Below are 56515 nucleotides of genomic sequence, written 5' to 3'. Positions count from 1 at the left end.
CGCGGACGTTGAGGAAGCCGGGGCCCGCGATCTCGACGCCCGAGAGGATCCCGTCGGGATCGTGGAGGCGATCCTTGAGGATCTGGGCGATGGCGCGGGGCGGCTTGCCGGCTGCCTTGGCCAGCACCATCGCGGCGTTCACCGCGTAGTCGCCGTGCTCCGGGTTCCTGGGCGTCTCCACGGAGAAGGAGGATCCCTCCACCGCCGGGGGAAGGAGGCCGTCGGCCACGCAAAGGCCGATGGTCGCCTCGAAGATCTGCCGCACCGTCTCCCGCATTCTCGCTGTGCTCCTGTGGCAGGCCCGCGCGCTGCCGCGCCGCCGACGCTGCCTCGGGGCCGCACCTTACGTGCGGCTTCCCCATGGGGTCAATTTGCCGGGGTTTTTCCGACAGGACCGCGCCGGATATCACGTTCCTGCGCGTCTGTCCGTGGGGAACTCGCCAGGATGCCCCGTCCGTTCCGTGCCGGCCGGGTCGGTGCGTCGAACGGTGTCCCAGCCGAAGCAGCGCGGACAGCGGAAGGTGAAGCCGACCAGCTCCACCGCGCAGCGGCTGCAGGCGAAGGGACGCGCCGGGGCGCCGAGGCCGGCGAGGAGCGCCAGCAGCTCGGCCCGGAAGCTCTCGGCGGTTGCCTCCGGCCCGGCGAGGAGGAGCTCGGCGAGCTCCTGCCTCGGCTCCGCCAGGCCGGGATGGAGGCGGATGAGATCGCGGAGGGCCTCCGCTGCCGCGGTGGTCTTGTCCGCGGCGCGGCGCTGCCGCGCACGGGCGAGCCGGAGCCAGGGGTGGGCCGGGTGGACGGCGAGACGGTCTGTGAGGAAGGCCTCGTCCACGTGGGCGAGCGGGATCACCGCGGCGAGATCGGGGCAGCGGTCGAGGGCCTGGCCGAGGGCTGCGGCGGCAGCGGCGGCGTCGCCGCCTGCGGCGCGGATCTCCGCCCTGGCGGCGAGGGCGTCGGCTGCGTCGGGGTCGGCGGAGAGGCCGCGGTCCACCGCTGCAGCCGCCTCGTCGAGCCGTCCCCCTGCGAGGAGCGCGCGGGCGTGGGCCGCGTGGAGGTGGCCGAGGATGGTGGCGCCGCCGCCGCCGAGGGCGAGGATCCGCTCCTGCGCGGCGATGGCCCTGGGCCAGTCGCTCTCCTCCTCGGCGATCTCCCGGAGCTCCCGGAGCGCCTCGCGGTGCTCGGGCTCCGCCTTGAGCAGCCGTTCGAGGGCGTCGGTGGCGCGGCCGTGCATGCCCGCCCTGCGGAAATCGAGGGCGAGCTCGTAGGCAGCGGCGCGGCGCACGGTAGGATGGAGCCTGGCGTTGCCGAGGAGCTTTTCGTGGAGGGCGATGGCCTTGCCGTGATCGCCCTTGCGACGCAGGAGCGACCCCAGGGCGAAGAAGGTCTCCACGCCGCCGGGATCCTCGGCAGCGACACGGGTGGTGAGCTCCTCGAGGGCCCCGTCGGGATCGTCGCTCAGCGCATAACGGAACTGGGCGAGGAGCGCGTGGCGCTCGGCTGCCTGCACGTGCCTGCGGCGCTTGCCCATGGCCGCGACGAGCACGCCGAGCACGGCCCCGACGGCCATGCCGAGGAGCGCTGCCCACAGGAGCCTGGCGAGAACGGGATCCACCCGGGGGAGCATAGCCCCGGGGCTACTGGCGAAGGAAGCGGAGGTAGAGGGTGCCGCGGGCGGTGCCCTCGTGCCAGGCGCCCTTGTGGCTCGGCTTGAAGGCGGCCTGGTGGTGGATGCCCGCAGGCACGAGGCCTGCGCCGGTGGCGAGATCGGTGACGAGGCGCACGAGACCCTCGTCGGGACTGTTGAAGGTCACCACCGCTGCGCGGCCTGGCTGGAGCACGCGCCGGAGCCCGCCGAGAACCTGGCCGAGGCCGGTGGCGAAGGCCGCCCGCCCTTTGCCCTGGGCACGGTTCTCGACCACCTCGTGGGCCACCACCTGCTCGAGCCAGCGCCCGAGCCGGCTGCCGAGCGCATCGCCTGCGAGGGGCCGGGCGAGCCAGGCCAGCTGCGGATAGGCCAGCTCCGCGTACTGGACCGCGTCGCCGTAGGGCGGATCGGCGAAGGCGAAGCCCACCGACTCCGCCGGCAGGCTGGCGAGCTGCTCCGCAGCGGGCCCCTGCCGCAGCGCGATCTCGCCAGGGGAAAGCGGCGCGTCGACGAGGCGAACCCGCTGCCTGCCGGCGAGAGCCGCGAGGCCCGGGAGGAGGCGACGGATCACGTGGCGCTCGAGTTCCTCCCAGGCGTTCTGCTCGAGGTGCATCGGAAAGATGCCGAGCAGATGGCTGGAGAGGCCGGTGCCCTTGTTGCGCCAGCCGCCGCTGTTCACCGTGGGCATGCGGCTGGTGGCCTTGACGATGGACGAGAGCGAGACCCGCAAGGCGGTGCGAACGGCGCCCTCCTCCTGGTCGATCGCCTCGGCGACGAGGCCGGTGGCGAGCCAGTTGCGGCCGGTCCAGAGCTCGTCGAGAACGGGCCTGCCCCGGAGCGCGTGGCGCAGCTGCGCAAAGGGCGTACCGTCGGGATAGCGGAGGGGAACACCGGACGGCGTCCAGAGATCGGCGCGGTGGCGGGCGGTCTCGAGCGCTGCGGCGGTGGCGTGATCGGCTGCGGTGGGCGCCGCCTCCTGCAGGCCGCAGCTGCCGCAGCGCACGAAGCAGAGGTGGAGCTCGCTGCCTCGGTAGGCGTCGCCGCCCCGGGACGGGAGGCCGCCGCACGAGGGGCAGCGCTTCGCCCCGGCGGTGCCGCGGCCGCCGCCCTTGCGCAGGGCGTGGGCCGGCGTCACCGCGCCGCAGCCGCAGGCGACATGGACCGACCAGACCGCGTGGGCGAGCTCCGCCGCCGCGCCGCAGCAGGGACAGGCGGCGGCATAGAGGTCGCGCAGGGCGCCGAGGCCGGGGAGCGTGCGGGCCCCATCGCCCCGGAGGCGATCGCCGACGCGCCGGAATCCGGCGCGCACCGCGTCGACCTCGGGCGGCGCAGCGAGGAGCCTCGCCAACTCGACCGCGAGGGGGTTGATGTCGATGCCGATGGCGCGGCGCCCGAGTCGGGCGGCGGCGATGGGCGCGGTGCCGCTGCCCATGAAGGGATCGACCACCAGATCGCCGGGCGCCGAGCCCGCCTCGATCCAGGCCGAGACCACGCCGAGATCCTTGCGGGCCTCCCATTTGTGGATCCGCGCCTCCGGCGGATGGCTCGCCTCGACGAGGCGCTCCGCCGGCGGCACGCCGGGGATCGGATCAAGCGCCGAGCGCACGGTCGAAGGCGGGGCGCAGCTTCGCCCAGGTGGCGTCGAGGTGCTCGGGGATCACCCGGGTCTCGGCGAGGACCGGCATGAAGTTCACGTCGCCGGCCCAGCGCGGCACCACGTGCCAGTGGAGATGATCGGCGATGCCGGCACCGGCGGCGCGCCCGAGGTTCATGCCGACGTTGAGCGCGTCGGGGCCGTAGACCTCGCGGACCACCGCGATGCTGGCGCGCAGCAACCGCTGCAGATCGAGGAAGGCCTCCTCGGCGAGCTCGGCGGGATCGGCCACGTGCGCGCCGGGCACCACCAGCAGATGGCCGTTGTTGTAGGGGTATTTGTTGAGGATGACGAAGGCGTGCGCGCTCCGTCCGAGGACGAGCCGCTCGCGATCGCGCCCCTCCTTCGGGAAGAGGCAGAAGATGCAGCCCTGCGGCTTCTCCTCGCTCCCCTCGACGAAGGCGAGGCGCCACGGCGCCCAGAGTCGTTCCATCGTTCAATACCCCGGCAGCAGGTACTGCAGCTGCGGACCAGCGGCGGCGCCCTCGACCTGCCGCTCGAGCTCGCCCACGCCGGCGCGCACCGCAGCACGGGCGCCATCGGCGAGCAGCGACTCGATGCCGAAGACCTTCTCCTCCGGCGGGTAGACGAGGTGCGGATCGCCCTCGATGCCGGCGAGGTCGGCTGCTGCGCGGACCGCGTCGTGGAAGTTGCCGAGCTCGTCGACGAGGCCCAGCTCCACCGCCTCCTCGCCGGTGAGGACGCGGCCGTCGGCAACCGCCCGGACCCTCTCCTCCGGGAGCTTGCGCCCCTCGACGATGGCGGCGACGAATTGCTCGTAGACCTTGTCGATCATCGACTGGAAGACCGCGCGATCGGCGTCGGTGAAGGGGCGGAAGGGATTGCCCACGTCCTTCGAGGCGCCGCTCTTCACCACGTTCATCTTGAAGCCGAGCTTGTCGGTGATCTCCGCCACGTTGGGGAGCTGGCTGATCACGCCGATCGAGCCGGTGAGCGTGCCCGGATTGGCGAAGATCCGATCCGCCGGCGCCGCGAGGTAGTAGCCGCCGGAGGCGGCGACGCCGCCCATCGAGACGACGACGTGCTTCTTCTCGGCGAGGCGCCGCACCTCGGTGTGGATCTCCTGCGAGGGCGCAACCGAGCCGCCGGGGGAGTCGACCCGCACCACCACGGCCTGGATGCCATCGTCCTCGAGGAAGTCGTGGAGCTGCTGCACCGCATCGTCCGATTCCATGATCGGGCCCTTCACCTCGACCACGCCGATGCGGCCGCCGCCGAAGCTCGCGCGCCCCTGCCCCTGCACCACGGTCCAGGAGAGGAAGAGGAAGCCGAAGAGCGCCACGAAGACGCCGCCGAAGATGCCACCCAGGACGAGGGCCGACCGCTTGTCCACTACGACCTCGAGGGCCTTCCAGCAGAAGGCCCGAAAAGACGAACGCGGCGGGGCTCCCCGGGGGAAGCCGCCACCGCGCGAATCGCGTCACCGCCGCCCGATCAGTTGGCGGCGACCCGCATCTCCACCCGGTCGCCGATGCGCAGCTCGCGGATCGAGCGGACCACGAGCGCCGCGGCGGTGCGCTCCTTCACGTCGACGACCATCAGCGAGCCGATGTTCTCCACCGGCAGCTCCTCGTCGAAATGGGGCGTGTAGCCGTCGTCCTCGAGGCCGTCACCTGCGCGGATCACGTCGAGAGTGTTGCCGGCGACGAGGCCGTCCTCGCTCCCCTTGTCGAGGAAGACGAGGTGGCCCTGGCCGAGCTCCGCGAGGTTCTCCTCGAGGGTGGCGAGGATGAAGGCGTCGACCTCCGACCGGTTGGAGACGCGGCTCACCCGGTGGGAGAGCTCGCCGGCGACGGGGCCGATCCGATCACCGCGCTCGATCTCGGAGAGCGAGCGGACGATGACCGCGGTCACGTAGTCGGCGTTCGGCTTCGCGTCCACCACGCGGGCGGTGCCGAGAACGCGGGTGAGGTAACCCACCGTGCCGCCTTCCTCGGGATGCGAGACCTCGCGGTCGGTGCGGTAGATGACGTAGGTGTTGCCGACCTCGACCTGGTCGGCGGCGTCCTGCCAGGCGACGTAGATCCGGTCGCCCTCCATCAGCAGCGCCTTCTCCTCCCAGGACTTGGCGAGGACGCCGCTCTCGGCGAGCTCCTGCTCGGTGACGAAGCCGGCGGTGGGCGCGAGGAGGTTCTTCGGAAGCTGCACGCCGATGCGGCCCGCGACGCTCACGTCGTCGCTGCCGGGATCGGTGAAGTCGCCCTTGGAGAGATCGGCCATCGGGCCGCCGGCAGGCGCCGCGCCGTCGTCCTGCTGCAGCCGGATCTCGTCACCGGGATAGATCCAGTGCGGGTTCTCGATCTGCGGGTTGAAGGACCATACCTTCGGCCAGTACCAGGGGTTCTCCAGGTATTTGCCCGAGATGTCCCAGAGCGTGTCGCCCCGCTCCACCGTGTGCGTGTCACCGGAGACGCTCGGCACCACGTCGTCGGGTGCGCCGCCGAAATCACGGGGCGTCTCGTCGCCTGCGACGGGGAGGTGATCCACCTCCGAGGGCCCGCCCTCCGCGGGAGGCTGCGCCGCTTCCTGGGCGGCTGCGGCGCCCGGGAGGGACACGGCGAGAATGGCTACCAGCGCGAGCGAACGACGCATCGGCGACTCCTTCACTTTCCTTCGGCGAGGTACGCGCCAGCGCGCGTCGCGGCCTGGGTGCCCGGGTAGTTCTGCACGAGCCGCTCGAACGCAGCGCGCGATGCGGCGCTGCGGCCCAGTTCCCTGCAGGTTTCCCCGTACCGGAGCAGCGCGTCGGGCACCGCGTCTCCTGCGGGATAATCGGTGGCGACCCGCTCCCACTGCTGCAGCGCCCTGCCGGGCATCTGCTGCTGGCGGAAGACGTCGCCCAGGGCGAGGACCGCGTTGTCCGCGCGGCGATCGCGGGGGTGGGCAGCGAGGAAGGCCTCGAGCTCCGCCACCGCCGCAGGGAGATCGCCCCGGGTGATCGCGTCGAGGCCCGCGTCGTAGCGGTCGCTTCCCGCAGCGGGCTCGGTGGGATCCTGGAGTTCGATCGCGGTGGGGATCGGCGGCGCCGTGTCGACCCCGCCGGCGGGACCGCCCATGCCGCGGCGCGCCTGCCGCAGGGGCCGGCTCGTCCCGGCAGCACCCTCGTCGCCGTCGCCACGGTCGACGATGAAGACGAAGGAGTCCTCCTCCTCGACGGGAGCTGCCGGTGCGGGCGCCGGGGCCGGGGGCGCGAGGCGGACCACCGAGAGGTCGGCAGGTGCGGAACGAGCGGAGTTCGGCGCCGGGGGCTTCTGCTTCTCCTGCTGCTGCCTGCGGGCGACGGCGGCGAGCTGGACCTCGAGCGCCTCGAGGCGGCGGCGATCCTTCTCCCGATCCTGCCGGAGCCTGGTCACCTGCTCGCGCAGCCCTGCCAGCTCCGCCTCGGACGCAGCCCCGCCGTGCGCGCAGCCCGAGAGCAGGGCGGCGGCGACGGTGGCGAGCGCGAGGGAGGAGACTTTCAAGGGCAGATCCCGAAAAAAGGCTGCGAAATCGGCGCGATGGTACGGGCGGAGCGAAGGGGGTGTCAAGAAAGCGACCGCCCGTCGCGCGCCGCCACGAACGAGAGGTGGCGGCCCGTCCGCCCTGCGTCGCGGCGGTGGCTGAAGAAATGGACCGGTTCACATGCCGTGCAGCGGGAGAGCACGTCGATCGCGCCTTCCTGCAGACCGGCCTCGCGGAGGAGGAGGCGGTTCGCCTCGGCGAGATCGAGGCGGCGACCCTCCACCACGCCGGGGCCGATCCTGCTGCCGAAGTCGGCGGCGAGCTCCGCGGAGACCTCGTAGCAGCACCTGCCGATGCAGGGGCCGATCGCAGCCAGCGTGGAGCCGGGATCGCCGCCCCGGGAGGCGAGGGCCTCCACCGCCCGGCGGACGATCGCCGCAGCGGTGCCGCGCCAGCCCGCGTGCACGGCTGCTGCCTCCCCGGTCTCCGGCTGGAAGAGCAGGATCGGGACGCAATCGGCGGTCTTCACCGCGACGGCGAGCCCCGACGCCGTGGCGAGGAGCGCATCGCCCTCGTTGGACGGGTCCCAGGGGCCCTCCTCCACCAGCAGGACCCGGTCGCCGTGGACCTGCACCGCGCCGCGGAAGCGCTCGCGCGCGATGCCGGCGCTCGCTGCGAGACGCTGGAGGTTGGCCTCCACCGCCGCGGGATCGTCGCCCACCGAGCCCCCGAGGTTGAGGGCATCCCACGGCGCCTCGGAGACGCCGCCTTCGCGTGTGGTGAAGCCGTGGATCACGCCGGCCCGGTCGAGGAGCGCGCTGGTGAGGAACATGGCCTCGAGGCTACCACGGAACGCCCCGCCGGCAGCTCCGGGACCTCCGGGAAACCCGCGTTGTTACGCGCACGTGCGCTCTGCTACGGTGCCGACAACGAACCGCTCCGGCCGGAACGGCCCCAGCGGGAGAGAGCGCGTGTCCCCATCCTTCCACCACACGGCCGCAGGCCGCTTCCTTCTCCTCGCCGCCCTGCCCTGCGTCGCCGCGGGGATCGGCGGCGCCGTGGCGGCGGGCGCGGGCTGGCGGCTCGGCCTCGCCGTCGGGCTCGCGAGCCTCGCCGGCGTCGCGGCGGTGGCGTGGCTGGTGCTGCTGGCGCCGCTGCGTCGGCTCGCGCAGTCGATGGCGCGGGTGCGGGATTCACGGGGGATCGCCCGGTTGCCGGTGCTGCCGCCGGCGGAGGTGGGCCAGGTCGCGGAAACGGTGAACGAACTCCTCGCCGAGCTGGTCGATCACCAGGCTGCAGCGATCGAGCGCAGCCGCGAGGTGAGCCGCATGCAGGAGGAGCTCTCGCTCCAGCCCGAGCTCCAGCGGGAGACGCGCCTGGTCGAGGAGGCGAATCGGCGGCTCGCCGAGCGTCTGCGCGAGCTCTCCCTCCTCTTCGACATCACCCGCTCGCTCAACTCGACCCTGGAGCTCGGCGAGCTCCTCGGCCGCTTGAGCGAGCTGGTGGCGACCACCCTCGGCTTCGACGGCTTCGCGGTGCTGCTGGTGGACGAGACGCAGGGCGATCTGCTGGTGCGCACGGTCTACGGCGTGCTCCCCGAGCGCTTCGCCTCCGGCGATCGCCAGCCCATCGGTGCCGGTCCCGCCGGCGACGCGGTGGCCACCGGCGAGCTGGTACTCCAGCGCAGCGTCGAGGTGGGCGGCGAGGACGGCTCGCTTCTCGCGGTGCCGATGCAGCACAAGGATCAGGTGGTGGGCGCCCTGCTCTTCGCGCGGCGGCGCATCGACGGCTTCGCCCCCGAGGATCTCAAGCTGCTCGGCAGCATCGCCGGGCAGGCGGCGCTCGCCATCGCCAACGCGCGCCTCTACGAGCAGATGGTGGCGCTCTCGATCACCGACGCGCTCACAGGCGCCTACAACCGCCGGCATCTCTTCGCCCACCTCGAAATGGAGCTGCGGCGCGCGGAGCGCTACGGCGACGCGGTGACCGTTGCGATGATCGACATCGACCACTTCAAGCAGCTGAACGACACCTACGGCCACGCCACCGGCGACCGGGTGCTGCAGGAGGTCGCCGCGGCGCTGCGGCGCAAGGTGCGCCGCGTCGATACGGTGGCGCGCTTCGGCGGCGAGGAGTTCGCCGTGATCCTCCCCCGGCTCCCAGCCTCCGAGGCGGTCGAGGTGGCGGAGAAGATCCGGCTCGCTATCCACGAGGTGGCGGTCCCCGGCGGCGGCAGCGTCGCCGCCTCGGTGGGCGTGGCGACCTTCCCCGCGGACGGCGGCGACGCCATCGCGATCCTCGACGCTGCGGACAGCGCCCTCTACGCCTCGAAACGCGGCGGCCGCAATCGGAGCACGGCCTACCGGCCGGGGATGGAGCTCCATCCCGAGCGGCGGCGGCAGATCACCGCGGCGGAGGCGGAGGTCCCGCTCGGGCCAGCGCAGCAGCGCGCCGGCTGATCCCGAGCCTGCGCTTCAATAGGTCGGCGGCCGGTAGATGCCGGGCGCGTCGCCCAGGCCACCGCCGTAGGCGATGCCGACGCCGCCGCCCTCGTGGACCACGAGGCCGAAGCGCTCCGCCGCCTGCACCGTGTAGAACCCCTCCACCGCGCAGGGGCTGCCGCTGCCGGCGCAAAGGCGAACCCGCGCGGTGCGCAGGTCGGTGCCCGGCAAGGGCTCCCAGCCCGAGACCACCGCGCTGCCGATCCGCACGTCGAAGACGGCGCCGCCAGGATCGAGGCGCGGGGCGACGAGGTGGAGCTCCGAGGTCGAGCCGGGGCCGACGTGGACGAGGTAGCGGGTGCGGTGGCGCTCCACCGGCGGCACCGAGAGAAAGGCGGGCTCGACGCCGTCCTCGCCTGCGGTGAGCTGGAGGAGGAGAACCGTCTCGTCGCTGCGGATCTCGAAGGGGGCGGCGGCGGAGAAGCGGAGGACGGATCGGGCCGGCAGCGAGGAGAAGACCTGCCCGCTGCTTCCGTCCTCGAGCGCGAGGGGCACGGTGGAGGTGACCAGCGCCGGTCCCGCGCCGATCACGAGGGCGAAGCGGTCGCCGGGGCCGCGGGGCATACCGATGTAGCGCCGCCCCCAGAGCCCGCGCGGCGGAAGCTGCTCCTCGAGATGATCGGTGGCGCTCGACTCCAGCGGCAGTCGGGCCACATCGGTGCCGGCGAAGACAGCCAGCGGCGCGTCGCTGCCGATGCGGGTGCCCGCGAAGTCGTTCGCCCACTCCGCGCGCTCCACGCCGCCCACCGAGAGGCCGGTCCTCGTGCCGGTGGCGGCTGTGGCGAACTGGAGCACGTCGAAGGCCTCGAGGCCGAAGATGCCCACGTCGCCAGGGGCGTAGGCGGTGCTGCCCGCTGCGCCGCTCACCTCGGTGAACGCGGTGAACTCCACGGTGGCGGTGGTGCCGTCCCTGGTGCCGACGAGGCTGAGCAGACCCGGGTTGGCGCGGATCTCCTGCTGGTGGCGCGGCGTGAAGGCCAGATAGCCGCTGCCGGCGCCGGAGGCCTGGGTGAGCAGATGCCAGGGCAGCAGCAGCGTGCCGTCGCCGCTCGTCGTGTAGACCGCGCAGCTGTCGTCCGGCCAGCAGGGCGGCTCGTAGCAGCCGCGGGCGATGCAGCGGTTCCGATCCTCGCCTGCCACCCGGCTCACCGTGTGGGCCACGACCGGCGCGGTGGAGCCGAGGCGGAAGGCGCCGCGGGAATCTCCGGTACCGGAGAAGGCCTGCCACGGCAGGGGGAGCTCCATCATCTGCCCAGCAGCGAGTGGCGCTCCTTCGAGGAGGCGGACGCCGTCCGCTGCATCCACGGTGATCGCCGCAGGATCCGGCCCCGGGTTGCCGACCACCAGGGTGAGCGCCGCGGTGGGCAGACGCAGCCCCGCGCCGTTGGGCAGGTGGGTGAACCAATATTCGCAGCCGGCGCCCCGCCCCTCCGCAGCTGCGCGGGCGCAGGCGTCGAGGCAGGTGGCGCTCGGTTCGTGGCAGGTGGAGCCGCTCGCGCACGCCACCTCGACGATGGCGCTCCCATCCGCGGCGCAGACGAGGCGGCGCGAAGGATCCGTCGGGTGGCAGCTGCCTTCGTTCGGCGTGCACGCCATCGCCTGGCAGCTGGCGCCGCCCCCCGCCTCGACGCAGCGGCTCGACGGACCACACGGGCTCTCGAACCAGGCGGTCCCCGCGGGATCACACACCGAGCGGCCGCCCTCGGTGCAGCGGCTCGCGCCCGGCTCGCAGATCCGGCACCGGCCAGCGGCGCAGGTGGCCTCTTCGCCGGGGCATTCCACCCGGCGCCAGCCGCTCCCCTCCTCGTTGCAGAGCTCGTAGGCCGCAGGCGCCTCGGCTGCGCAGCGGCGTGCGCCGGCGCGGCAGGAGACGCAGATGCCGCCGCTGCATTGCAGGTCCGGCGGGCAGGCGAAGTCGATCCAGCTTCCGCCGGAGCAGAGCTCCCGCCTGCCGCCGACGTCGCAGCGGACGCTGCCGCTCGTGCAGCTCTCCGGCTGCGGATCGAGTGGATCGGGCGTTGGGAGCACGCAGATGCCGTCGAGCCCGCTGCACCGCCAGCCCGCCGGGCAGTGGTCGTCGGAGGAACAGCCGGCGGCGACGCAGCTGCCGTCGCTGGTGTCGAGGCGCGTTCCCGCTGGGCAACGGGCGGGGGTACCTGCTGCGGGCGCAGCAGGCAGCCACTGGTCGGCACAGCCGGAGAGGGCGGCAAGCCACAATGCGGCCGCCACCGGTGCCCAGCGCACCGTGTGCCCTCCCCTCGTTCGCGACATGCCGCCATTACGCCACGGCGGGGCCACGGGCACAACGGCGCGATGGCCCCCTGCCGTGGGGGCCGACCAGGTCAGAGCTTGTCGATCTCCAGCTCGATCTCCTCGGAATCACCGTCGGGAAGTGCGGCGTCGAAGGCGACCCGGGTCTTCTCGAGGTCCTCCGGAGCCGAGCGAACCACGTTGGCCCGCGCCGCGGCAGGACGGGCCACGGGGCCGCGGCCCTCGAGCTTGCTCTTCACCCTGCCCAGCTCGAGCTCGGTGACCTTGAGCGCCCGGGTCTTCTCCTGGAGCGCTGCCTGGAGCCTGGCGACCTCGAGGCCGCGCTGCTGCTCCCGGCGCTCGAGCTCGGCTTTGTGGCGGGCGAGGGTCTCCTCGATCTCCCTGCCGACCCGGCCCTCGATCTCCTTGCGCTCGCGCACGGCGGTCTGGAGCCTCGCGAAGATCTCCTGGAGCCGGGCCTCGAGCGCCGCCTGCTTCTGGGCGCTCTCCCGCTCGATGCGGGAGCGATGGGTGGTGGCGTTCTCGAGGGCGACCTCGAGCTCCTGGATCTTCCGGGCCCTGCCCTGGGTCTGGCTCCCCAGATCCTGCAGGGTGCGACGCTGCTCCGCCGCAGCCTCCTCCGCCTGGGCCTGGAGCGCGGTGAGCTGCGCCTCGAAGCGGGCGGTGGCCTGCCGGTGCTCCTCGTCGCGGCGGCGGGCGCTCTCGCGCTCCGCTGCGAGCTGCTGCCCCAGCTCCTGCACCTGGGCGTTCCTGGTGGCGAGGGCGCTCTTCCCGCCGCGGTCCAGCTCGGCGGCGCGCTCCTCGAGGGTGGCGATCCGGGCCCGGGCCTGCTCGAGGGCGGCGCGGTGCTGCTCCGCCTCCTCGGCCTGTGCGGCGAGGCGGCTCTGCAGCCCGGTGCGATCGAGCTCGGCGCTGCTGCGCAGCTCGTCCCTCTCGGCCTCCGCCTGCTTGAGCCGCTTCTCGAGGCCGCGGATCGTCTCGGTCTTGCCGGCGACCTCGCGCCCGAGCTGCTCCTCGCGCTTCTGCTTCTCCGCCGCCAGGGCGGCGAGCTTCCGATCGAGCTCGGAGGCGGTGGCTGCACGCTGCGCGAGCTCCGCCTGCCAGTTGAGCTCGCGACCCGAGAGCTCGGTGCGCAGTTCCTCTAGGTGGCTCTCCAGCTCCTCGACCTTGAGCCGTGCGTCGGCGAGCTCGCCGCTGAGCTGCTGCTCGCGACCGCCCAGGTCGGAGCGGAGGATCCGCAGCTCCTCCTCGAGCCGCTCGATCTCCGAGCGTGCGTCGACGAGGGATTCGTTGCGCTCGGCGAGGGCGGTGGTGAGCTCCTCTTCCCGGGCGGCGAAGCCTGCGCGCTGCGACTCGAGGTCGTGCTCGAGGCGGGTGGCGCGCTCGTGCTGCGTGGCGATCTCGCCCTCGAGCGCCTCCTCGCGCCGTGCCTTCTCGGCCTGCACCCCGAGCAGCTCGGTCTCGAGTGCGCTGCGCCGCGCCTCGGTGCGATCGATCTCGGTGCGAAGCGCAGCAGCCGCTTCGGCGGCCTCCGCCTGCTCGGCTGCGCGGAGCGCCTCCTCGTTCTCGAGCAGCTGTCGCAGCTCCCCCTCGGTGCGGGACGCAGCCTCGCGGTGGGAAGCGAAGGCCTCCTGCACCTGTCCGAGATCGGCCCGCAGCACCGCCTCGGTCTGCTCGCCGGCGGCGATACGCTCGGCGAGATCCTCCTGGAGCGATTCGATCTCGGCCCGGAGGAGCGCCTCCGCCTGCTCGGCGGTTGCAGCGCGCTCTGCCAGGCGCTGCTCCAGCGATTCGATGGTGGCCTGCAGCTGCTGCTCTGCCGCCTCGGCGCCGGCGGTGCGCTCGGCGAGCTCGCTCTGGAGCGCATCGATCACGCCCCGGAGCTCCGCTTCGGTGCGGGCGCCGATGTCGATGCGTTCGGCGAGGTCCGCCTGGAGCGCCTCGATCTCGCCGCGGAGCGCCGCCTCGGTCTGCTCCGAGGCGACGATGCGCTCGGCGAGCGTGGACTGCAGCGCACCGATCTCGCCGCGGAGCTCCGACTCGGTCCGCTCCGCCGCAGCCGTACGCTCGGCGAGCGTCGCCTGCAGCGCCTCGACCTCCGCGCGCAGCTCCCACTCGGTGCGCTCGCCGCTGGCGATCCGATCGGCGAGCGTGGACTGCAGGCTCTCGATCTCGCGGCGCAGCTCGGACTCGGTCCGCTCGGCCTCGCCGATCCGATCGGCCAGCCTGGTCTGCAGGCGCTCGATCTCCCCCCGCAGCTCGGCTTCGGCCTGCTCTGCTGCGGCGATCCGCTCGGCGAGGTTCGCCTGCAACGCGTCGATCTCCGCGAAGAGCTGCGCCTCGGTCCGCTCCGCGGTGGCGATGCGATCGGAGAGCGTCGACTGCAGCGTCTCGATCTCCTCGCGGAGCGCGCGCTCTGCAGCGGCGGCGGCACCACGGGTATCCGCCAGCTCCAGCTGCAGGGATTCGATCTCCCCGCGGAGCGCAGCGCCGGTACGCTCCCGCTCCTCGCGGGACTCCGCCAGCTCCCCCTCGAGCCGGGCGATCTCACCGACGAGCTCGCCCTCGCGCTGCTCCGCCGCCTCGATCCGCGCAGCGAGCTCCGCCTGGAGCCGCGCGATCTCGGTACCGAGCTCGTGCTCGCGGTCCCGTGCATCCTGCCGGACCTGCGCCAGCTCCTCGTGCGCCGCTGCGAGCGTACCCACGGTCTCGTCGAGCCTGCCCTGCAGATCGGCTTCCGCCGCCAGGGCGCGCTCGGTCTCCGCAGCCAGCCGCGCCTCGAGCTCCTCGTGCCGCTCGACCCAGGCGGCGACCTCGGCGACGAGGGCCTCCTCGCGGGCTTCCTTCTCCGCTGCAAGCGCATCGAACTCCGCGCGCAGCTCTGCCTCGAGATCCGCCTTCTCCGCCCGCAGCGCTTCGAGCTCGCCCTCGAGGGAGCCCACCTGCTCGGCGCGGGCGGAGAGCTCCGCGGAGAGCTCCTCCTCGCGGCGCTCGGCGAGATTGCGGAAGGTGGCGAAGTCGTCGTCGAGGACCGCGAAGCGCTGCTCCCGCTCGGCGATCCGCTCGCCGAGGGATTGCGCGATGCCGTCGCGCTGGGTGCGAAGCGCGTCGCTCTCCGCAGCCTCTTCCTGCAGCTCGATCTCCAGGCTGCAGATCCGATCCTCGAGTGCGCCTACCTGCGCCTCGCGCTCCCTTCGCGCGGCGGCCTCGGCATCGAGGGCCCCTGCTGCACGGGCGAGCGCCGCGTCGGCAGCTGCACCTGCGGTGCGGAGCTGCCACTCGCGGTCGGCCACCGCCGCATCCAGGGCAACGGCGATCGCGCGCTGGAGCCTGCCGGCCTCCGCGAGCCGCTCGTCGATCTCGAGCCGCAGCGCCTGCTCGGTGGCGCGCAGGGACCGCACGTCGTCCGCGAGTCCCGCGATCAGCGTCTCGCGACCGGCGATGGTGCGAAGCAGCTCGTCCTCGTGGGTCTCGAACTGAAGCAGCGCCATCGAGTGTTCGCGCTCGAGTCGATCGAGTTCCTCGGTGAGCCGCAGCACCTCGGCGGCACGGACGGAGAGCTCCTCGCCACGGTTGCCCAGGTCCCGGCGGAGGAGGTTGATCTCGCGTTCCTTGCCGGCGACGACCTCGATCAGCTCCTTCTCCTGGAGGAAGCGCTCGAGCAGGAGGTTGTCGACGTTCTCGCCGTGTTCGCGCTCCTTGCGCAGGAAGAGATCGCGGGCGTCGGTGAGCCGCCGCATCAGGTCGTCGACCTGCATCTTCAGCGACTGGATCTCCACTTCCTTGTCGTGGAGCCTGTCGTCCACCTGCGCCAGCTCGCGCTCGCGGACCGACCAGATCTCGGAGAGACGGGCGATCTGCGCCTCGCGGCCGCGGAGCTCCTCGCGCAGGAGCTGGAGCTTCCCCTCGGGCGTGCCGAGGAGATCGCGGCGCATCCCGCTGCGCCGCGCGCCGGCGCGCGCCTCGGTGAGGAGCTCGGCCTTGCGGTCGGCGATGGTGCCGAAGGTGCGATCGAGGAAGACGCGGTCCTCCTCGGTGATGGCGCTCCGCCGCTCGCGCCGCGGGATCTTCGGCGGGCGAGGCGGTGCGGTCACGGGGATCTCCGCGATCTGCGCCGGCGCCTCGCGGGGACCCTCGCCGAGGAGCGCCTCGTCGAGGCTCTCGCCGAGCTCGTCCTCCTCCGCGTTCGCCGGGGCAGAGGCGGCGTCCTCGTCCGCATCCGCGGTCTCGGCTCCGTCGGCAGCGTCGAGGGCGCCGTCGCCGCCCTCGACCTCCGCGGCCGACTCGTCGTTGGTGGCGGCCTCCGCCTCCTCCACCGGCTCGAGCTCGAGGATCTCCTCCGCGTCGATCTCCTCGACCTCATCGGCTTCCGCCGCATCGGGAGGCGGCGCGAGCCAGGCCACGGTGGCCCGCAGATCGTCCATGGCGAAGGGCACCGAGAGGTAGGCGCTCGCAGCGTACTGCTGGTTGCCGGCGTGCTCCGCGAGGGCTTCCGGCGAGCTGTCGCTGGAGGCGATCACGATCGGCAGATCGGCGAGGGTTCGGTCGCGCCTGAGCCGCGCGCAGAGGCTGAAGCCGTTCTGCTCGGGAAGCTCTGCACGGAGGAAGACGAGGTCGGGGCGCCGCTCCTCGACCTCCCGCAGCGCCTCGGGGGCGCTGTGGGCGACGGTGGTGGCGAAGCCGTCCTCGTGGAGGACGGCAGCCATCTGGAGGGCGAAATCGGCCTCGGGCTCGACGATCAGGATCCGCTTGTTGCGCATTTGGAGGAGATGGTAGCGCGTCGGCGGGCGGACCGGAAATCGAGTTGGGAGAATTTGTGTCCTTTCGTGGGGCGGCTTGCCTACCCGCTATCCCCGCGCGATCACACCACCCCACAGAGCGCAGTGCCCGATCGCTGCACCAGGCGCACGGCGCGCGAGCGGCATCGGGTTCGCTCCGGGTGGCTCAGCCTGCCCCGCCGGCACCACCGGCGCCTGCTGCGCCGCCAGCACCAGCAGCGCCCCCGGCACCGCCTGCCCCACCGGCACCGCCTGCTCCACCGGCACCGCCTGCTCCACCGGCACCGCCTGCGCCTCCAGCGCCGCCCTGCCCTGGCGCCGCGCAGATCGCGCTCCCGGCGCAGGTGCGGTCGTCGCAGTCGACGGCGCCGTTGCCGTCGTCGTCCAGACCGTTGGTGCAGCTCGTCTCGCCGCAAATGGTGCCGCCGCCGACCTGCTCCGTCCGCGCCGCCAGATCGGTTCCCGCGAGGATCTCCGCACAGGCCTGCGGCAGCTCCTGCCCTGCAGGCACGAAGGCGCAGCGGCAGGCCACCGGAAGCGCCAGCACGTTGCCGAGATCCGCCACCTGCTGCACGCCGGCGCCGCCGGCGGAGGTGCCCTCGCAGGCGGAGGTGGCTGCGTCGCCGCTCACGCAGGCGGCATCGCCCGGCGCCTGGATCGCCCGGAGCTGATCGAGGCAGAGGCTGGTCGGCGTCGTTCCCCGGAAGTCCCGCGCCGGCCCGTAGTAGCAGACCTCGCCCGCGGCGAAGGCAGCGGCGAGACCCGACGCACGGTCGGAGAGATAGCGATCGCAGCCCGCCCTGTCGCCGAGGCCCACGGCGAAGCCGCAGCCCGCCAGCGCCGGCTCGTCCGTCCCGGCGCAGAGCGTCGCGGCCCTGCAGACCTCCGCCCGCCACTGCGCGAGGAACGCCCCCGGATCGATCGCCCGGCCCACCGTCCCGTTGCCACCGTCCTCGTCGCCGCTGCAGGCGCCGAGCGCCACCGGCGCGAGGATCGCCGCAACTCCCATCGAGATCCGAATGCTTCTGGCTGCCATGTGCGACTCCGCTCGCGGGGAAGCCGCGCAACCTACCGGCCGCAAACGGCTGCCGCAACGGCGAAGGGACCGTCGCATTCGGGAGCCGAGGGTTGCGCTCGGCCGCTATCGGGCTAAGATCCGGGGACTTTCCCCCGAGGTACCCCACATGCGCACTCCCGTTACCCTCGCCCTCATCTTCGGGCTGACCGTGGGCGCCGCCCCGGCGCTCGCCGCCAAGAAGCGCGGCCCCGGCAAGCCGACCCCCAACCGCGTCGCCGAGCAGTGCAAGGAGCTGCAGGGCGACAAGGCCGAGGGCTGCAAGATCATCGGCACCTATCTCGACCTCTGGAAGCAGCAGAAGTGGAGCGAGCTGAAGAAGCTGCAGCACCCGAAGACCCAGGAGAAGATCGCCAGCGTCAAGAAGATGGTCGGCGAGGATCGCCATCCGATGGCGCCCTGGTACTGGGCCAAGGACACCTACATCCTCCACGACTACAAGGTGGAGGCCGTCGAGCAGGCGGCGATGGGCACCGTCGTCGTCAACACCACCGAGAACAGCTACCGCGTCGAGGAGGACGGCTTCTCCGAGGGCGACGCCGCCAGCTACCTGGCCGGCAAGTTCAAGGGCAAGTGGTACGTGGTGGATCGCCGCGGCGGTGGTGGCGGCTTCGACAAGACCTCGATCGAGATCGGCATGAAGGGCTACTTCGACGAGGCGCCCGCCGAGGCGAAGGCCGACGCGGCGGAGTAATCGCTGCTTCGCGCGGAGACGAGAACGGGCGGTCCGGGTTCGAACCCGACCGCCCGTTTTCCGTTCCTGCTGCCGCTGCAGCGGATCAGCCCTGCTGCACCAGCTCCCGGGCCTGCTCCCGCGCCCGCTGGACGTCGCCCTCGTATTTGAGGAGCACGTTCAGCGTCTCGGTGAGGAGCTGCGGCGAGATGCTCTCGGCGTTGAGCAGCGCCAGCGAGCGGGCCCAGTCGAGGGTCTCGGCGATCGACGGCGCCTTCTTGAGATCGAGCTTGCGGATCTTCTGGACCACCTCGACCACGTGCTGGGCCAGGGCGCTCTGGATCCCGGGGATCCGGCTCCGCACGATCGCCACCTCCCGGGCGGCGTCGGGAAAGTCGACGTAGAGGTGGAGGCAACGGCGCTTGAGGGCGTCGGAGAGCTCCCGGGCCGCGTTGGAGGTGAGGATCACCCGGGGCCGGTTCGTCGCCCGGAAGGTGCCGATCTCCGGGACGGTGACCGCGAAGTCGGCAAGGACCTCGAGGAGGAAGGCCTCGAACTCCGGGTCCGCCTTGTCGATCTCGTCGACGAGCAGGAGCGCCGGCTTCTCGGAGGTGATCGCCCGGAGGATCGGCCGGGGGAGGAGAAAGCGCTCCGAGAAGAAGACGCTCTCGCTGGTCCCAATCCGATCCACCGCCTCGGCCATGGTCCGGGTGCCCGCCAGGGTCTCGCCGATCTTGTCCTTGAGCAGCTGGGTATAGAGGAGCTGCTTGGCGTACTCCCACTCGTAGAGCGCCTTGCTCTCGTCCAGCCCCTCGTAGCACTGCAGCCGGATCAGCTCGCGGCCGGTGGCCTGCGCCAGGGCCAGCGCCAGCTCGGTCTTGCCCACGCCGGCAGGTCCCTCCACGAGCACCGGCTTCTCGAGGCGCTCGGCGAGGAAGGCGGTGGTGGCGATCTCCCGGGACGGCAGGTAGCCGGCCTGCCCCAGGCGGGATTCGACGTCGGCGATGCTCTCGAAGGTGGTCGGGCTGGACATGGGGCGCGAATCAACCACCCCGCAGATGCCGCGTCAACGCAGCCGCGCTTCCGTGGTTCGGCGGGGACGCTATGGCAAGAATGCCATGGGAGTTCACCGAAGAACGCCCCCCATGCGCCCGCAAGTCCCTGGATTTCCTCATCTCGAAATCGCCAAGCATGCGGGCACAGGGAATGCAAGTGCTATCGAGCATGGACGCTCTGGTACCCGCCCCGGCAGCCGGGGGGACATCCCGCTGGAATCTCGCGCTGAAGGGGCTTCTCCTTCTGCTGGTCCTGGTGCTGCCGGGCGGATCGCTCATCCTCCTCGCGCTCGCCCTGTGGCGCGGCGTGAAGGCGGCCCGAACGGAGAGCGCCTCCGGCGGCGAGATCTCCATCGGCACCCTGCGCCACGCCACCTTCCGGGCGTGGCGGGAGCTCCGGACCCACTCCCACGAAGTACCCGCCGCGCGGCAGCATCCCGGCAGCATCGCCGCCTGATCAGATCGCCAGGTCGATCCGGACCCGCAGCGGCTCCCCCTCCATCGCGCTCACCGCAGCGAAGGTGCCCTCACCGGTGCGGGTGAAGTGCAGGCTCACCCTGCCCGGTCCGATCTGCATGCCGCGGACGTGCACGTCCTCCAGCCAATGCGGCAGCCGCGGGTTCTGGATTTGGAGTGTGCGCCTGGGCGCGTCGGGCTGCAGGCCGAGGCAGGCGCGCAGGAGCAGGAAGAAGGCGGCGGAGGACCAGGCCTGCGGCGAGCAGGCCACCGGGTAGTGCACGGGGAAGTCGCCCTGCCTGCGGCCGAGGCCGCAGAAGAGCTCGGGCAGGCGGTGGTGCCGGAAGTGCCGGCTGGCGAGGTAGAGCCCCTCGAGCACCTCCACCGCGAGGCCGTTCATCCCGTAGTTGGCGAGGCCCATGGCGCAGAGGGCGTTGTCGTGGGGCCAGACCGTTCCGTTGTGGTAGCTGAGCGGGTTGTAGGCGAGCTGCCCGCTGGCGAGGGTCCGGATCCCCCAGCCGCTGAACATCCCCCTGCCGAGGAGCACCTCGCCCACGCGGCGGGCGCGCTCCGGCACCGCCGCCCTGCACCAGAGCAGGTGGCCGGGGTTGGAGGTGATGGCGTCGACCTGGCGCTTCTCGCCGTCCAGGGCCTCGGCGTACGTGCCCTTCTCCTCCATCCAGAAGCGCTCGTCGATCCGCTGCGCCATCGCCTGCGCCTCCGCTGCGAGGCGGGTGGCCTCCTCCGGAATCCCGAAGCGGCGGTAGAGCTGCGCCATCCGGCGCTTGGCATCGAAGACGTAGCCCTGCACCTCCACCAGCGCGATCGGCCCCCTGGCGACGGTGCCGTCGGCGAAGATCACGCCGTCGCGGGAGTCCTTCCACCCCTGGTTGTCGAGGCCCCGGGCGCCCTTCTTCTCGTACTCGACGAAGCCGTCGCCGTCGGGATCGCCCCACTCGTCGATCCACTGCAGCGCCCGTGCAGCTGCGGGTAGGAGCTCGCTCACGGCGCTGCGGTCGTCGGTCCAGAGGAAGTACTCGGAGAGCAGGATCAGCCACAGCGGCGTGGCGTCCACCGTGCCGTAATAGGGCGTGTGGGGGATCTCGCCGGCGCGCGCCATCTCCCCGGTCCTAACCTCGTGGAGGATCTTGCCGGGCTCCTCGTCCCGCTCGGGATCGATTTTCGTGCCCTGGTGCGCCGCCAGGTAGACCAGCGCGTCGCGGGCGAGCTGCGGCGCCACCGGCATCGCCTCGTAGGCGGTGAGGAGCGTGTCCCGGCCGAAGGGGCAGGTGTACCAGGGGATGCCCGCAGCGATCACCGGCTCGCCCCCGCGCTCGGATTGCAGCGCCCGCAGATCGGCGATCGACTGCGCGAGCCCCGCGTCGAAATAGGCGTCGCCGGTCTCGATCGAGGTGCATGCGTGTCGCCACGTGCGGTAGACGCCGCGGGCCGACTCGGCCTGCACCTCGTAGGGAAGGTGCTCCACCGACGGCTCGTCGTCGAAGCGCGCGGCGACGCGGAGCTCGACCACCGCGGAGGCGTTCGGCTCGAGGTGGAGATCGAAGCGCGCCCGCTGCGCCTCGATCTCCGAGGGCCCGCCGCGGAGCGTGATCTCGCTCCGGTAGCGCCTGCCGTCGCGGCCGAGGTAGCGGGCGATCACCGCGTCGCCCTGGATCTCCGGGACGCGATATTGCCCCCGCGCCTCGCGCCGCATGCCGCGGATCTCGAAGACGTCGGCGAAATCCGCGGCCCAGGCGAGCTCGAGCCAGAAGTCGATGGGATGGGTGACGAAGTTGGTGAGGGTGTAGCGATCGACGAATTGCTCGTGGACCAGCTGCTCGCGGCGCAGGTGGAGGAAGTTGACCGGATCGCCGAGGAAGATGCCGCCGAACGCACGGGTGGTGACGGTCATGTCGATCTGGGTGACGTAGTCCGTAGATGTCTGCGTGGAGAGCACCACCGGCGGGCCGCCGGAGACCGAGAGCTCCAGGTAGGAGAGAAAGCGGGTGTCCTCGCGGAAGAAGCCCATGTCGCGGGCACCTGCCGGCGCGATGTCGCCCCGGCGGTTGGTCACCGCGAAATGGTCGCCGCTCTTCAGCGTGAGCTTCTCGACCGCCGTCGATTCGCCGGCGAGCGAGGGGTCGTCGTAGCCGAAGAGCTCGGCGCCGGAGATCGGCTCGCCCGGCCGCCGTGCAGCGCGCTGTCTCATGGGCACGGAACCTCCTTCCAGGGGAACGCCGCCTGTGCCCCGCGCGCCGCGATCGCCTCGCGGTAGACGTCGACGTAGGCATCGGCCATGCGCCGGCTGGAGAAGCGCTCGATGGCACGGGCGCGGACCCGGCGCCGATCGAGCCGCGGCACCTCGTCGCGCACCAGCCGCACCATGTCGTCGCCGTCCCTGGCGACGAAGCCGGTGAGGCCCGGCTCCACCACCTCCTCGACGGCGCCGCCGCGGAACGCCACCACCGGGCAGCCGCAGAGCATCGCCTCGATCATCACCAGCCCGAAGGGCTCCTCCCACGCGATGGGAAAGAGCAGCGCGTCGGCGCCGCCGAGGAGCCGGATCTTCCCACCGTGGCCGAGCTCCCCGAGGGGGCGCACGTGATCCTGATCCAGCAGCTGGCGGAGCACCCGGTCCTGGAAGCCGGCGTCGTCGGGGTGCGGCCTGCCGCCCATGCGCAGCTCCCTGCCGAGCCGGCCGGCGACTTCGATTGCCGTGTGGGGTCCCTTCACCTCGGCGAATCTGCCGAGGAAGGCGAGGTAGCCCTGCCCTTCCGGGCCGAAGGGATAGAGCGCCGGATCGAGACCGTGGTGGACCACCACCCGCCGCGGAAGCTCGGGGTGCAGGGCCGCCTGCATGGCGGAGATGGCCACGTACTGCACGCCGGGCGGGAGGGCCGCGTAGAAGCGGCTGAGCCGCTCGTCCCGGTCGTGGTGCATCGTGTAGACCACCGGCACGTCGTCCAGCGTCCGGGCGAAGGGCAGAAAGGTGGCGACGTGGGCGTGGACGACGTCGAATGGTCGGGCGCTGCGTCGAATCGCGTCCGCCGCCCACGACGCATGCGCCAGCTCGGCGAGTGGCTCCGGCGGCCAGACCGGCGTGGCGAAGAGCGAGCGGCAGGTGCAATCGACCTGCGAGTCGCCGGTGGCGAAGAGCACCACCTCGTGGCCACGGAGTTCGAGGCGCCGGACCAGCTCTGCGACCACCAGCTCGGTTCCCCCGTAGCGTACGGGCGGGACCGCAACGAAGGGCGTCGAGACCACCGCGACCCGAAGCCGCGGCGACGCGCCCTGCCGAATGGACCGGTCCACACCCACCTCCTGCGCCTTCCGCGAAGGGTGGCGACGCAGTGGGTCGAAGGCGAGCCTCGGCCGGGCTGCGGGGCGGTCGGGAATCGTGCTGCAGCGGAACGGCGAATCAGGCCCAGTCGAAGCGGCCGGCGCTCGCGTCCCACGCACGGGTGCGCGCCCCTGCCAGGCGGCCCGCCTCGATCCGGTAGAGGCCGTAGCGGCCGGTGCGATCCGGGCGCTGGTCCACGCGGGTGGCGCTGCCCGGACAGAGCACCGGCACGGGCCTGTCGCCGAGGATCAGGTCGAGGCGCATCTCCTTGTGCCGGTGGCCGTGGAGCACGAGGCCGACGTTCGCCTGCTGCAGCGCGGCGAGGACGTCCGGTGCGTTCTCCAGCGGCGTCGGATCCTTGGGATCGACGGCCTGCTCGTCCTCCTTCGAGAGGCGCAGGTGGTGGTGGATCAGGACCACCAGCATCCGGGAGCGGAGTCGCTCGTCCGCAGCCAGCTGCCGCAGCCGCTCGAGCTGCGCCGGGGCCACGTAGCCCTTCACGTCCGCGGGGTTGGCACCGGGCACGAAGGGGGAGGAATCGAGCGCCACCAGCGCCACGTCCCGCCCCAGCAGATGGCAGAAGGGGAAGCCCTCGCCGCCCAGGTCGCAGAGGCTGAAGTCGCCGAAGGTCCGCTCGAAGAAGCGCCCCACCACCGCCGCCTCGCTCCACCGGTCGTGGTTGCCCGGCAGCGCGGTCACGCGGATCCCCGGCAGGTGCGCGTCGATGTAGGCCCGCGCCCGCTCGAATTCGTCACGGCGGGCGGTCTGGGTGATGTCGCCGGTGAGGACCACGTGATCCGGCCGGAACGAGGCCAGATCGGCGAGGAGGCGATCGAGCAGCTGCTCGGAGTGCTTGCGCACCTTCGCCTTCCAGCCGTCGGCGTAGTCGCGCTCGTCGGCGACGTGGATGTCGGTCAGGTGGGCCAGGAGCACGGGGCGAATGCTACCGCAGGCCCCGGCCTCCCCCAAGCGTCCTCGCCCCCACGGACGGGGCCGCGCGACATTCGCGTTTGCAGTGGGACTGCCGAGCGACGATGTTGCGTGCGATGCGCTACGACACGAGCCGCGAGGCCATGGAGCGGGACAGCCAGGTCGAGTTCTACAACTCCGGCGGCCCGGGCGGACAGAAGAAGAACAAGACGGACAACGCGGTGCGGCTGCGCCACGAGCCCTCGGGCGCGGTGGTCACCGCCTCCGAGGAGCGGAGCCGGATCCGGAACCTCGAGAGGGCCTGGGAGCGACTCGCCGCGCGACTCGAACAGCTGAACTACGTCCCGAAGAAGCGGCGCCCCACCCGGCCCACCCTCGGCTCGCAGCGGCGCCGGATCGAGGGCAAGGTGAAACGCGGCTCGGTCAAGCGGATGCGCGGCTCCGTGCGGGACGACTGAGGTTGGGGTCAGGGCAGCGACATGCCCGCGACCGGCTCCACGAAGCAGGCCCTCTCCCCACCCGTGCCGACCACGACGCAGGCGAGGCCACCCTCGCAAGGTTCCGTATCGGAGCAGAGGGAGAGGCACGAGGCACCGGCGCCGCCGAGAAGGAAACAGGCGGCGTCGGCACCGCAATCCGCGTCGGAGCTGCAGGCCTTGGAGCAGATCCCGGCGATGCCCTGCTGGTTCTCCCCGACCTGCACGCATTTGCGGCCGGGGCATTCCTCGCCGGTCGAGCAGGAGCGCTCGAAGCGCGGCGCCACGTCTGCGGCCCCTTCGTCCTCCGCCCCACACCCCGACGCGCCCTGGAGCACGAGCAGCAGCGCCGGCATCCACCACGACTGCTTCACCGCTTTCCCTCCGCGGGGCGACGCCGCCGCCCCTGCGGGAGAAGGTAGCCACCGCCTGCTCGCTCCGCAGGCCGATCAGAGCGGCCGGTACACGCGGTAGTCGATCTCGGGGAAGATGTTGTCCCGCGACTCGGTCCACGCGAGCCAGCCCTCGTCGATCATCCCGGAGCGGATCTGGTCGTGGAGGCGGTTGAAGCGGAGCACGTGCTCCTTGGTCCGGCGCACCGCGTACTCGACCATGGTGCCGGTCTTCATGATGAAGGCCCAGTCGGAGGACTGCGCGAGCAGGAGCTCCCGGGCCGACTGGTTGAGCGCCCTGCGCTCCAGGTCGGTGGGCTCGTTGTAATCGCGCGCCAGCGAGATCATCCGCTCCGCCGCCTTGTGGAGGTGGCGGTAGATCCAGTCGTTGGAGCCGTCGAGCCAGACCCCGGCATAGCCGCCGGCACCCCAGGAGCAGAGCGGCGGCGTCGCCACCTGCTGCCCCGGGTTCTCGCGGAGATAGTCGGAGGCCGCGGCCAGCTTGAACGTCTTCTGATCGTGCACGGCCTTGCGGATGAACATCTCCAGGAAGACCGGCCCCTCGAACCACCAGTGGCCGTAGAGCTCCGCGTCGTAGGGGGCGAGGACCACGGGCTTGCGCTCGTCGCCCATCACGCCGGCGAGATGCTCGATCTGCTTGGTCCTGTTGAACATGAAGTTCGACGCGTGCTCGTCGGCCCGGGCGAACGCCGCCTCCCAGTCGTAGAAATCCTTGTGCGGATTCTTGCCGGTGATGCGGTGGTATTTGATGCCGGTGTTCTTCCGCTCGCCGGTGGCCTGGATGTAGGGACGGATGTAGTCGTAGTCGAGGTCGTAGCCCACGTCCCGGTAGAACTCCCGGTAGTCGGGGTGCCCGGGGTAACCGGTCTCTGCGCTCCAGACCTGCTCGCTCGACTCGGGATCGCGGCCGAAGGCGGCGACGCCTGCAGAGGTGTAGAGCGGCGCGTAGACGCCGTAGCGCGGACGGGGGGTGGCATCGAGGATGCCGTGGGTGTCGACGAAGAAGTAGCGGATCCCCTCGGCGGCGAGGAAGCGCTCGACGCCGGGGTAGTAGCCGCACTCCGGCAGCCAGATGCCCACCGGATCCCGGCCGAAGTGGTGCCGGTAGTGGACCGCCGCCACGGTGATCTGCGCCCGCACCGCCTCGGGGTGGATCTGCATGAGCGGCAGGAAGCCGTGGGTCGCGCCGCAGGTGATGATCTCGAGGCAGCCCTGGTCCTGGAGCCGGCGCATCGCGCCGACGATGTCCTTGCGGTAGCGCTCGTGCCACAGCCAGCGGGTGTGGTTGAAGTGGTGCTGGTAGAACTGCGCCGACTTGTGGATCCGGGGATCGCCGCTGCGCGTCCGGTGCACTTCCTTGTCGGCGAGCTCGCAGAGCTTGTCGATGTGCCGGCTGTAGCGGTTCTGGAGCAGCTCGTCGCGGAGCATCTGCACGAGCGGCGGCGTCATCGTCATCGTCACGCGAAACGGGATCCCCTCCTCCGCCAGCTTCTCGAAGCGGGAGATGAGCGGGATGTACGTCTCGGTGATCGCCTCGTAGAGCCAATCCTCCTCGAGGAAATGCTCGTGCTCGGGATGGCGGACGAACGGCAGGTGTGCGTGCAACTGGAGGATGAGGTAACCCTGCATCGTCTACGCTCCCTCGTAACGGGTGCCGGACCAGGGGCGAGCGCTCGAGCTGCCGCCGCCGGGAACGCCGGGCGGCAGATTTTCCGAGGCGCCGAGGGGCCTTCCCGCGCTGGCGGAATGGAGCGCGTCGCGCTCCTCGCCGGAGAAGCCCGCCTCCGCCTGTGCCCTGCTGAAGAGATCGTGGCGGCGGGAGAGCGGCATGCCCCACGACAGCATCACGAAGCGATCGTCGAGGACCGGTGACGGCCCCCGCGGCGGAAGGCCGATGGTGTTGGACGGCTTGCCGATCCGGTTCTGCCCGCCGTTGGTGCCGTAGAAGAAGAGCTCCACCCGGTAGTGCCGGCCCGGCGCCAGCTCGTTGATGTAGAAGGATCGGGATTCGAGCGCGAAGTCGAGCTCGCGCACGAGACGCCCCTGCTCGAAGACCCGCATCCGCGCGTGCGGATTCTCCAGGCCGCGCATCGCTTCCTGCACCGTGTGGTGGGCGTAGTCCCAGTAGACCCAGAGCGTGTAGGGATCCCGGGGCAGCACGATCAGCGCATCGTCGCCATAGGACCAGGGCAGCTCGCCCAGCCCCTCGTCGTAGGCCGGCGCTGCGGGCGCCTCCGCGAGCGCCTCCTCCGCAGCGGCCTCTGCCTCGAGCTCCTCGTCGAGGGCCCCCGGCTCGGCGAGGCGATCCTCGGTGAGGGCGTGCGGCGCGTCGTGGGCCGCCTTCTCGCCGCGGACGCGGGAGACGAAAAAGCCTTCGGGGCGTGGCTCGCGGGCGCTCCCAGGGCTTCCAGGCCCCTGCTCCCACGCGTGCTCGTCGCCGGCGTCGGCGGCGGGCCTCTCCTCGGCTCCAGGTGCTGCAGCGGGGCGCTTCCGTCCCATCGCCGCGGTGATTGCCTCGATCAGCTCGGAGCGGGTCTCGAGGTTCGGGTGACCCGGCCCCACAACGCTGCGCGCGAGCTCGCGGAGAGCCCGCAGGGTCATGTTCTTCAGGTCCTTGAGCTCTGCCACCACGGGCCTCGCTGCTAGATGGGCGTACCGCGCGCGGAGCTGCTGCAGGCGCTCGAGCCACCGGCCCAGTCCTGGCACGCGTCGGGCGACGTCCGCCCAATCGTACGGAAATTCCTTCACTTGGCTGCCCTCTCCCAACCTGCACCCGGGGCATCGAAGGGCGGCGTGTAGGTATGCACCAGCGGGGTATAGGGCAACCGGATGCGGCCTTTCAACGCGCCATCCGGGAGCGTCGTCGGGGACCGTTCAGTTCTTCCCATCCCGCGGGGGAAACGCAACCCAAACGGCCTGATTTCCGTAGTTTGTCCGCCCAAAAAAGATGTCGTCGATCCGCCGCGAAGACGACCGCAAGCGGGCAGCCGCGCTGCTGCCGTGCAGCTGGGGCGCAGCGCTGCCGCCCCTCGTACCGGCACTTTCCTGCGCACGGGAGAGAGCGTAGGCTCCGCCGGCCTTGACCTCCCCAGACCCACGCAACCTCCTCCTCCTCCAGCAGGCGGGCATCCCCGCAGGCGCCCTCGACGCCGCAACCGGCGCCTGTGCGGAGACCGCCGATCCCGCGGCGACCGCGGGCGCCCTCGCCCGCTGGGTCGAGGCCTGGATCGCCCGCTACCAAACCCCGCCCCGCCTCGATCCGGTGCTCCTCGGCAGGCTCGTGCCGGTCCTCGCCGGGAGCCGCTTCCTCGTCCGGGAGCTCTGCGCGCGGCCGCGCCTCGCCATGCACCTCGCCGCCACCCCCTTCTACGAGGTGGCCAAGCCCCGCGAGCGCCTCCTCCGGGAGCTGCGCCGCCGCGTCGGCAGGGTGCCGAAGGACGACGAAGCGGGCCTGCTCCGGGCGCTGCGGCGCTTCAAATACCGCGAGTTCCTCCGGCTCGCCGCCCGCGACCTCGGCGGTAGCGGCCCGCTGCCCGACGTGGCGGCGGAGCTCTCGCTGCTCGCCGAGGTCTGCGTCGAGGTGGCGCTGGAGCGGATCGCGGCGGAGAGCGCAGCCCGCCACGGCGAGCCCGCCGGCGCCGCCGGGCTGCCCGGTCTCGGACTCTCGGTGCTGGGCATGGGCAAGCTCGGCGCCGGGGAGCTCAACTTCTCCTCGGACATCGACCTCATCCTCCTCTACCGCGCCGAGGGCGAGACCGCCGGCGGTCCCGGAGGCAGGATCCCCAACCGGCAGTTCTACGCCCGGGTGGCGGAGCGGCTGGTCAAGGCGCTCTCCGCCGCCACCGAGGACGGCTTCGTCTTCCGCGTGGATCTCGATCTGCGCCCCGAGGGCCGGGCGGGCCCCATCGCCCAGAGCGCCGACAGCGCCTACCGGTACTACGAGGCGAAGGGCCGCACCTGGGAGCGGGCGGCGCTCCTCAAGGCCCGGGCGATGGCGGGCGACGTGGAGCTGGGCGAGGAGCTCCTCGAGAGCCTCGCGCCCTTCATCTACCGGCGCACCCTCGATCTGCAGGCGGTGGAGGAGATCCGGGCGATGAAGGCCCGGATCGATCGGGAGACCGCCGCGGGCTGGGACGATCTCAAGCTCGGCCCCGGCGGGATCCGCGAGGCGGAGTTCGTCGCGGTGGCGCTGCTCCTGCTCTACGCCGGCAAGGACGCGAGGCTGCGGGAGCGCGGCACCCTCGCCGCCCTCGACAAATTGCTCTTCGCCGGCCGCCTCTCCGCCCGCGACCGCGACGAGCTCGCGGCGGGCTGGCTCCTCCTCCGCCGCGCCGAGCACCGGATCCAGACCCTCGACGAACGGCAGACCCACAGGCTCCCGGCAGGCGACGCCGACCGGCGCCGCATCGCCCTCGGCCTCGGCTACCAGGGCCCGCCGGAGGCAGCGCTCGCCACCTTCCTCGCCGAGCTCCGCGCCCGCCGCGAGCACGTGGGCGAGATGTTCGGCGATCTGCTCGGCGTCTCCGGCGCGGCGCCGCGGGAGCAGGATCCGGTGCTGCAGCGTGCCCTCGATCCCGCCCGCCCCGACGCCGAGCGGATCCAGGCGCTGGCGGAGCGCGGCTTCTTCGATCCCGCCTCGGCGCTGGCCGAGCTCGAACGCCTCGCCCGCAGGCCGGACACGCCCTTCGCGGAGAACCCGCCGGTGGCGCTGGAGGGACAGGCCGAGGAGCTGGTGGCGGAGGCGACCCGCACCCCCAACCCCGATCAGGCGATGCGCCACCTCGCCAACTTCGGCTCGGCGCTGCTGCGGCCCGGGCCGTGGTTCGAGCTCCTCGCCAGGAACCCGGCCACCGCGCGCCTCCTCCTCGAACTCTTCGGCACCAGCGACTTCCTCTCGAAATATTTCGTGCGCCACCCCGAGCTCCTCGACGGCCTGATCCGCCGGGATCTCGCCGTGCCGCGGAAGGGAGCCGAGCTCCTCCACACCGAGGCGGCGGCGCGGATGGCGGGCAGGGAGGCGGACGATCTCGAGGGACGGCTCGCGGCCCTTCGCCGCTTCAAGAACGAGGAGGTGCTGCGGATCGGCCTGAACGACGTCTCGGGCGCCCTCGATCTCGAAGGGGTGATGGCGGAGCTCACCGCCGTGGCGGACGCCTGCCTGCGCCAATCGCTGGCGCTGGCGCGCAGCGAGCTGGTGGAGCGGTACGGCGAGCCCGGCGGCGGCTCGCGGATGGCGGTGCTCGGCCTCGGCAAGCTCGGCGGCGCCGAGCTGGGCTACCACTCGGACCTCGACCTGATCTTCCTCTACGCCCACTCCGAGGGCGAGAGCGAGGGCGGCTCCCGCGGCCAGATCGCCAACCCCGAGTGGTTCGCGCGGCTCGCGCAGCGGCTCCTCTCCCACCTGCAGGTGCCGCTGCGGGAAGGCACCCTCTACAAGATCGACACCCGCCTCCGCCCCTCCGGCAGCCAGGGAGCGCTGGTGGTCTCCCTCGCCGCACTCGCCGCCTACCACGCCCGCGAGAGCGCGCTCTGGGAGCGGCAGGCGCTGCTGCGGGCCCGCTGGGTCGCAGGTGACGCAGCGGTGGCGGCGCGGGCGTGGCGCGAGGTGCTCTCGCCCACGCTCTTCCGCGCCGATCTCGATCCGGAGGAGACCGCCCGGGCAATCGCCGCGATGCGCGCGAGGATGGAGGCGGAGATCTCCGGGGAGAAGGAGGGCGTCCGCAATCCCAAGACCGGCTACGGCGGCCTCGTGGACTTGGAGTTCGCGGTGCAATACCTGCTGCTGGTCCACGGCGCCGCCGACCCGGCGCTCTGCTCCCCCAACACCATGGAGGCGATGCGCCGCCTCGCAGCAGCGGGGCTCCTCGCCGAGGGGGACGCGGCGATCCTCGCCGACGCGTACCGCTTCCTGCGGCGCCTCGAGCTGCGCATGCAGATCGTCCACGACCGCGAGACCGGCCACCTGCCCCGGACCCCTTTCGACCGCCTCACCCTGGCGAGGCGGATGGGCTATGCGGGGGCCCGCTCCGGTGACGACCTCCTCGCCGATTACGAACGAATCACCCACGGCGTCCGGGAGGCTTTCCGGAGAATCCTCGGGATCGCGTGAAGAAGTGAGGCGGTGCCGCCGTCCAAGCCGGCGGTCGGAGGGCTACCGTGACGTGCATGCACAAGACGATGGCGGCGGCGCTCCTCGGCGCCCTGGTGTCGGCGCCGGGGGTGGCGTCGGCGGAACGGATCATCACCCGGAGCGGCGAGGTTCTCTACGGCGATCCCCGCTTCGAGGGGCAGACGCTGGTGGTCCGCCGCGCCGACGGCAGCGAGGTGCGGATCCCGCGCAGCCAGGTAGAGCGGATCGAGCTGGACAACGGCGAGCCGGCGCCTCGGCCGCCACCGCGGCGGGCGCCACCGCCCCCCCGCGCAGCGCCGGCCCCGAGGCCACCTCCCAGCTACCCCCGCTACGTACCGCCGCCGCCCCCACCGCCGCCGGATCCCGCCGTCGGCAGGCGGATGCTCCAGAACACCGGCTTCCAGAGCGGCCTGGCCCTCGACTTCGGCTGGCAGCGCGGCCTCGCCTTCGGGCTCGAGTGGCAGCAACGGATCGATCGCTACGTGGGCCTCGGCATCGGCGGCCAGCTGGGCCTCGCCACCAACGAGGACGTGGCCTGCCCCACCTTCGGCGGCACCGGCAGGCTCTACCTCGGCATGCAGCACCGCTTCGTGACCGAGGCGGGCTTCGGTCTCAACCGGATCGACCCCTACCTCGATCTGCGGGGGCCCGAGGAGCCCACCTGCGGCGACGCCGAGAAGAATTTCGGCCCCGAGCTCTCGCTCGGCTACCAATACGCCTCGCGCACCGGCTTCCTCTTCGAGATCCTGGGCGGCGCCACGGTCCTCACCAACGACGACCTGGCCGACGCACACGACGACGTGGCCCCGATCTTCCAGGTAGGCTTCGGCTTCGTCTTTCGCTGACGAGGTGGTCAAGAGCCGCTCGACGCGGCGCGGCGTCCGCGGTACGAATCGCTGCAGGTGCTCCTCCGCGAACGATTCCGCCGGCTCAAGCCGCTCGAAGACCTCGAAGTCGATCTGGTCCGTGCCTCGCTGGCCCACCCGGGCGCGTTGCCGCCACCGGCGGAGGCGGCGCTGCGCTGGAGCATCGGCCTGGCGCGGCTCCATACGCTGCAGGCCGACGGCGGCGATCTCCCGGTGGAAGAGGAGATCGCCTCCTTCCGCTACGACGTGGAGCGCCTCCTCGCCCCGCTCTTCGAGGGCCGCACGCCCGATCTCGCCGGAGCGGCGGCGCTCGCCCCGCAGCTGGCGGAGCGCAGCCGCAGCTGCAGGGAATCGCTCCTGCGCCGGCACGAGGGCAGGCTCGATCCCGAGGTTCTCGACCGCGAGGTCCGGCAGAAGCAGCTCGTCCTCGCCCTCGGCGGCGGCGGGGGCGTGAGCTACGTCTACCTCGGCGCCTTCGCCCTCCTCGAGGAGTGGGGGATCACCCCGCGCCTCATCGCCGCCACGTCGATGGGGGCGATTCTGGGCCTCTTCCGCGCCCGCACCCTCCACTACGACCCGGGCGAGATATTCGGGGTGGTGCGCTCGCTCTCCTGGAGCAAGCTCTTCCGCGTCCTCGCCACCGAGAGCCGCTATGGCCTGCCCGCCGCGCTCCGGCTCTACCTGCGCGGGCCGCTGGGCCGCTGGGCCAGCCACGACGACGGCAGCCCCTGGACCTTCCGCGACCTGCCGATCCCGATGCTGGTCACCCTCTCCGGCATCCGGCGGGGCATGCTCCCCAGGCCCCTCTCCTATTACGAGCAGCTCCTCGACCCCCGCACCCTGGCGCTCCGGCCCTGGCTGCTCCGCACCAAGCTCGAGCAGGTGGCGCACGCCACGGCGGAGCTTCTCGCTCGGCCGCAGATCCTCCGGCGCATCCACGTCGGCTACGAAGATTGGACGCGGGATTTCGACCTGCTCGACACGGTCGGTTTCTCCTCCGCCGTCCCCGGCGCGATCCACTACGACGTGCTGCGGGCCAGGGACCCGATGCACGATCTGCTGGGCAGGCTCTTCACCGAGAAGGAGCTCTTCCGCCTCGTGGACGGCGGGATCACCGACAACGTCCCCGCCCGGGCAGCGTGGCGCTACGTGCAGAGCGGCAGGCTCGGGGCCCGCAACGCCCTGGTGCTCGCGCTGGACGGCTTTGCTCCCCGCCTCTCCACGCCGGTCTGGCTGCCGCTGCAGCAGATCGCCGACGGCAACGTCCGCTCCAGCGGCCGCTACGCCCACGTAATCCGGCGCTTCACCCGCACCCTCTCGCCCATCGATCTGGTGCCGTCGGTGGAGAACGTGATGCGGGCGGTGAAGCGGGGGCGCTCGGAGCTCGCCGCCGAAATGCCGCTGCTGGCCAGGCTCCTCGAGCCGCTCCCCCCGGCAGCGCAGCTGTCCGCCCCGTAGGAACCGGCCCGTGCAGGGCAGAAACGCTGCTTCTACTTGGTGACAAGCGGGCGCCAGGCAGCTAAGGTGCGCGCGCAATGGTCCTTTATCTGGTCGAAAGCGACGTTCCGGCAGCCAAGGCCGAAGAGTTCTCCTCGTGGCTCGCCACGCACGTCACCAAGGTCGTGGCAGCGATGGGCCGCAGCGCCTTCGCGAGCCGTGCCCGGGTGGTCGGCGGTGACGAGGGCCGTTTCGTTGCGGTCTACGAGCTCACCGGCATCCCGGCTCTCGAAAACTACATGATGTCCCGCGAGCGGGCCGAGCTGGCGGAGGAGACCACCAAGGCCTTCCCCGAGGCGAAGCTGCAGCGCTCGTTCGCCGAGCGGGTGGCACAGCCCCGCCGCGGCATGCGCCACGGCGAGGAGCCCGGCGCCGCCTTCGTGGTCCGCGTGGCCCTCCCCGCCGCCGAGGCGGACGGCTGGTCGGCGTGGTACGAGGGCGAGCACATGCCCGAGGTGCTCGGCGATCCCGGCTTCGTCCGGGCCCGGCTCTTCGAGGTCCACAGCGAGGTGGAGGGCGAGCGCCATTTCGTCGCCATCTACGACGCGGTCGATCTCGGCGCGGTGGGCAATTTCCGCGACGGGCGCGGCCCGAAGCTGGGCGAGGCCCACGCCACCCGCTACCCCAACGCCCGGATCGATCGCCAGATCTGGGAGTGGCAGCAGTAGAGGCAGGTTCACGTACGCCGAGCGGCGAAACATTCCCGCCCTTCCCCTCACGGGCAAGCTGCCCGGCGCATTCGCGCCGGGACGGCTGGCGTGCGTAAACCACCTTGACAACTGAACATTTTATCCGGTAGCCTTCTCGTCGTGCTGGCCGGCGGAGCGTTCTGTTCCTGCCCGGCCCAGCCGCTTCCCCCATGCCGGCGTGGCGGGCCCAGCCCCGCCCCGGCAATAGGAGATGGCACCGGATATGAGCACCCGCTTCTTCTCCCTGGACGAGCGCAACGCCGACCTCAAGGACCTCCTGGAGGCCTTTCCCGAGGCTGGCGCCGAGTTCCGCCGACGCTACGCGATGTCGTGGTACCACCACGAGAACGCGCTCGACGGCATCGTCCTCACGGAGCAGGAGCTGATCCAGGCGCTCGAGCACCACGTGGTCGGCGACGCGTCGCTGATGAGCGTGCTCACCACCGTCCGGAACCACCGGTCGGCGCTGGAGCGGGTGGAGGCCGAGGCGAAGTCCCGCAAGACGCGGCTCGCCCAGCCCTTCCTCGAGGAGCTCTATGCCATCCTCCTCCGCGACACCAACCCCTCCGTCAAGGAGCGGGCGGTGTGGCGCAAGGAGATGCCCCTCCACCGCACCTATTTCCACGAGATCGCCCAGCCCGCGAAGATCGAGGGCGAGCTCGAGAAGCTCCTCAAGTTCACCGCCACCGCGGAGTTCAAGGAGTACCACCCGATCCGCCAGGCGGCCCACGTGCACTGGGCCTTCATGCAGGTCTTCCCCTTCGCGGAGCACAACGGAAAGATCGCCCGGCTGCTCCAGACGCTCTACCTCCTCCGCGGCGGCTACCTGCCCCCGGTCATCCACGGGGCCGACAGGCAGCGCTACTACGAGACCCTGCGGATGCCGAGCTCGGGCCTGCGCAACCTGCTGATCGAGGCGATCGAGAATTGCTTCGAGAACGGCACCCGCTTCGTGCAGATCGCGCGGAGCCGGCCCAGCGCCGTGGCGCAGTAGGGGCCACGCCCTCCCCTCGCCGAACGGTCGCTCCTTGCCGGGGCGGCCGTTTTCGCTTTTTGCAGCTCCGAGACCCCGCGCCCTCTCGCAACGACGCTCCGCGTTGCCATGCTGCGAGCGCGCCGGTATACAGCGGCGCCTTTTCGGCAGTTGGGAGGCGGCTTTGATCCTCGGGGCACACGAATCGATCGCTGGCGGCCCGTCGAAGGCCTTCGGCAGGGCGCGCGAGCACGGCGCTGAAGCGTTGCAGATCTTCGTGAAGAACGCCCGCGGGTGGAAGGCCAAACCCCTCGACCCTTCGGAGGTCGCCGCCTTCCGGGCGGAGGCCCGCTCCACCGGCCTGCCGGTGATGGCCCATGCCTCCTACCTGATCAACCTCGCGGCGCCTGCAGGGAGCGAGCTCCGGGAGAAGAGCCTCGACGCCTTCGTCGACGAGCTCGATCGCTGCGAGGCCCTCGGCATCCCGGGGCTGGTGATCCACCCGGGCTCCTGCGCCGACCACGACGAGGGGATCGAGCTCATCGCCGAGGCGATCGACGCGGCCCTCGCCAGGGTGCCGGGCCAGGTGCAGGTCTGGCTGGAGAACACCGCCGGGCAGGGCACCGCCATCGCCGCCGACTTCCGCGAGCTGGGCCGCATCTTCGCCGCCAGCGGGACGAAGGAGCGGCTCGGCGTCTGCTTCGACACCTGCCACGCCTTTGCCGCAGGCTACGACCTCACCAACGAGGCGGGCTACGCCTCCACCTTCGCCTCCCTCGAGGAGGCGATCGGCGGCCTGCAGCGGGTGCGCGGCTTCCACTTGAACGATTGCAAGAAGCCCCTCGGCTGCAGGGTGGACCGACACGAGGAGATCGGGGACGGCGCCATGGGCCTCCTCCCCTTCCGCCTCCTCCTCGGCGACGAGCGCTTCACCGGAGCGATCGGCGTGCTGGAGACCCCGGAGCCCGAGCGCTACCCCGAGAACCTGCGGAAGCTCCGTGCCCTCGTCTGAGTGGCAGCACTTCGTCCCGGCCCCACCCCCATCCGGGTCGGAGATGATTAATTCGAAGGTGCGGTTCCGCGTGTTTGACCTCCACGGAGGCCTTGTCTAGGATGCCCAACCCATCAAGATCCGCGCTCTCCAGCGAGCGCGCGCGAGCCACTGGCGAACAGCGTGGCGCGAGCCCCAGGATGGCCCCCACGCCACGCAAGCTTCCCAGCGAGAGCCTGAAGGATCGAGCCGAGCGCCTCGTGCAGCTGGCCCGTTCCCGCAAGAAGGCGCTGATCCTCACCCACGACAACCCGGATCCGGACTCGATCGCGGCGGCGCTGGCGCTCGCCCAGATCTTCGAGGAGAAGGCCGGCCTCAAGAGCACCATCGCGTACGGCGGCATCATCGGCCGGGCCGAGAACCGGGCGCTGCTCAAAGTGCTCAAGCTGCCGGTGGTCTCGATCTCCCGGGTGGTCTTCGACGAGCACGATCTCATCGCCATCTGCGATACGCAGCCGGAGATGGGCAACCACTCCCTGCCCGCCCGCTACTTCCCCGACGTGATCTTCGACCACCACCCCGAGCGGCCGGAGAGCAAGCTCGCAGCGGTGGCGGAGGTCGGCGGCGACTACGGCGCCACCTCGACCATCGCGGTGGAATACCTGCGGGCCCTGGGCGTCACCCCGAGCCGCGAGGCGGCCACCGCCCTCTTTTACGGGATCAAGGCGGACACCCGGGACCTCGGCCGCGAGACCGAGGACGTGGACGTCGACGCCTACCTCTGGCTCTTCCCCCTCGCGGACAAGGAAGCGCTGGCGCAGATCGAGCACCCGCGACTCCCGGCCGCGTACTTCCGGCTCTTCCACACCGCGATCGAGAAGGGCGTGGTCTACGGCAATGCCGTGATCACCGACCTCGGCGACATCTACTCGCCCGACATGGTGGCGGAGGTCGCCGAGCGGCATCTCTTCCTCGAAGGGATCAAGTGGTCGCTGGCCTTCGCGATCTACGAGGAGAACCTCTTCCTCTCCCTGCGCACCAACGACAGGCGGATGAACGCCGGCAGGCTGATCCGCGAGGTGGTGGAGGAGCTGGGCGGCACCGCCGGTGGCCACGGCCAGATGGCAGGCGCCCGGATCCCGGTGGCGCGCCTCGGCAAGAGCGAGCGCGAGGCCTTCAAGAAGAGCCTGGTGAAGCGCTTCTGCGAGGAGTGGGGCGTCGACGAGAAGCCCGGCGTCCCGCTGCTCGATTACGGCCAGGACGAGTAGCGCCGTGGCCCGCGCCTATCTCGACTGGGCAGCGGGAGCGCCCCTGCACCCCGCCGCCGCGGAGGCGGTGGGGCGCGCCCTCGAGCTCGGCCCCGGCAACCCCTCGTCCGTCCATGCAGCGGGCCGCGCCGCCCGTGCCCTCCTCGAGAAGGCCCGGGAGCAGGTGGCGCGGCTGGTGGGCTGTGAGCCCCGCGAGCTGATCTTCACCGGCTCCGCCACCGAGGCGAACGCTGCCGTGGTGCTCGGCGTGGCGCGGCGGGCGCCCGAGGCGGTGCTGGCGGTGGGCGCGGCGGAGCATCCCTCGGTGCTGCAGGCCGCCGCCGCTGCCGGCACCCAGGGGGCCTCCGTCCTCTCCCTCGGCGCGGATCCGAGCGGCAGGATCTCGCCGGCGGCGCTCGCAGGCCGGCGCGCCGCGCTCGTGGCCGTGCAGCTCGCCAACAACGAGACCGGCGTGGTGCAGCCCGTGGCGGAGGTGGCCGCAGCAGCCCGCGAGGCTGGCGCCCACTTCCACTGCGACGCCGTGCAGGCTGCGGGCAAGCTCGACCTCGCCGAGAGCTGGTCCCGTGCGGACAGCCTCGCCCTCTCCGCGCACAAGCTCGGCGGGCTCCCCGGCGTCGGCGCCCTCGCCCTGCGCCGCGGCGTCGAGCTGCCGGCGCTGGTCCCGGGGCACCAGGAGCGCGGCTTCCGCGGCGGCACACCGGCGCTGCCGGCGATCGCCGCCTTCGGTGCGGTGGCTGAGGCTGCCTCGCGGGAGCGGGAGGCGCGGGTGCGGCTCCTCGAGGAGCGGAGCGCCGCGCTCGAGCGCCTGCTGCGCGAGATCGCGCCCGGCGTGGTGATCCACGGGGCGGCGGCGCCCCGGATCCCCGGGATCGTCAACGCGCGCTTCCCCGGCGCCGACGGCGAGACGCTCCTCGTCGCCCTCGATCTGGCGGGCATCGCCTGCTCCCACGGGGCGGCCTGCTCCACGGGAGCGATGGAGCCCTCCCACGTGCTGCTGGCGATGGGGCTCTCCGCGCAGGAGGCCCGGGGCACGGTGCGCTTCAGCCTGGGGGCCACGACCAGCGACGCGGAACTCGCCGCGCTGGCGGCGGCGCTGCCGGCAGCCCTGGCCAGCAGCAGGATCGGCTAACCGGCGGGAGGCGCCGGCTTGCCGCGGGGCTGGGCCGGCACCGGAGCGGTGGGCGTGGCGATCTGCGCCTGCGCCCGGTAGAGGCGCGCCACCTCCCGGGCCTTCGCCGCCTGGTCCTGCAGCAGCTCGCGCGCCCGCGGCGCCGCGATCCGCTGGGCCTGCCGCTCCAGCGTGGCGGCTGCCGCAGCGAGGCGCGCCGCCTCGTGCTGCTGGAAGCCGGGCGTCCCCGGCAGATCGATCCCCTCGTCGTCGTCGTCGGTGTCGAGGCCCCTGCCTCCGACCGCCTGGAGCCCGAGGGCGTCGAGGGTGTCGCGGTCGATCCAGCCGGTGGGCGCCAGCCCCTTCGCCTGCTGGAGGTCGACCAGAGACCGCCGGATCGCCTCCTCGTCCGCGGCTGCGTCTGCAGGCAGCAGCCGCCGCGCCTGCAGCTGGGTGACCACGCGATCGGTGAGGATCTCGCCGGCCATCGGCACCGGCACGCCGATCTCCGGCGCGGCTGCGGCAGCGACGGGCAAGGCGACGAGAGCCGCGGCGAGGACGAAGAGCGAGAGGCGCATACCCTCCAGACGCTCACCATCGCCGTGGGACCGGGCAAGTCGCTTGGCGACACGGGCCTGGCCGAGGCAAGCTCGCGCCGACGAACGGGGAGGGAGCAGATGGGCAAGTGGAAGGTGGCCGCAGGCGCGGCCGTGTTGCTGGCAGTGGCGGGGATCTCGCTGGTGCGGGCGGATCGCCCCGCAGCGGAGGTGGAGGCCCGGCGGGCGCAGCCGCCGTCCCGCTTCGTCGAGGTGGACGGGATGCGGGTCCACTACCGCGACCGGGGCGAGGGCCCGGCGCTCCTCCTCGTCCACGGCTCCAACGCCTCGCTCTTCACCTGGGAGGGATGGGCGAGCCGGCTCTCCGACCGCTTCCGCGTCGTCTCGCTCGACATGCCGGGCCACGGCCTCACCGGCCCGCATCCGCAAGGCCGCTACGACTACGCCGAGATGGCGGTCTTCCTCGACCACTTCGTGCAGGCGGTAGGCCTCGAGCGCTTCCATCTCGCCGGCAACTCGATGGGCGGCTCGGTGGCGTGGCACTACGCCCTCGCCCACCCGGCGAAGGTCGACAGGCTCGTCCTCGTCGACGCGGTGGGCTACGAGCGGGAGGAGCCGCTGCCGCCGATCCTGCGCCTCTTCGCCACCCCGGGCCTGAACCGGATCGCCGAGCACGTCACCCCGCGCTTCGCGGTGGAGCAGAGCATCCGCGACGTCTACGGCGATCCCTCACGCGTCACCGAGGAGCTGGTCGATCTCTACGAGGATCTCGCCCTGCGGGAAGGGAACCGCGAGGCCTCGCGCAAGCGACTCTCCCATCCGCACCACGACGGGCTGGAAAAGCGGCTGGGCGAGATCCGGGCGCCGACGCTGATCCTCTGGGGCGGAAAGGATCGCTGGATCCTGCCCAAATATGCGCACCGATTCGACGAGGACATCCCGGACTCGCAGCTCATCCTCTACCCCGAGCTCGGCCACGTGCCGATGGAGGAGGATCCCGAGACCACCGCTGCGGCGGTGCGCCGCTTCCTCGGCGGCCGAGCTCAGCGTGCGGCAGGCGGTTCGACCCGGTAGAGCCAGATGTGCTCGCCGATCGTCCGATCGGGCGGACGGGTGGCGTCGATCGGACCGCACTTCTTCCAGCGGAGGAGCTGCGCCGCGTGGATGGCGATCCAGCCGCCGTTGCGCAGCTTCCTGGTCTTGCAGGAGAGGGTGCGAAACTTCAGCCCGGTGCGGCGGAGCTCGCGCACCGCGGTGATTCCGTAGGGCACGTAGTGGAGCGGCGCGAGCCCCGCTTCCTTCGCCACCGTGCCGAGCGCGGCGACGTCCTGCCCCCAATCCTCGCCGATCATGCTGATCTGGTGGCCCACCGGCGGCCCGCCGACGAGCAGCGAGAAGTGGCCGAGATGGCCGGGGTGGACGAGGGCGACCTCCGCCACGAGGAGGAGCGCGAGCAGGCCGGCGAGCGCGGGCTGGCGGCGCCAGAGCAGCGCGCCGGCCCACGCTGCGGCGAGCAGCAGGAAGGGCACCACCGGAAGGACGTGGCGGACGCCAATCTGGATCTTCGATCCGAGGGCGAGCCAGAAGAGCAGGAGCGGCGCCGCCCAGAGGGCGAGGTGCGGCACCGCCAGCGGACGCAGGAGCCGCGAAGATGGTGCGCGCAGGCGCTCGACGAGACGCGCCGGCCAGCGCCCCGCGCGCCGGAGCCAGAGCGCCGCAGCCCCGGCGAGGAGCAGGAGCAGCGCAGCGGGACTCTTGATCGCCAGCATCGTCGGGAAATAGAGGCGCGTGGGCTCGGTGCTGCCCAGGAACCAGCCGCCGTGGCCCCGCTCGTTCTGCGCCTCGATGCTGAAGAGGCCGAAGAGCCAGGAATAGGGAACCGGCAGGCGCACCTGCCGGGGCATGTCGGCGAGGGGCGAGAGGCGCTCGAGCAGCAGGCCCCTGTGGGGCCTGGTGATCCAATTGGCGGGCTCCGGCGCAGCGAGCGTCTGCCGCACCGTCCAGAAGGATCGCTCGAAGCGGTAGGCTCCATTCACCACGGTGAGCACGACGAGGCCGGTGAAGAGGCCCGCCCGGAGCACGCGGCCGATGCGCGCAGGCGAGGTGGCACCGGCGAAGCGGCCCACGCCGGCGAGGGCCGTCGCAGCGGTGGCCGCGCCGAGCACCGGCAGGAGCAGCACCCCGCTGAATTTGGCCGCCGCGGCGCAGCCCGCTGCAGCGGCGGCGAAGGCGAGGCGCCAGCGGCTCCCGCCCTCGAGCCAGCGCACGCCTTCGCCCACCGCCACCGCGAAGCAGAGCGCCACCGGCAGATCGGTGGTGACGAGGTGGCCGTGGGCGAGCAGCACCGGCGAGCAGACGAAGAGGAGGAGGAAGAAGAGCGCGCGTCCCCTGCCCCACCGCAGGCAGTAACGGTAGAGGTAGAGCCCGAGCAAAAGGGTGAGGAGTCCGGTGACGAGGCGCCCGGTGACGATGGCGCTGCGGAGCTGCTCGTAATCCTTCGCCACCAGCGCCCGCGCCACGCGGCCGATGTCCGCCTGCGGCCAGCCTTTGAGCTTCTCGAAGTCGATGGGCTCGTCGAGAAGCGCCGCTGGCAGCGCCTGGAGCGCATTGGCCAGCGGCGGATGGGCGGTGCTCAAGCGGCTGTCGCCGCTCCACCAGAAGGCGAGGCCGCGGGCGATGTGGTTGGGCTCGTCGATGGTGGGCGAATCGACGAACGCGGCGTGGCCGAGCAGCAGGGCCATGCACGCGAGCAGCGCCGCTGCCACCGCCGCGTGGTGGCGGCGGAGGAAGAGGCTGGCTGCGACGAGCTGGCGGGAAGGGCGCATCGCGCGAGGATCTACGGCAGGGGCGACCCGCGTTACAAGACGCAAGAGCCGGGAAAACCGCTGGTTCAGGCGCCGAAGAGGCCGCGAACCACGGCGGCGATCGCGAGCGGCGTGCCGATGAGCTCGTTGTAGAGCGGCTGGAGCGCCATCGCGAAGGTGCCCGCGTCGCCGAAGCGCTGATCGGGATCGGGATGGAGCGCCATCTGCAGGACCCGCTCCACCGCCTCGGGGACCTCGGGGCGCAGCCAGGTGACCTGCGGCGCGTCGGCCTTGAGGATGTCCTTGCCGATCTCTTCGATCGACTCGCCGGTGAAGGGCCTGCAGAGGGTGAGCAGCTCGTAGAGCACCACCGCCGCAGCCCAGATGTCCGCCTGCGGGAGGACGTCGCCGCCGCGGAGGAGCTCCGGTGAGGCGTAGTGGACCTTGCCCCAGATGCCGTTGCGGCGGGAGGGATCCACCGCGCGGACCTTGGCGATGCCGAAGTCGCCGAGCTTGATCTCGCCGGTCTTGGAGATGAAGAGGTTCGAGGGCGAGACGTCGCAGTGGACCACGTGGAGCGGCTTGCCGCTGGGGCTCACCGCCTTGTGCGCAGCGTCGAGGGCCTCGAGGAGCTTCTGGACGAGGAAGAGCGCGAAGTCGACGGGCAGGAGGATCTGGCGCTCCCTGCAGCGGGCCAGGATCGCGCCCAGGTCGCGACCGTCGATGAAGTCCATCGCCATGAAGTAGGTGTCCTCGATCGATCCCGAATCGAGCACCTCGACGATGTTGGGGTGGCGGAGCATCCGCGAGAGATCGGCCTCGCCGACGAAGAGGTCGACGTATTGATCGTTCCCGGCGTACTCGGGGAGAAGCCGCTTCAGCGCGACGGTGCGGCCTTTGTAGGCGCCGTCGCGGACGACAGCCTTGTAGACCTCCGCCATGCCGCCACGGCCGATGCGTCCGACGATTTCGAAGTGGCCGAAAGACGGCTGGGCTGGCTGCACACTCATAGAGGTGGCGCGGATCGTACCGCCCCCGGCGGGGAGAGGCAAACGCCCTCTTTTCCACCGGACGACGCGGCGGATCCGCTTGACAGCGAAGGGGTCGCGCTCCTACGCTTAGCGACGAAAGCAACGAGAAACACAGCGGTTTTTCGCTTGCGTGTCGATTTTGCCCGTCGGTCTCCGGCGGGAAGAAGCAGCCCGGTGGCTGCGTTTGCTCCAAGGTCTTTCCCCTGCCTGGTTCGTGCTTGGGTAGTTGACGTTCGTACCGAATATTCTTTCCCCGGGGGCGCTTCCCGGTGGGCCATGTGCAAGCCCTCAGCTTCGGCTGAGAAGGAAGCCTACGGTCCGACCAAGTGACCCCCACCTTGCTTCGGCAAGGTACAACGGTTTCTACCCACACGGCCGAGGCGGGGGGCTTTTCGAGGGGCTGCGGTTCACGCCGCAGCCCCTCGTCTTTTTCGGGCTTCCGGAACGGCCCCCGTGCCCATGAGCGATCCCCGCAGCGCCAAACAGCCCCTGCGCCAGCAGCTCCTCGCCTGGCGGCGGGGCCTCTCCCCCGACGTGCTCCACGAGGCGTCCCGCGCCATCGCGGGTGGCATCGGCGGGCTCCCCGAGGTCCGGGCTGCCCGGGTGGTGGCGCTCTACCAGGCGCTGCGCAACGAGATCGAAATGGAGCCGCTCTGGCGCGAGCTGGTGCTGGCGGGCAAGCAGGTGCTCTTCCCCAGGATCCACCCCGGCACCCGGCAGCTCGCCTTCGCCCTGGTGGACGATCCGGCGGAACTGGAGGTCGGTGCGCTGGGCGTGCGGCAGCCGCCGGCGTCGCGGGACGTTCCCCTGGGCTCGATCGATCTCATCGTGGTGCCCGCCCTCGCCTTCGACGCCGAGGGGCGGCGCCTCGGCCGCGGCGGCGGCTACTACGACGCCACCCTCGCCGCCCACCCGGCGGCGCTGCGGGTGGGGCCCTGCCTCGAGGCGGCCCTCCTCGACGAGGTACCCGCCGAGGTCCACGACGAGGCGGTGGACGTGGTGGTCACCGAGGCCCGGGTGCTCCGGCCGTCCCGCCACCGGCGCTGAAGAGGCGGCCCGCAGGCCCTTCAGAAATGGTAGAGAACCGGGCCATGGAAACGCTGCTCCAGCAGGCAACGCCCGAGGAGCAGCTGCGGGAGGTCACCCGCGGCTGCGTCGATCTGGTCACCGAGGCAGAGCTCCTCAAGCGACTCCAGGAGTCGTACGAGAAGGGCGTGCCGCTCCGGGTGAAGGCGGGCTTCGACCCCACCGCGCCGGATCTGCACCTCGGCCACACGCTGCTCATCCAGCGCATGGCCCGCTTCCAGCGCCTCGGGCACACGGCGATCTTCCTCATCGGCGACTTCACCGGCCGCATCGGCGATCCCACCGGCAAGAGCGCCGCGCGCCCGCCCCTCTCCACCGAGCAGGTGCTGGCCAACGCCGAGACCTACAAGCAGCAGGTCTTCAAGATCCTCGATCCCGAGAAGACCGAGGTCCGCTTCAACAACGAGTGGTTCGGCAGGATGAGCGCCGCCGACATGATCTCGCTGGCGGCCAAATACCCGGTGGCCCGGATGCTGGAGCGCGACGATTTCTCGAAGCGCTTCAAGGAGGGCCGCTCGATCGCCATCCACGAGTTCCTCTACCCGCTGGCGCAGGGCTACGACTCGGTGGCGCTGAAGAGCGACGTGGAGCTCGGCGGCACCGACCAGCTCTTCAACCTGCTCGTGGGCCGCGATCTGCAGCGCGACTACGGCGTGCGGCCGCAGGTGGTGATGACCGGCCCGATCCTCGAGGGCATCGACGCCCGCTGGGATGCGGAGAAGGGCAAGATCGTCGGCGACAAGATGTCCAAGTCGCTGGGAAACTACGTCGGTGTGGTCGAGGCGCCACAGGAGCAGTTCGGCAAGTTGATGTCGGTGAGCGACGAGCTCATGTGGCGCTACTACGAGCTCCTCTCCGATCGCTCCATCGCCGAGATCGAGTCGCTCAAGGCCGGGCATCCGAAGACGGCGAAGGTGGCGCTGGCGAAGGAGATCGTCGCCCGCTTCCACGGCGCTGCTGCTGCGGACGAGGCCGAGGCGCACTTCGAGCAGGTGATCGTGCGCAAGGAGCGGCCGGAGGAGATCGAGGAGAAGTCGGTCGCGCTGCCCGCAGGCGAGGAGGCGATGCCGCTGGCGGGGTTGCTCGCCGACACGGGGCTTGCCGGTTCGCGCGGCGAGGCGCGGCGGCTGGTGGCGCAGGGCGGCGTGTCGATCAACGGCGAGCGCGCCTCCGATCCGCAGGCGTCGCTCGGCGCCGGCGACTACGAGATCAAGGTGGGCAAGCGGCGCTTCCTCCGCGTGCACCTGGTCCGCGGCTGATTTCCAGGCAGGGCATCGATGGCAGCGCACCACCGCATCTACAGCTGGAACGTCAACGGGATCCGCGCCGCCGTCGGCAAGGGTTTCTCCTCCTGGCTCGAGGGCTGCGACGCCGAGATCGTCGGCCTGCAGGAGGTCCGCTGCCCCGAGGAGAAGATGCCTGCGGAGCTGCAGGCCCTCGCCGGCTGGCACGGCCACGTGGTGGCAGCCGAGCGCGCCGGCTACAGCGGCGTGGGGCTCTACGCCAGGCGGGCGCCGGACGAGCTGATCACCTCGCTCGACGATCCCGACTTCGACGCCGAGGGGCGCGTGCAGATCGCGCGCTTCGGCAAGCTCTGGCTCGCCAACGTCTACTTCCCCAACGGCAGCGGCAAGGATCGTTCGAACGATCGGGTGCCCTTCAAGCTCGCCTTCTACCGGGCGCTGCAGGTGAAGCTCGAGCCGCTCTTCACCGGCGGCGAGCCGGTGCTGGTGATGGGCGACTGGAACACCGCGCCCGAGGCGATCGATCTGGCGCGGCCCAAGGCCAACGAGAAGACCAGCGGCTTCCTCCCCGAGGAGCGCGACGAGGTCCGCCGCTGGATCGAGCAGGGTTGGGTCGACACCTTCCGCCACTACGAGCAGGGCGAAGGCCACTACACGTGGTGGAGCCAGCGCTTCGGCGTGCGCGAGAAGAACATCGGCTGGCGGATCGATCTGGTGCTGGCTTCGCCCGGCGCCCTGCCCTGGGTGCGCGGCGCTGCGATCCACCCCGAGGTGAAGGGCTCGGATCATTGCCCGATCAGCGTGGACCTCGATCCGAAGCTGCTCGGGAAGGCCCTGGCAGAGAAGCGGCGCGCCCGCGCAGGCTGACGTGGGCGCGGCCTTTCACGGGGTCGCAAGGAAATCGAGCGGCGCGCAGAAGCCCGTGCCCGCGTCGGCGGGTGCGAGGCTCACGTTGGTCTGCGGCGCACCGATTTCGACGGAGAACTTCCCGCCGACATCCGTTCCCTCCTCGCAGACCCAATCGCCGTCGTCGATCATCCAGTCGAGTTCGAAGCTTCCGGACCAGAGCCAGTCGAAGCGCACTTCGAACCGGCCGCGTTCGATGCGGCCGGTGTGGACCTCCCCGCCCCGGCTTTCCGCGACGACGACCCACTGGCCCTCGTGCGCTTCGAAGCCGCTGCCTCCGACGAAAAGCGTGTCGTAGGGCTCACCGAAGACGTTGCAGCCGTCGGGACTCGCGGTGGCCGCGGCGTCGAACTCCACGAGACGCACCCCTGCGCCACTCTCGAGGGGCAGGAGGAAGGTCGCGTCGCCGGAGCTGCACCAGCCGTTGCCGTCGGTGTCGAACCAACCTGCCACCACCATGTCCTGATCCGGGCGAAGGGCCTGGGGCAACGAAGCGGAGAAGGTCCCGTCGGTGACCACCACCTCAGCGTGCCGCACGTCCTGCCACCAGCCGTCCGCATGGAAGGCGGTGCCGACGCGGATCGACCTGCCGTTCCAGGCAGTGAAGCCGGTGCCCTCCACATCGAGGTCGGCGAGCGGCTTGTCGCAGGGACCTGCGTCGATGCAGAGGATCTCGGAGTGGGTGCAGGTGGCGAGCGCGATGCAGTCGGCGCATTGTGCGGCGACCCGGGCGCCGGTGTATTGCTCGCAGCTCGCACGGCAGGCGGCCATTCGCTCCTCTGTCACCGTCTCGGGTGGCACGCAGGCGGCGCTCGCTTCGCAGGCGCGCTGGCACTCCTCCTCTACGGTACCGACCGGAGCGCCGCCACCACCACCGCCGCCCTGCCCGGGCTCGCCGCCGGAACCACCCGCTCCACCGCTGCCGGCCCGCCCGCCGACGCCCCCGGCGCCACCTGCCCCGGCGCTGCCTCCGCCAGCCCCGCCCGCTCCGGCAGCACCGCCGCCCCCCGCCTCCCCGGCGCCGCCGCTCCCGCCCGCACCACCCGCACCTTTGTTCGTGCCACAGGCGACGAGCACCACCACCAGCGTTCCGATCCGAATCGTTCGCATCCGCCCCCTCGTGCGCAGCCGGCCGCCCGTCGCTCGTCGAGAGCGCTGCGGTCCCCGTTCGTCGATTAATGGTGAAGGGAGCTTACACGAGTAGACCTTGCGGAGGAGCGAGGCGGGCGCGATCCGCGTATTCGAGCCCGCATACGGTCAACCTGCCCTGCGGATCTCGAGGACCACTTCGCGGGCGCCTGCCACCTGGCGGCACGACCAGGTGCGGCCGAAGCGGCGGCTCTGCACCAGCAGGCCGATCACCTTGGGGAAGAGCGCCGCGCCGAGTGTCATCGCCGCCACCGCGTCGCGGCCGCCCATGGTGAGGCGGCGCGCCACTTCCGGCAGCAGCCGCGCACGCCGCCCCTCGACGACGAGATCGATCTCCGCGTTTCGGGCGATCGCGTCGAGGAATGCCTGGGCCAGCTGCGCCGCAGGCAGCGAGGCGCGGAGGAGGACGATCTCGGACACGGCCGGCAGTGAAGCGGTCGGCCGCGCCGCCGTCAAGCGCCCGCCGTCGCCGGCTCCACCTGCGGGTCCTGGGCCGGACTCGGCTCGGGACGCCCCGCGAGCTTGCCCACCAGTAGCAGCGTGACCGCGATCTGAACGGCGATTACGGCGACCAGCAGCGCCGGCCTGCCGGCGAAGAGGGCCTCGGGGCCCGGAACATCCGGCACGAGCACCGAGAGGTTTGCCAGGTTGCCGAGCAGCGCCAGCGCGAGGAGCGCGCGCCCCCTCCCGCCGAGCCACCAGCAACACAGGCCCCACCCCATCTCCACGGCGACCGCCGCCCAGGGCGCGTGGACATAGAGGCCGGTGCCGAACCGGGTGCCCTCCAGGCCCGGTGCGAGGGCGAGGTCCGGGGCATGCGTAACGAGGTCGAGGAGGAGATGCGAGAGCACGCCCACCGCCACCGCAACGCCCACCCTGCGGCCCCAGCGCCATCCTGCAGCGACACCGCCCAGCATCGCGACCGCGCCGATGCCCGCGAAGGAATGGGACCAGGGCATGTGGTCGAGATGGACGTCTGCAACCGAGCGCACCACCGGCTCGATGACGACGTGCTCGACGCCCACCAGATGGAGAATCACCCAGAGGATTTCGACCGCCTGCACCGAGAGGAGGAGCGGCCAGAGCGGCGCCTCCGGAACGGCCCGGCGCACGGCAACGGCGGTCAACGCGTGGTTCACGGCAAACATGGGCTACCCTTTCGTTAGCACTCGCTAACATGCTCGACAAAAAAAGAGACGGCTGCGCCTTTCAAGCGAGCGCCCTCTGCAGCGTCTCGACCAACGACCGTTCGTAGCGGGTCGGCGGCTCGCTCACGCCCCCCAGCATCCACATCCGAACCAGCTGCCCCAACGTCCCGAGCACCACGATCGCCCCCACCTCGGGGAGCAGCTCGGGGCGGACCCGGCCAGCTTCGACGCCGCGTTGCAACAACTCCCGAACCACGGCCACCAGGCTGCGCGGGCGACGTGGTGCAGGCAGCTGCGGCCAGAAGGCCTGCAGGTTTTCCAGCACCCAGCTCACGGCGTCCGGCTGCTCCTCTGCCGCCACGAGGAAGGCACGGACGAAGGTCGAGAGGGCGTCGTCGAACTCCCGCGCGCCGACCGCGTAGTGGAGCCGGCCCGCAAGGTTCCCGTAGCAGACCTCGAAGAGATGCAGCGCCAACTGCTCCTTGCCGGCGAAATGGCGGTAGAGGGCCGGGTTGGTGAACCCGGTCGCTGCCGCGATGTCGCGGATGGACGTCGCCGCGAAGCCTTTCGTCGCAAAGAGCCGCAACGCCTCCTCGAGGATCCGGCGCCTGGCGGGCGGGTCGCTTTCGCTGACGAAGAACGGGGGAGCCGCGTCGCTCATGACACGACTGTTAGCACGCGCTAACTCATCGGTCAACAGCGCCCCGAGAGAGCGCTCCGCTCCTGTGGCGCCAGCCGGGCGAACGCTCTATAGTCCGCCGCGTCGCTCGGGGCGCTGCAGCCATTGAGGCAGCAGCTGAGAAGCACCCGTGGAACCTGATCCGGTTTGCACCGGCGGAGGGAAGCGACGCGGCGCAAGAGCGCGCTGTCCCTCCGTATCGTTTTCCGAGGAGGAGGACAGCATGTCCCGAAACAACCACCCGCTGCCGCTGCACGGTGCCCACAACCCCTCCAGCCGTGCGGAGGGCACCAGCCCCGGCTCGTTCGCCAACCGCGCGCAGGTCGGAACCGCCCTCACCTTCTCCTCGCCGGATACGCCGGGCATGCCGGCGCCCAGCGGCAAGACCGCCTGGGACTTCATGCCGCCGGACTGGACGCTGGTGGAGGGGAAGTGGACGCCGCCCGCAGGCTTCGAGCCGGTGACCCAGCTCGAATTCGCGCGGCTGGGGCTGGTGACGCCGGAGATGAAGCGCGTCGCCGAGCGGGAGCCGCACCTCACTCCCGAGCAGGTCCGCGACGAGATCGCCGCCGGCCGCCTGATCATCCCGGCCAACAAGGTCCACCTGCAGTACAGCCTCGACCCGATGGCGATCGGCCGCGCCTCGAAGACCAAGATCAATGCCAACATGGGCGCCTCGCCGGTCTCCTCCTCCACCGACGAGGAGGTGGAGAAGCTCCGCTGGTCGGAGCGCTGGGGCGCCGACACGGTGATGGATCTCTCCACCGGCGGCGACCTCGACGCCACCCGCGAGGCGATCCTCCGCCACTCCACCGTGCCGATCGGCACGGTGCCGATCTACTCGATGATCATCGGGCGCAAGATCGAGGATCTCGATCGCGAGGCGATCCTCTCCACCCTGCGCCACCAGGCGGCGCAGGGCGTGGATTACTTCACCATCCACGCCGGCGTGCTCCAGGAGCACCTGCCGATGGTGAAGAACCGGCTGATCGGGATCGTGTCGCGCGGCGGCTCGCTCCTGGCCAAGTGGATGATCACCCACAAGGCCGAGAACCCGATGTACACGCTCTTCGACGAGATCTGCGACGTCATGCGCGCGTACGACGTCTCGTTCTCGCTGGGCGACGGCCTGCGGCCGGGCGGCCTCGCCGACGCCTCCGACGAGGCGCAGCTCGCAGAGCTCGCGACGCTGGGCGAGCTCACCGAGAAGGCCTGGCGCAAGGGCTGCCAGGTGATGGTCGAGGGCCCGGGCCACGTGCCCTTCGACCAGATCGAATACAACATGAAGCTGCAGCGCGCCCTGTGCCACGGCGCGCCCTTCTACGTGCTCGGGCCCCTCGTCACCGACATCTTCCCGGGCTACGACCACATCACCAGCTGCATCGGCGCCACCGCCGCCGCCTACCACGGCGCGGCGATGCTCTGCTACGTGACGCCCAAGGAGCACCTCGGCCTCCCGAAGCGCGACGACGTGAAGCAGGGCTGCATCGCCTACAAGATCGCCGCCCACGCAGCCGACGTCGCCCTCGGCATTCCCGGCAGCCGCGATCGCGACGACGACCTCACCAAGGCCCGCGCCGCGCTCAACTGGGAGAAGCACTTCGAGCTCTCCTTCGATCCCGACACCGCCCGCGCCTACCACGACGAGGATCTCGACGTGGACACGGACTTTTGCGCGATGTGCGGCCACGATTGGTGCTCGGTGCGCATCTCGAAGGAGATCGTCGACTTCACCTCCGGCAAGGCGGAGGGCTTCGAGCGCGAGAAGGTGGCTAAGTCCGCGGCGCTCACGGCGGAGCAGCGGGAGATCCTCGAGAAGCGCGGCGTCCTGAGCCCCGAGGAGATCCACAAGCTCGCCACCAAGACCCGCAAGGCGGTGGGGGCGGAGGCGAACAAGGCCTCCTGCCACAGCGACTACGTGGCGCCCGAGGAGGCGCAGGCGATCCAGTCCGACAAGCTGGTCTCGCTCACCTTCCAGCGCTGATCGCATGCGACGGCCTGCTCCCCACTGCCGGGGGCGGGCCGTTCGCGTTCCGCTCCCGGAAAAAGAAACGGCGTGGCTCCAGGGGGGGAGGAGCCACGCCGTTTCCCGAAGGCCAGCGGCAGGGGGGAGCCTACGCCGCGGCCTCCGCTTCCACGTCCTCCAGCGCCCGCTGGAGGAATTTGCGGGTCTGGAGCTCGACCTGGCGGACGCGCTCGCGGGAGAGACCCCAGCGGCGGCCGATCTGCTCCAGCGTCTCGGGATCGTCCGATCCGAGCCGACCCTCGATGATGTCCCAGCCCAGCGGTCCGATCCGCTTGCGGAAGCGCTCCAGCCTCTCGCGGACCATCGAGTCGGTCTCGGCGTCGCCGAAGCGGATCTCCGGATCGGGGCCGTCGTCGGGCAGCCGATCGAGGGCGGTGATGTCGCCGTCCTCGTCCACGGCCACGTCGAGAGAGACGTCCTTCAGGCCCCGGCGCGCGCCGTCCTCGCCGCCGCGCACCGAGGAGTGGACCTCCTTGAGGTACTTCTGGATGTAGGCGCGGATCCACCAGATGGCGTAGGTCGAGAAGCGGGTGCCCTTGCCGGTGTCGAACTTCTCCACCGCGCGGATCAGGCCGATGTTTCCCTCCTGCACCAGGTCGTCGAGGCGGGCGCCGCGACCGAGGTTGCGCTTGGCCACCGCCACCACGAAGGGAAGGTTGCGCTTCACCAGCTCCTCGCGGGCCCGCTCGTCGCCCTTGCGGCAGCGGATGGCCAGCTCCCGTTCCTCTTCCCGACCCAGGGGCTGGTAGCGCGGAAGCGCACGAAGGTAGGGCTGGAGCTCCTCGAATTCCCTGGCTCGTCCGATCCTCATCGCAAGCGGCCTCTTTCTCCCGGCGGCACCCGACGCCGCAAGGTGACGTTACGTTACCGAAGGAGATGCGCGGTCGCTCGGCTGGTTGCGCGCAATAGCCCTCGGTCGCTCCGGCTGCAGCGAAACTGTTGCAATGCAACAGGCCGGAGCGGCGCCCCGATCGGAGCGCTGCAGCGGAAGACGATTGGGATGCGCCGGAGGCCCCCCGGTTGCGGGGCGCTACCTACCGATCTTCGGGGAAGATTTTGCCGGGGTTGAGGATCCCCAGCGGGTCGAAGGTGGCCTTGAGCCGGCGCTGCAGATCGATGAGCACCGGGCCCTGCTCCCAGGGGAGGAAGGCGCGCTTGGCCAGCCCCACCCCGTGCTCGCCGGTGATCGTGCCGCCGAGGGCGAGGGTCTCGCGCATGAGCGCCTCGAGGCAGGCGTCGACGGCGGGCCGCTCCTCCTCCTCCCGGAAGAGCACGTTGGTGTGGAGGTTGCCGTCGCCGGCGTGACCGTAAGTTGCCACCTGCAGACCGTGCTCCCGGCCGATCGCCTTGAAGCGCTCGATCGCCTGGGGGATCTTCGAGCGGGGCACGACGATGTCCTCGCTCACCTTGCGGGGATAGAGCGCCTTGAGCGCGAGCGAGACCTGCCGGCGGGTGGCCCAGAGCTCGCGCCGCTGGCTCTCCCCCTGCGCGACGAGGACGTCGAGGGCGCCCGCCTCCACCGCGATCTCGCCGAGGCGCACCAGCGCCGCCATCACGCTCTCGGGATCGTCGCCGTCGGTCTCCGCGAGGATGGCCGCGCCGGCGCCGAGCGGAAAGCGGAAGGGGCCGCGGCTGTCCGCAGCGGCGATCGCCTGATCGTCGAGAAGCTCGAGGGTCCGCGGCAGGATGCCGGCGGCGAGCACCTGTGCCACCGCCCGCGCCGCCGCGGTCGCGTCGGGGAAGATGCAGAGCGCGGCGCGGACCGCCTTCGGGAGCGGAACGAGGCGCAGCGTGATCTCGGTGACCACCGCCAGCGTCCCCTCGCTGCCGACGAGGAGCGCGGTGAGGTCGTAGCCCGCGACTCCTTTGAGCGTGCGGCGCCCGGTGCGGATCACCTCGCCATCTGCGAGGACCGCCTCGAGGCCGAGCACGTAATCCCCGGTGACGCCGTATTTGAGGGCGCGGGGCCCGCCGGCGTTGGCGGCCACGTTGCCCCCGATGGTGCAGCTCTCCCAGGAGTTGGGGTCGGGCGGGTAGAAGAGCCCCACCCGCTCGGCCTCCTCCATCACCCTGCCGGTGATCACCCCGGGCTCGACCACCATCATGCCGTCCCCGGGCTCTACCGCGATGATCCGGTCCATGCGCTCCAGCGAGAGCGCGATGCCGCCGCGGATGGGAAGCGAGCCGCCCGCCTTGCCGGTGCGGGCGCCGCAGGGAGTGACGGGGATCCGCCGCTCGCTGGCGAAGCGCAAGGTCGCCTCGACGTCGGCCCGCGACTCGGCGAGGACCACCGCCGCAGGGGGGAAGGCGCCGCAATGGGACTCGTCCCTGGCGAAGGGGGCCAGGTCGTCGGGATCGGCGCCGCGCACCTTGCGGGCGCCGAGCAATGCGGTCAGATCGGCGAGCATGGGCGAATAGGCTACGGCCCGCGGCGTCAGCGCGCCACGCCGATCCGCCTGACGAAGCGCTCGCGGAGATCGGCCCGCTCGGCGAAGTCGCCGCTGAAGGCCTCGGTGATCGCCCGGGCCTGCGAGCGCCGCTCGCCGCGGACGGTCATGCAGGTCTGCTCCGCCTCGAGGAGCACCGCAGCGCCGGCGGAGCCGAGCTCGCTGCGGATCGCCTCGGCCACCTCGCGGGCGAGGGTCTCCTGCAGGATGAGGCGGTGGGCGAAGAGGTCCACCAGCCGGGCGAGGCGCGAGAAGCCCACGATCCTGCCGGCGGGCAGGTAGGCCACGTGGGCGACGCCGCGGTAGGGAAGCAGGTGGTGGGGGCACATCGACTGGAAATCGATGTGGGTCACCAGGACCATCTCGTCGGCTGCGGGCTTGCGCTCCTCGTAGAAGTCGCCGAGGACCTCCCGGGCGTTCTTCTCGTAGCCGTCGAGGAATTCGTCGGCCCAGGCCAGGGCCACCCGGCCCGGCGTCTCCCGGACGTTGGGATCGGCGAGATCGACGCCGCAGCCTTCGAGGAAGAGGCGGATCCCCTCCGCCATCTTCTCCCGATCGACGGGGCGGATCCGCGGGGTCTCGCCAGGAGCAGGCACGGGATCAGGCCTCGCCGCGGTAGGTGACCGAGTACTCGGGGGTCTCGAAGAGCACCAGCTCCTTGAGGCCCGGCAGCTCCGGCTGCAGCTGCTCCCAGATCCACACCACGATGTTCTCGGCGGTGGGGTTCTCCATGAAGTCGTTCAGGTTGTGGTGGTCGCAGCGATCCAGCGCCTTCTCCCAGACCTGGCGGCGGAGCACCTCGAAGTCCATCACCATGCCGGACCGCGGATCGATCGGCCCCTCCACCGTGGCCAGCAGCTTGTAGTTGTGGCCGTGGAGGCGCGAGCAATTCCCCTCGTAGAAGGGGAGCCGGTGGGCGCTGGAGAAGAGGAATTCGACGCGGATTTCGACCTTGGGCATCGTCGGCTCGGTGGGAGCGGGACCATGGGGCTGCGGCGGGCCGGAACTGGCGCTGCGCCCATCGTCCGAAAATCGACGCGAGACGTAGCCCAAAGCCGCACGCCGGCGCAAGCACGCCGGGCACGGCTTCGGGCCGGCGACCGGCTTGCATCTTGTCCACTCGGCCCCGCTGGCGCGGGACCAAGCGGACAAGAAGGCGCGCTTCGCGCGCAATTTGCTTTGCGTTGGAGCGCCCCACTGGGCGCTCAGTGGAGCACCGGCGCTGCGTCGGGCAGCGGGTGGCGCTCCTCGAAGCCCTCCTCGGTTTCGTGGAACCAGTGGACGCCGGGCTCGCCGAATTGCCAGCAGAGCATCACCAGCCTGCCGTCCATCTCGGTGGGGATGTCGACGAGACCCGGATCGAGGTCCTTGACGATCACCCCCATGTCCGCCAGCCCCTCGACCGCCTGCCCGAGTTCCAGGACGAGGACCTGGAGGCGGACCACCGACTCCTCCTGGGCGGGCTCCGGCGCCAGCTCGCCCCGGAGGATGCCGACCACCCGCGACGGGTCACCCGCAGCCAGGCCGGTGAGCAGCCCCTCGAGCTCGGTGCGGATCTGGCCGATGGCCGCGAACGAGAGCTGGAGCGCGGGGACGAGGGAGTTGGCCTCGCTCGTCGAGAAGATTCGCACGCCGGGTGCGGAGGTGAGCTCCATCGCGGGCCTCCTTCGGCGCGCCGCCGGAGACAACGCGCGTTTGGGGTGTGCCACTAACCTAGAGCCTGTTGACAATTTTTGCCCAGACGGGGCGGGGCCTTCGGCTTGACGTACGTTCAGTGACTCGCCACGCTCGAGGTGTGGGCAACCGGAACGTACTGACGGACGAGCAGTGGGAGCGGGTGGCCCCCGTGGTGGCCGGCCTGCGGCGTCGCGGTCCGACAGGAAGAAGCGGCCGACGCTTCGTCGAAGCCATCGTCTGGTTGCTGCGCACCGGCTCTCCGTGGCGGGACCTGCCGGCCTCGTTCGGCACGTGGAGCAGCGTCTACCAGTGCTTTCGTCGGTGGGCGCTGTCTGGCCGTTGGGAGGCGCTGCGTCGAGCGCTTGCAGCTCGGGGTGAAGCCGACGAGTTGCTGCTGATCGACAGCACGATCGAGAAGGCGCATCCACGTGCGGCTGGAGCGCGAAAAAAGGGGGCGGACAGAGCAGCGAGGCACTCGGTCGATCGCGGGGCGGCTTCACGACCAAAGTTCATGCCGTGGTCTCGGGCGGAGGACGCCTCGTGCGCTTCGAACTGACTGGCGGCCAGGTCAACGAAATCAGCCAGGCCATCGGGCTCACACTCGGTCTCGAGGGACGCGCCCTAGTCGGTGATCGCGCCTACGACAGCGACGCTTTCCTGGCGTGCGTCGCAGAGCAGGGCATGGCAGCCGTCATCCCTGCACGGGCGAACCGCAGGAAGCAGCGAGCCCTCGACGCGAGGCTCTATGCGCTCCGCAACGTCATCGAACGGTTCTTCGGGCGCCTGAAGGCATTCCGCCGGGTCGCCACCCGCTACGACGAAACGGCGGCCTCGTACGCTGCAGCAGTGGCGCTGGCCTCCTCGCTGATCGCCATCTCGGGGTGGGACGCGTGACGGCCAAGCGCCACACCACGTTTCGCTTCACGCTGCTGCCCACCGCTGCGCAGGAACAGCTGCTGCTGCGGCACGCCGGCGCCGCCCGCTTCGCCTTCAACCAGGCGCTCCGCCTCGTGAAGGATGCGCTCGAGGCGAAGCGGAGCGGAGAAGAAATCCGCGTTCCCTGGACGCCCTTCGATCAGATCAACTCCTTCAACAAGTGGAAGTGCTCCAAGGCGGCGGGCGTCGATGAGAATGGCAAGCCCGGTCTCCCGTGGCGCGGCGAGGTGCTCCAGCAGGTCTTCGAGGAGGCCGCCGTAGATCTTGGACGTGCGCTCGCGCATTTCTCCGCATGTCGCCCCAACGGCAGCAGGGCGGCCGGCTTTCCGAGGTTCAAGAAGCGCTCGGACACGCGGCAGTCGTTCCGCATCCGCAACAAGACGAGCGGCGGGAGATCCTCCGTCGAGGTCGGTGGTGACGCAGGTCCGCGCAGCATTCGGCTGCCGAAGCTAGGGTTGCTACCGATACGTGAGGACACGCTGACCAGCGACAATTAGAACTGCCGGTCGACGACAAATAGAATTGCCGGTTCGTGCGCCGCACGGACGCTCGTTGGCAGGCCGAGAGCCACCCGGAT

At 71.4% G+C, this 56515-nt stretch carries 49 protein-coding genes, 1 other RNA gene, 2 pseudogenes and 1 riboswitch (1 of these 53 cut by a window edge); of the genes and pseudogenes, 21 read left to right on the top strand and 31 right to left on the bottom strand.

The features are described 5' to 3' along the window. From ACESMR_RS20830 to pgeF, 8 genes are all read right to left on the bottom strand, one after another. Positions 1–277: the 5' portion of an arginine--tRNA ligase gene (locus ACESMR_RS20830; RefSeq protein ID WP_373049052.1), read on the bottom strand. 1526 nt of this gene lie to the left of the window's left edge; 277 of the gene's 1803 nt are visible here — the first part of the coding sequence; the start codon lies at positions 275–277; its stop codon lies beyond the left edge, outside the window. 129 nt (positions 278–406) lie between these two features. Then, positions 407–1609, bottom strand: a complete 1203-nt coding sequence (locus ACESMR_RS20825) for a tetratricopeptide repeat protein (RefSeq protein ID WP_373049051.1) — start codon at positions 1607–1609, stop codon at positions 407–409. Positions 1610–1631: 22 nt separating this feature from the next. Then, the gene (locus ACESMR_RS20820; RefSeq protein ID WP_373049050.1) at positions 1632–3248 is read right to left on the bottom strand and encodes a DNA methyltransferase; all 1617 of its coding nucleotides are present in this window, start codon (positions 3246–3248) and stop codon (positions 1632–1634) included. Beyond that, positions 3232–3729: an HIT family protein gene (locus ACESMR_RS20815; protein ID WP_373049049.1), complete on the bottom strand. Its 498-nt coding sequence runs from the start codon at positions 3727–3729 to the stop codon at positions 3232–3234. The genes ACESMR_RS20820 and ACESMR_RS20815 overlap by 17 nt, the downstream gene beginning before the upstream one ends. A gap of 3 nt (positions 3730–3732) precedes the next feature. After that, complete coding sequence (gene sppA, locus ACESMR_RS20810) at positions 3733–4650, bottom strand: signal peptide peptidase SppA (protein ID WP_373049048.1); 918 nt, start codon at positions 4648–4650, stop codon at positions 3733–3735. Positions 4651–4751: 101 nt separating this feature from the next. Continuing rightward, positions 4752–5909, bottom strand: a complete 1158-nt coding sequence (locus ACESMR_RS20805) for a LysM peptidoglycan-binding domain-containing protein (protein ID WP_373049047.1) — start codon at positions 5907–5909, stop codon at positions 4752–4754. Between the two features lie 11 nt (positions 5910–5920). Then, positions 5921–6778 (bottom strand): tetratricopeptide repeat protein, encoded by an 858-nt coding sequence (locus ACESMR_RS20800; RefSeq protein ID WP_373049046.1) that lies wholly within the window; start codon positions 6776–6778, stop codon positions 5921–5923. A 62-nt stretch (positions 6779–6840) separates the two neighbouring features. Then, positions 6841–7590 (bottom strand): peptidoglycan editing factor PgeF, encoded by a 750-nt coding sequence (pgeF, locus tag ACESMR_RS20795; protein ID WP_373049045.1) that lies wholly within the window; start codon positions 7588–7590, stop codon positions 6841–6843. Between the two features lie 139 nt (positions 7591–7729). Here pgeF and ACESMR_RS20790 point away from each other — a divergent pair, with 139 nt between their 5' ends. Continuing rightward, entirely contained in the window at positions 7730–9217 is a 1488-nt protein-coding gene (locus ACESMR_RS20790) for a sensor domain-containing diguanylate cyclase (protein WP_373049044.1), read from the top strand. Between the two features lie 15 nt (positions 9218–9232). Here ACESMR_RS20790 and ACESMR_RS20785 read toward each other — a convergent pair whose 3' ends face one another. The 3 genes from ACESMR_RS20785 to ACESMR_RS20775 form a co-directional block, all read right to left on the bottom strand. Continuing rightward, complete coding sequence (locus ACESMR_RS20785) at positions 9233–11503, bottom strand: IgGFc-binding protein (RefSeq protein ID WP_373049043.1); 2271 nt, start codon at positions 11501–11503, stop codon at positions 9233–9235. A gap of 98 nt (positions 11504–11601) precedes the next feature. Next, positions 11602–16290: a response regulator gene (locus ACESMR_RS20780; protein WP_373049042.1), complete on the bottom strand. Its 4689-nt coding sequence runs from the start codon at positions 16288–16290 to the stop codon at positions 11602–11604. A 184-nt stretch (positions 16291–16474) separates the two neighbouring features. Beyond that, positions 16475–17344, bottom strand: a complete 870-nt coding sequence (locus ACESMR_RS20775) for a hypothetical protein (protein ID WP_373049041.1) — start codon at positions 17342–17344, stop codon at positions 16475–16477. Between the two features lie 148 nt (positions 17345–17492). Between ACESMR_RS20775 and ACESMR_RS20770 the strand changes: the two genes are divergently transcribed. Then, complete coding sequence (locus ACESMR_RS20770) at positions 17493–18077, top strand: hypothetical protein (protein WP_373049040.1); 585 nt, start codon at positions 17493–17495, stop codon at positions 18075–18077. Between the two features lie 85 nt (positions 18078–18162). Here ACESMR_RS20770 and ACESMR_RS20765 read toward each other — a convergent pair whose 3' ends face one another. Then, positions 18163–19089 carry an AAA family ATPase gene (locus ACESMR_RS20765; protein ID WP_373049039.1) on the bottom strand — a complete coding sequence of 309 codons (927 nt, stop codon included), beginning with the start codon at positions 19087–19089 and terminating at the stop codon, positions 18163–18165. A gap of 191 nt (positions 19090–19280) precedes the next feature. On the opposite strand from ACESMR_RS20765, the gene ACESMR_RS20760 reads away from it, so the two are divergent. Beyond that, positions 19281–19568 (top strand): hypothetical protein, encoded by a 288-nt coding sequence (locus ACESMR_RS20760; RefSeq protein WP_373049038.1) that lies wholly within the window; start codon positions 19281–19283, stop codon positions 19566–19568. Here ACESMR_RS20760 and ACESMR_RS20755 read toward each other — a convergent pair whose 3' ends face one another. The 3 genes from ACESMR_RS20755 to ACESMR_RS20745 form a co-directional block, all read right to left on the bottom strand. Beyond that, a complete protein-coding gene (locus ACESMR_RS20755) occupies positions 19569–21776 on the bottom strand; it encodes a glycogen debranching N-terminal domain-containing protein (RefSeq protein ID WP_373049037.1) in 2208 nt (735 codons plus the stop codon). It abuts the gene before it with no gap. Continuing rightward, positions 21773–22879, bottom strand: a complete 1107-nt coding sequence (locus ACESMR_RS20750; RefSeq protein WP_373049036.1) for a glycosyltransferase family 4 protein — start codon at positions 22877–22879, stop codon at positions 21773–21775. Before ACESMR_RS20750 ends, ACESMR_RS20755 begins: the two co-directional genes overlap by 4 nt. 106 nt (positions 22880–22985) lie before the next feature. Further along, on the bottom strand, positions 22986–23840 hold the full coding sequence (locus tag ACESMR_RS20745; protein ID WP_373049035.1) for a metallophosphoesterase family protein: 855 nt from the start codon (positions 23838–23840) through the stop codon (positions 22986–22988). A gap of 101 nt (positions 23841–23941) precedes the next feature. Here ACESMR_RS20745 and ACESMR_RS20740 point away from each other — a divergent pair, with 101 nt between their 5' ends. Continuing rightward, positions 23942–24295 (top strand): peptide chain release factor-like protein, encoded by a 354-nt coding sequence (locus ACESMR_RS20740; RefSeq protein WP_373049034.1) that lies wholly within the window; start codon positions 23942–23944, stop codon positions 24293–24295. Between the two features lie 8 nt (positions 24296–24303). Here ACESMR_RS20740 and ACESMR_RS20735 read toward each other — a convergent pair whose 3' ends face one another. From ACESMR_RS20735 to ACESMR_RS20725, 3 genes are all read right to left on the bottom strand, one after another. Continuing rightward, on the bottom strand, positions 24304–24687 hold the full coding sequence (locus tag ACESMR_RS20735) for a hypothetical protein (protein ID WP_373049033.1): 384 nt from the start codon (positions 24685–24687) through the stop codon (positions 24304–24306). Positions 24688–24762: 75 nt separating this feature from the next. Continuing rightward, a complete protein-coding gene (locus ACESMR_RS20730; RefSeq protein ID WP_373049032.1) occupies positions 24763–26355 on the bottom strand; it encodes a glycoside hydrolase family 57 protein in 1593 nt (530 codons plus the stop codon). Positions 26356–26358: 3 nt separating this feature from the next. Then, positions 26359–27354: a DUF4912 domain-containing protein gene (locus tag ACESMR_RS20725; RefSeq protein WP_373049031.1), complete on the bottom strand. Its 996-nt coding sequence runs from the start codon at positions 27352–27354 to the stop codon at positions 26359–26361. A 451-nt stretch (positions 27355–27805) separates the two neighbouring features. On the opposite strand from ACESMR_RS20725, the gene glnE reads away from it, so the two are divergent. From glnE to ACESMR_RS20685, 8 genes are all read left to right on the top strand, one after another. After that, positions 27806–30835 carry a bifunctional [glutamate--ammonia ligase]-adenylyl-L-tyrosine phosphorylase/[glutamate--ammonia-ligase] adenylyltransferase gene (glnE, locus tag ACESMR_RS20720; protein WP_373049030.1) on the top strand — a complete coding sequence of 1010 codons (3030 nt, stop codon included), beginning with the start codon at positions 27806–27808 and terminating at the stop codon, positions 30833–30835. A gap of 47 nt (positions 30836–30882) precedes the next feature. Next, on the top strand, positions 30883–31701 hold the full coding sequence (locus tag ACESMR_RS20715) for a hypothetical protein (protein WP_373049029.1): 819 nt from the start codon (positions 30883–30885) through the stop codon (positions 31699–31701). A gap of 57 nt (positions 31702–31758) precedes the next feature. Next, positions 31759–33180, top strand: coding sequence for a patatin-like phospholipase family protein (locus ACESMR_RS20710; protein ID WP_373049028.1), 1422 nt, complete (start codon positions 31759–31761; stop codon positions 33178–33180). Positions 33181–33257: 77 nt separating this feature from the next. Continuing rightward, positions 33258–33887: a DUF4286 family protein gene (locus ACESMR_RS20705; protein WP_373049027.1), complete on the top strand. Its 630-nt coding sequence runs from the start codon at positions 33258–33260 to the stop codon at positions 33885–33887. Positions 33888–34131: 244 nt separating this feature from the next. Next, on the top strand, positions 34132–34902 hold the full coding sequence (locus ACESMR_RS20700) for a Fic family protein (RefSeq protein WP_373049026.1): 771 nt from the start codon (positions 34132–34134) through the stop codon (positions 34900–34902). A 163-nt stretch (positions 34903–35065) separates the two neighbouring features. Then, complete coding sequence (locus tag ACESMR_RS20695; RefSeq protein ID WP_373049025.1) at positions 35066–35893, top strand: deoxyribonuclease IV; 828 nt, start codon at positions 35066–35068, stop codon at positions 35891–35893. A gap of 179 nt (positions 35894–36072) precedes the next feature. After that, positions 36073–37140: a DHH family phosphoesterase gene (locus ACESMR_RS20690; RefSeq protein ID WP_373049024.1), complete on the top strand. Its 1068-nt coding sequence runs from the start codon at positions 36073–36075 to the stop codon at positions 37138–37140. 4 nt (positions 37141–37144) lie between these two features. After that, entirely contained in the window at positions 37145–38269 is a 1125-nt protein-coding gene (locus ACESMR_RS20685) for a cysteine desulfurase family protein (RefSeq protein ID WP_373049023.1), read from the top strand. Here ACESMR_RS20685 and ACESMR_RS20680 read toward each other — a convergent pair. Continuing rightward, positions 38266–38826 carry a hypothetical protein gene (locus tag ACESMR_RS20680; RefSeq protein WP_373049022.1) on the bottom strand — a complete coding sequence of 187 codons (561 nt, stop codon included), beginning with the start codon at positions 38824–38826 and terminating at the stop codon, positions 38266–38268. The two genes, ACESMR_RS20685 and ACESMR_RS20680, sit on opposite strands and share 4 nt — an antisense overlap. A gap of 99 nt (positions 38827–38925) precedes the next feature. Here ACESMR_RS20680 and ACESMR_RS20675 point away from each other — a divergent pair, with 99 nt between their 5' ends. Continuing rightward, a complete protein-coding gene (locus ACESMR_RS20675) occupies positions 38926–39879 on the top strand; it encodes an alpha/beta fold hydrolase (protein WP_373049021.1) in 954 nt (317 codons plus the stop codon). Here the strand turns inward: ACESMR_RS20675 and ACESMR_RS20670 are convergent. Next, a complete protein-coding gene (locus ACESMR_RS20670; protein WP_373049020.1) occupies positions 39849–41630 on the bottom strand; it encodes a hypothetical protein in 1782 nt (593 codons plus the stop codon). The genes ACESMR_RS20675 and ACESMR_RS20670 overlap by 31 nt on opposite strands. A 65-nt stretch (positions 41631–41695) precedes the next feature. Continuing rightward, positions 41696–42619, bottom strand: coding sequence for a serine/threonine-protein kinase (locus ACESMR_RS20665; protein ID WP_373049019.1), 924 nt, complete (start codon positions 42617–42619; stop codon positions 41696–41698). 218 nt (positions 42620–42837) lie between these two features. Here ACESMR_RS20665 and ssrS point away from each other — a divergent pair. From ssrS to ACESMR_RS20645, 4 genes are all read left to right on the top strand, one after another. Further along, a non-coding RNA gene (ssrS, locus tag ACESMR_RS20660) (6S RNA) lies at positions 42838–43031 on the top strand. 68 nt (positions 43032–43099) lie between these two features. Then, positions 43100–43687 (top strand): 5-formyltetrahydrofolate cyclo-ligase, encoded by a 588-nt coding sequence (locus tag ACESMR_RS20655; RefSeq protein WP_373049018.1) that lies wholly within the window; start codon positions 43100–43102, stop codon positions 43685–43687. Between the two features lie 44 nt (positions 43688–43731). Next, positions 43732–44985: a tyrosine--tRNA ligase gene (tyrS, locus tag ACESMR_RS20650; RefSeq protein WP_373049017.1), complete on the top strand. Its 1254-nt coding sequence runs from the start codon at positions 43732–43734 to the stop codon at positions 44983–44985. Positions 44986–45003: 18 nt separating this feature from the next. Next, the gene (locus tag ACESMR_RS20645; RefSeq protein ID WP_373049016.1) at positions 45004–45837 is read left to right on the top strand and encodes an exodeoxyribonuclease III; all 834 of its coding nucleotides are present in this window, start codon (positions 45004–45006) and stop codon (positions 45835–45837) included. A gap of 15 nt (positions 45838–45852) precedes the next feature. Here the strand turns inward: ACESMR_RS20645 and ACESMR_RS20640 are convergent, their stop codons facing one another. From ACESMR_RS20640 to ACESMR_RS20620, 5 genes are all read right to left on the bottom strand, one after another. Then, the gene (locus ACESMR_RS20640) at positions 45853–46647 is read right to left on the bottom strand and encodes a hypothetical protein (protein ID WP_373049015.1); all 795 of its coding nucleotides are present in this window, start codon (positions 46645–46647) and stop codon (positions 45853–45855) included. Positions 46648–46718: 71 nt separating this feature from the next. Continuing rightward, positions 46719–46940 (bottom strand): hypothetical protein, encoded by a 222-nt coding sequence (locus ACESMR_RS20635; protein ID WP_373049014.1) that lies wholly within the window; start codon positions 46938–46940, stop codon positions 46719–46721. A gap of 193 nt (positions 46941–47133) precedes the next feature. Then, on the bottom strand, positions 47134–47445 hold the full coding sequence (locus tag ACESMR_RS20630) for a hypothetical protein (RefSeq protein ID WP_373049013.1): 312 nt from the start codon (positions 47443–47445) through the stop codon (positions 47134–47136). A 32-nt stretch (positions 47446–47477) separates the two neighbouring features. Continuing rightward, positions 47478–48173: a hypothetical protein gene (locus ACESMR_RS20625; RefSeq protein ID WP_373049012.1), complete on the bottom strand. Its 696-nt coding sequence runs from the start codon at positions 48171–48173 to the stop codon at positions 47478–47480. A 61-nt stretch (positions 48174–48234) separates the two neighbouring features. Continuing rightward, positions 48235–48834 (bottom strand): TetR/AcrR family transcriptional regulator, encoded by a 600-nt coding sequence (locus tag ACESMR_RS20620; protein ID WP_373049011.1) that lies wholly within the window; start codon positions 48832–48834, stop codon positions 48235–48237. Between the two features lie 97 nt (positions 48835–48931). Next, positions 48932–49033: riboswitch (TPP riboswitch) on the top strand. Positions 49034–49273: 240 nt separating this feature from the next. Between ACESMR_RS20620 and thiC the strand changes: the two are divergent. Further along, a pseudogene (gene thiC, locus ACESMR_RS20615) lies at positions 49274–50632 on the top strand (phosphomethylpyrimidine synthase); the annotation flags it as partial. A 334-nt stretch (positions 50633–50966) separates the two neighbouring features. Here thiC and ACESMR_RS20610 read toward each other — a convergent pair. The 5 genes from ACESMR_RS20610 to ACESMR_RS20590 all read right to left on the bottom strand — a co-directional run bounded on the left by ACESMR_RS20610 (position 50967) and on the right by ACESMR_RS20590 (position 54980). Further along, positions 50967–51689 carry a sigma-70 family RNA polymerase sigma factor gene (locus tag ACESMR_RS20610; RefSeq protein ID WP_373049010.1) on the bottom strand — a complete coding sequence of 241 codons (723 nt, stop codon included), beginning with the start codon at positions 51687–51689 and terminating at the stop codon, positions 50967–50969. Between the two features lie 223 nt (positions 51690–51912). Next, complete coding sequence (locus ACESMR_RS20605; protein WP_373049009.1) at positions 51913–53286, bottom strand: FAD-binding oxidoreductase; 1374 nt, start codon at positions 53284–53286, stop codon at positions 51913–51915. A 26-nt stretch (positions 53287–53312) separates the two neighbouring features. Next, complete coding sequence (gene folE, locus ACESMR_RS20600) at positions 53313–53921, bottom strand: GTP cyclohydrolase I (RefSeq protein WP_373049008.1); 609 nt, start codon at positions 53919–53921, stop codon at positions 53313–53315. A 4-nt stretch (positions 53922–53925) separates the two neighbouring features. Further along, the gene (queD, locus tag ACESMR_RS20595) at positions 53926–54285 is read right to left on the bottom strand and encodes a 6-carboxytetrahydropterin synthase QueD (RefSeq protein ID WP_373049007.1); all 360 of its coding nucleotides are present in this window, start codon (positions 54283–54285) and stop codon (positions 53926–53928) included. Positions 54286–54530: 245 nt separating this feature from the next. Next, positions 54531–54980, bottom strand: a complete 450-nt coding sequence (locus tag ACESMR_RS20590; RefSeq protein ID WP_373049006.1) for a DUF2203 domain-containing protein — start codon at positions 54978–54980, stop codon at positions 54531–54533. A gap of 119 nt (positions 54981–55099) precedes the next feature. Here ACESMR_RS20590 and ACESMR_RS20585 point away from each other — a divergent pair, with 119 nt between their 5' ends. The 3 genes and pseudogenes from ACESMR_RS20585 to ACESMR_RS20575 all read left to right on the top strand — a co-directional run bounded on the left by ACESMR_RS20585 (position 55100) and on the right by ACESMR_RS20575 (position 56435). After that, complete coding sequence (locus tag ACESMR_RS20585; RefSeq protein WP_373049005.1) at positions 55100–55558, top strand: IS5 family transposase; 459 nt, start codon at positions 55100–55102, stop codon at positions 55556–55558. Then, positions 55492–55896 (top strand): annotated as a pseudogene (locus tag ACESMR_RS20580) (IS5 family transposase); the annotation flags it as partial. The gene ACESMR_RS20585 and the pseudogene ACESMR_RS20580, both read left to right, overlap by 67 nt. Continuing rightward, entirely contained in the window at positions 55893–56435 is a 543-nt protein-coding gene (locus ACESMR_RS20575; RefSeq protein ID WP_373049004.1) for a helix-turn-helix domain-containing protein, read from the top strand. The pseudogene ACESMR_RS20580 and the gene ACESMR_RS20575, both read left to right, overlap by 4 nt. The last annotated feature ends 80 nt before the right edge of the window (positions 56436–56515 follow it).

Origin of the sequence: Vulgatibacter sp., assembly GCF_041687135.1 — a bacterium.
GTDB lineage: Bacteria > Myxococcota > Myxococcia > Myxococcales > Vulgatibacteraceae > JAWLCN01.
Note: the sequence above shows the minus strand (reverse complement) of the source record. Positions and strands in the feature narration are given on the sequence as shown.

Excerpts from the sequence above, each read along its gene's own strand:
- ACESMR_RS20815 (WP_373049049.1), bottom strand. The coding sequence starts at position 3,729 with ATGGAACGACTCTGGGCGCCGTGGCGCCTCGCCTTCGTCGAGGGGAGC.
- ACESMR_RS20805 (WP_373049047.1), bottom strand. The coding sequence starts at position 5,909 with ATGCGTCGTTCGCTCGCGCTGGTAGCCATTCTCGCCGTGTCCCTCCCG.
- pgeF (WP_373049045.1), bottom strand. The coding sequence starts at position 7,590 with ATGTTCCTCACCAGCGCGCTCCTCGACCGGGCCGGCGTGATCCACGGC.
- ACESMR_RS20780 (WP_373049042.1), bottom strand. The coding sequence starts at position 16,290 with ATGCGCAACAAGCGGATCCTGATCGTCGAGCCCGAGGCCGATTTCGCC.
- ACESMR_RS20775 (WP_373049041.1), bottom strand. The coding sequence starts at position 17,344 with ATGGCAGCCAGAAGCATTCGGATCTCGATGGGAGTTGCGGCGATCCTC.
- ACESMR_RS20770 (WP_373049040.1), top strand. The coding sequence starts at position 17,493 with ATGCGCACTCCCGTTACCCTCGCCCTCATCTTCGGGCTGACCGTGGGC.
- ACESMR_RS20765 (WP_373049039.1), bottom strand. The coding sequence starts at position 19,089 with ATGTCCAGCCCGACCACCTTCGAGAGCATCGCCGACGTCGAATCCCGC.
- ACESMR_RS20760 (WP_373049038.1), top strand. The coding sequence starts at position 19,281 with ATGGACGCTCTGGTACCCGCCCCGGCAGCCGGGGGGACATCCCGCTGG.
- ACESMR_RS20755 (WP_373049037.1), bottom strand. The coding sequence starts at position 21,776 with ATGAGACAGCGCGCTGCACGGCGGCCGGGCGAGCCGATCTCCGGCGCC.
- ACESMR_RS20740 (WP_373049034.1), top strand. The coding sequence starts at position 23,942 with ATGTTGCGTGCGATGCGCTACGACACGAGCCGCGAGGCCATGGAGCGG.
- ACESMR_RS20730 (WP_373049032.1), bottom strand. The coding sequence starts at position 26,355 with ATGCAGGGTTACCTCATCCTCCAGTTGCACGCACACCTGCCGTTCGTC.
- ACESMR_RS20705 (WP_373049027.1), top strand. The coding sequence starts at position 33,258 with ATGGTCCTTTATCTGGTCGAAAGCGACGTTCCGGCAGCCAAGGCCGAA.
- ACESMR_RS20700 (WP_373049026.1), top strand. The coding sequence starts at position 34,132 with ATGAGCACCCGCTTCTTCTCCCTGGACGAGCGCAACGCCGACCTCAAG.
- ACESMR_RS20690 (WP_373049024.1), top strand. The coding sequence starts at position 36,073 with ATGGCCCCCACGCCACGCAAGCTTCCCAGCGAGAGCCTGAAGGATCGA.
- ACESMR_RS20680 (WP_373049022.1), bottom strand. The coding sequence starts at position 38,826 with ATGCGCCTCTCGCTCTTCGTCCTCGCCGCGGCTCTCGTCGCCTTGCCC.
- ACESMR_RS20675 (WP_373049021.1), top strand. The coding sequence starts at position 38,926 with ATGGGCAAGTGGAAGGTGGCCGCAGGCGCGGCCGTGTTGCTGGCAGTG.
- ACESMR_RS20670 (WP_373049020.1), bottom strand. The coding sequence starts at position 41,630 with ATGCGCCCTTCCCGCCAGCTCGTCGCAGCCAGCCTCTTCCTCCGCCGC.
- ACESMR_RS20665 (WP_373049019.1), bottom strand. The coding sequence starts at position 42,619 with ATGAGTGTGCAGCCAGCCCAGCCGTCTTTCGGCCACTTCGAAATCGTC.
- ACESMR_RS20655 (WP_373049018.1), top strand. The coding sequence starts at position 43,100 with ATGAGCGATCCCCGCAGCGCCAAACAGCCCCTGCGCCAGCAGCTCCTC.
- tyrS (WP_373049017.1), top strand. The coding sequence starts at position 43,732 with ATGGAAACGCTGCTCCAGCAGGCAACGCCCGAGGAGCAGCTGCGGGAG.
- ACESMR_RS20645 (WP_373049016.1), top strand. The coding sequence starts at position 45,004 with ATGGCAGCGCACCACCGCATCTACAGCTGGAACGTCAACGGGATCCGC.
- ACESMR_RS20640 (WP_373049015.1), bottom strand. The coding sequence starts at position 46,647 with ATGGCCGCCTGCCGTGCGAGCTGCGAGCAATACACCGGCGCCCGGGTC.
- ACESMR_RS20625 (WP_373049012.1), bottom strand. The coding sequence starts at position 48,173 with ATGTTTGCCGTGAACCACGCGTTGACCGCCGTTGCCGTGCGCCGGGCC.
- ACESMR_RS20620 (WP_373049011.1), bottom strand. The coding sequence starts at position 48,834 with ATGAGCGACGCGGCTCCCCCGTTCTTCGTCAGCGAAAGCGACCCGCCC.
- ACESMR_RS20610 (WP_373049010.1), bottom strand. The coding sequence starts at position 51,689 with ATGAGGATCGGACGAGCCAGGGAATTCGAGGAGCTCCAGCCCTACCTT.
- ACESMR_RS20605 (WP_373049009.1), bottom strand. The coding sequence starts at position 53,286 with ATGCTCGCCGATCTGACCGCATTGCTCGGCGCCCGCAAGGTGCGCGGC.
- queD (WP_373049007.1), bottom strand. The coding sequence starts at position 54,285 with ATGCCCAAGGTCGAAATCCGCGTCGAATTCCTCTTCTCCAGCGCCCAC.
- ACESMR_RS20590 (WP_373049006.1), bottom strand. The coding sequence starts at position 54,980 with ATGGAGCTCACCTCCGCACCCGGCGTGCGAATCTTCTCGACGAGCGAG.